This is a genomic window from Cohnella panacarvi Gsoil 349 (genome assembly GCF_000515335.1).
Lineage (GTDB): Bacteria > Bacillota > Bacilli > Paenibacillales > Paenibacillaceae > Cohnella > Cohnella panacarvi.
This window is the reverse complement of the sequence record NZ_KI911563.1, coordinates 2,442,255-2,499,925: the sequence shown is the minus strand read 5'-3', so window position 1 is coordinate 2,499,925 and position 57,671 is coordinate 2,442,255. Positions and strand designations below refer to the sequence as shown.

Below are 57,671 nucleotides of genomic sequence, written 5' to 3'. Positions count from 1 at the left end.
TCTTCAGGAGCGGCGGAACCGCAAGGAAAATGAAGAAAGTCCGAAACAGCTGGTAACACGACACGATGGAGACGTTGGCGTCTATCTCGTGCGCGATGATGCCCATTTGGTCCATGCCGCCGGGCGCTAGGCTCAACAGCGAGGTTGCGGCTGTCATCGCATGCAAACGGGTTAACAGGTAGCTAAGTCCGCATGAGCCAGCGATCAGCGCGATGCCGCTCAAGACGGCGACCGTGATCAGCTTCGGCTTGTTCGGCAAGTTCTCCGGTTTCAGCAGCAAGCCGACGTAGCAGCCGATCATAAGCTGCGCGGCGGCGAGAACCGGCGAAGGGAGCTCTGGCGCCGTTAACCCGCCCAAGTGCAACGCCGCCGTAGCGATCAAAGGCGGGAGCAGGTACGCCGTGGGAAAGTTAATCTTGCTCGCCAGAAGAGAGAGCACGGTACAGACGGCGCCGTAGAGAACGATATGAGGCCATAGACCGCTCCACGACCGATGCGAAGAGACGGCTTCCGCAACGGCCGCGGCGGTCGATCCCGAGCTTGCCGGGTCCAGCCCGGGACTGAAGACGATAATCGGGATGAAGACGATGATCATCATGAGCCGGGACACTTGCAGGAAGGTGACGACGGTAAGGTCGATCCCCTTCGTCTCCTCCGCGAGGGTGACCATCTGAGACAGACCGCCGGGAATACTCCCCGTTAGCGCGGTCGCATAGGGAATGCCAGCGGCTTTGGATACGCCGTATGCAAGGAGTGCGCAGAGGAAGAGGAGCATGAAAGTCATGAGCACCATCGAGGGCAATTGGCGCACGATCTCGGTTAGCGTATCCCGAGTGAACGCGGTGCCGATCGCATACCCGACGGTAATAAGGCCCGCATTCCTCACGAAGCCTGGCCAATAGAACGTGTAGGATCTCACGATTCTAGCGGCCGCGCACACGCCGATCATCGGGCCGAGCAGCCATGGAATCGGCATGCGGATCAGCGTGAACAGCAACGCGGACACAATCGCTATAACGAGCGTAAGGGCGAATGCGGCTGTCCGGTTCGTTGTACGCGGCGCCGACATTAGATCGCCTGCGCGGCGATTTCCGCGATTCGCTCGTTGACGCGTTCCGATGCGTACAAGCCGCCGTGGTAGCAAATCGCTTGCGCGATATCGAAGGCGGCAAGCTTCCGAAGAGACTGCAGCGCCTGGCCGTAGTCCGGCGTAAACCCAGGGTTAGGTCCGTTTAGCCGGCCGTCGCTCACGATCATCGCGTCGCCCGCGATCAGCGTCCGGCTCGCGCGGTGATACAAGCATACATGACCGGCCGTATGGCCGGGCGTATGAATGACGGTCACGCCGCCGCCGAACGGCAACGATTGGCCGTCCGTAAGCTCATGGCTGACATTGCCCGGCGAAGAAGGGGACATCATCGCGCGATATTGCCGGGCGATCGTTTCCGGTGCTTGGCCGAGGATCATGCTCAGCCTCTCCTCCGGCGCCTTGGCGATCGGCCGTACCCCGTCGATCGCCGGTCGGTCGGCAGCGTGCGCGTACACGTCGGGACGCGCTGCGTCTGCTTCGTCCGCATCGCCCAGGAATTGCGGCAAGCCGCCGATATGATCGATGTCCTCGTGCGTCAGGACGATCGCCGCCAATCGGCGGTCGTCCAAGCCGGATTCGCGCACGGCCTCCGCGATCTTGCCTCGGAAACCCGGCAAGCCCGTATCGATCAGCACAAGCGACGACTCGTCATAGAGGACCGTCGGGAAGATCGACGTCCCGGGGGTGCCCCGCGACAATTCCAGCATCTTAATAGACATGCGGCACCTCGACCTGCGGATCGACGTCGGCTTCATAATCGATGCCGTCGGTTTCGAAGCCGAACAGTTGGAAAAACTCGCGGCGGTAACCGACGAGATCGGACAACCGCTCGATATTCTCGGTCGTGATCGCGTTCCATATCGTCGCGACTTCCGCTTGCACGTCATCGCGCATTTCCCAATCGTCGATCCGAATGCGTCCTTGTTCGTCCGTCGGTACTTGACCGCCCGAGGCGTACAGCCTGTCGGCGAACAAGCGGTACATTTGCTCGATGCAGCCTTCGTGTATGCCCTTGTCCTTCATCACTTTATAAAGCGCGGAAATATAGAGCGGCACGACCGGAATCGCCGAGCTCGATTGCGTGACGAGCGCCTTGGCGACGGTAACGTAGGCGCGGCCCCCGGTAGCCGACAGCTGTTCGTGCAGATGCTTCGCCGTAGCTTCCAAGTGATCCTTCGCCTGACCGATGGATCCTTCGCGATAGATCGCTTGCGTGATGTCCGAGCCGATGTAGGAGAATGCGATCGTCGTCGCGTTGTCCGCGAGCACGCCGCCTTCGCGCAGCGCGTCGATCCACAGCTGCCAATCTTCGCCGCCCATCACGTCGACCGTCTCGCGGATTTCCTGCTCGGTGGCCGGCTCGATCGTAATCGGGCTGACTTCTCCGGTGTGGAAGTTTACCGTCTTGTTCGTGTACGGCTTGCCGATCGGCTTAAGCACCGAGTTCGACGTCTCGCCGGTTTCCGGATTCGTGCGGCGCGCGGTAGCGACGCTGTAGATGACGAGGTCGACTTGACCAAGCTCCTTGCGAATGACTTCGATTGCCTTCTGCTTCGTCTCGTCGGTGAACGCGTCGCCCGTTACGCTGAACGACGGCAATCCGGCGAGATCCGCAGCGGCCTCGAAAGCCGCGGAGTTGTACCAGCCGGCGGAAGCCGGGCGCCCTGCCCCGCGCTCGCCTTGGCGGTATATACCGACGGTGCTGGCGCCAGATCCGAATGCGGCGACGATGCGAGCCGCAAGGCCGAAGCCGGCGGAAGCGCCGATCACGAGCGCTTTGCGCGGTCCTTGAATGGAAGGGTTGCCTTTCACGTATGCAATCTGTTCTTGCACTTGCGCGGCGCAGCCTTGCGGGTGTGCCGTCGTGCAAATAAAGCCTCTCGTTCTCGGTTTAATAATCATCTTCGAATTCCTTTCCGATTCCATGAACGCGGATGCGATTCAACGGTGTCATAAGCTGCTTCTTGAGCGCGCTGTTCCTATTTTAGCGAATTTCGGCCCGGACGGAAACTGCGGAATGCATAGGAATAAGCCGAGTCCCCTGTCTCGGGACCTCGGCTGTCTTCGGTTGCGCCTATTCGAATATGAGATGATGGGACTGGGCGCCCGCCGCCGCGAAACCCAGCAACCGTTCGCCTTCCTCTGCGGCCGCTTCTCGCTCGGAGGGACTTAAAGGTTCGAACGTCCGGACGATCAGCGTGGCGGCGTTCCGCTCATGCTCGATGCGCCATATTCCTCGCACGAAGCCGTCTACGAGCAGCATCGCCCGAACGATTCCGTTGTCGCTGATGACAAGCTTGCGATGAGTGGGGGTTACCACGAGGCGGCTATAGTCAGCATACGCCAATATCAAGTTGTCGTACTCGGATAGATAACGTACCGGCGCGGGCATATTCGGATCGGGGAGCGGATTGCCCGGCATATCGAACAGTTCCGTGCCGTTCTCGTCCGCGAAGGCGATCAGCTCGTCCCTCATGCCGGCGAATACGGTCCGAAGGCCGGTCAGGCCCGACCACGTCTGCATATCTTTAATAGAAGCGGGACCGAACGCGCCGAGATAGCGCCGGACAAGCTCCTCAAGCGATGAGCCGGACAGCTCGCTTCCAAGCCAGGCTTCCGCGGTCGTATGGGCCGCTTGCCCGCTCTCGCCCCAGATGCCGCGCGGCGGCACTTGGACGAGCGCCGCCAAGTTGCGCACGGCGTTAGCGAGCGCAGCGGGATCGCGGTCCGGCCATTGGCCGCGCAGCGCGGCTCCGAGGTCGCCGAGCGTGAGCGGCTTCTCCTCGGCGAACGCGCGTCCCGCGGCGGCGACTTCGGCGAGATCCAGCCCTTCGAGGCGTTTGCCGTACGCACCCTTGAGCGCGCGATCCATAACCGGCTGCAGGAGCGGCCGGAACGCCAGCGCGTCCTGCGCGGACACGAGGTGGATCGTCGAACGCATCATCGATAGACGGACGGCCGCGCGCTGCGTAAGCAACCCGGCTAATTCCTCGTGACGGAAGTCAGCCAATCTCGCCCATAATCCGATATAGGGCGGATTGGGCGCTTGGGATTGCATGCCGGCCAGCTTCTCGATCGCGGCGATGGCGGGCATCCGAACGCGCTCATGCAACAGTTGGCGGGAGAGCAGCGCGCGGTTTAAAGCGCGGGCGGATAGCATGGAAGGGGACATGGCTGAAACTCCTTTGGGCCGATATACGTATAATGAGAAAAACCCTCTTGCAGGATTCGGCAAGAAGGTTTTGGCAGTTGAAAATGAATGTTGAATTTGATACAATGGCGGATAGCGACGAAAAATGAAGTACTCATAAAAATATATCTCTTTTCACTGTATCACAAATTCTTCGATGCGTCAATGGGCGAACGCGGCGAGCCGCCTCGAGGATAACGATCTAGGAGGGGTAGCAGGATGACGTACGAGCGCAACGACGAGCACGAACTGAACGACGAAGACCTGAAATGGCTGCCAGGTGTCAAGATCGACGATCCCGTTAGAATGTATCTGAAGGAAATCGGCCGTGTGCAGCTGCTATCCGGAGAAGAAGAGATAGAGCTTGCGATCCGCATCGAGCAAGGCGACGAAGAAGCGAAACGGCGGCTGGCGGAAGCGAACCTTCGACTGGTCGTCAGCATTGCCAGAAGATACGTCGGCCGGGGCATGCTATTCTTGGACTTGATCCAGGAAGGGAACATGGGCCTCATTAAAGCCGTGGAGAAATTCGACTATCGCAAAGGTTTCAAGTTCAGCACGTATGCGACGTGGTGGATTCGCCAAGCGATTACGCGAAGCATCGCCGATCACGGCCGAACGATCCGCATCCCCGTTCATATGGTGGAAACCATCAACAAGTTCATCCGGATTTCCAGGCAGCTGCTGCAGGATCTCGGCCGCGAGCCGACGCCGGACGAAGTCGCTAAAGAAATGGACCTTCCGCTCGACAAGATCCGGGAGATCATGAAGATATCGCAGGAGCCGGTGTCGCTGGAGACGCCGATCGGCGAGGAGAACGATTCCAAGCTAGGCGAGTTCATCGAGGATCGCGACGCGTTGGAGCCGGCCGACGCGGCTGCGTTCGAGCTCATGCGCGAGCAGCTCGAGGACGTTCTCGAGACGCTCACCGAGCGCGAGGAGAGCGTGCTTCGGCTTCGGTTCGGGCTGGACGACGGCCGTTCCCGCACGCTCGAGGAAGTCGGCCAGGCGTTCGGCGTTACGCGCGAGCGGATTCGCCAGATCGAAGCGAAGGCGCTGCGCAAGCTCAGACATCCAAGCAGAAGCAAAAGGCTGAAAGATTTCCTAGAGTAAGGGCGGGCTGGCGATGCATCTCATGTCCGTAGAACGGATTACGAAGAGCTTCAGCGATAAAATATTGTTCGAGAACGTAACGTTCGGCGTGGAGTCGGGCGACAAAATAGGCATTATCGGCGTTAACGGAACAGGGAAGTCAACGCTGCTGAAGGTAATCGCCGGAATCGAGCCGGCGGACTCCGGCACCGTGTCCGTCGGCAGGACGGTCAAACTGCGGATGCTGGCTCAAGATCCGGTATTCGCCGAGAACGAAACCGCGCTGGAACACGTGCTCGGCGGCGACTCGCCGCAGCTGGCAGCGGTGCGCGAGTTGGCCGAGGTTACGGCGGCCTTGGAACTGAACGCCGGCGATATGGCGCTGCAGCAAAGTCTAATCGCCGTCAATCAGCGGATGGACGAGCTTAACGCCTGGCAGATGGAGAGCGAAGCGAAGGCCGCGCTCTCGAAGCTCGGCATTCACGAGTACGACGCGCAGGTGTCGATCATGTCCGGAGGACAGCGCAAGCGGGTCGCCATGGCCGCAGCGTTGCTGCAGCCTTCGGACATTCTTATTCTGGACGAGCCTACGAACCATATCGACAACGATTCAGTAGCATGGCTCGAAAGCATGCTGCAGAAGCGCAAAGGCGCGCTGCTCATGATTACGCACGATCGGTACTTCCTCGATCGAGTCAGCAACCGGGTGATCGAGCTCGATCAAGGGAGCGCCTTCTTCTATGAGGCGAACTACAGCCGGTTCCTCGAGCTGAAGCTGGAGCGGGAAGAACGCGAGGCGGCGTCGGAGGCGAAGCGGCAAAATTTGCTGCGTAACGAACTGGCCTGGATTCGCCGCGGCGCGCAAGCTCGCTCTACGAAGCAGAAGGCGCGCATCGACCGGTACGAGGCGCTGAATGCGCAGTCGCCGAAGCAGGCGGCGGGCAAGCTGGACGTGTCCGTGTCGTCTACGCGCCTAGGCAAGAAAATTCTCGAGGCGGAGCATGTCGCTAAGAGTCTCGGCGGGCGAACGCTCATCCGGGACTTCAACTATATCGCGGTGCCGGAAGACCGCGTCGGCATCGTCGGGCCGAACGGCAGCGGCAAGTCCACGCTGCTCAAGCTGATCGCGGGCAAGCTGCAGCCGGACGCCGGCCGCATCGAGCTCGGGCCGACCGTTAATCTTGGCTGGTTCAGCCAAGAACACGAAGAGATGAACGAGTCGCTTCGGGTGATGGAATATATCCGGGAAGGAGCGGAGCAAGTTAAAACCGCGGACGGATCGGTCATTTCGGCGGGGCAGATGCTCGAGCGGTTTCTTTTTCCTCCGAATGCGCACTGGTCCGTCATCTCCAAGCTATCCGGCGGCGAGAAGCGGCGCTTGCAGCTGCTGCGGGTGCTCATGGGCGCGCCGAACGTGCTGCTGCTTGACGAACCGACGAACGATCTGGACATTTCCACGCTGACGGTGCTGGAAGACTACTTGGACGATTTTCCGGGTATCGTTATTACGGTGTCGCATGATCGGTATTTCTTGGACCGTACGGTCGACCGAATATTGGCGTTCGAAGGCGGCGGGGACATTACCCGGCACGAGGGCAACTACTCCGATTATCGCGAGCGCGAAGCGGAGAATGAAAAGCTAGAAAGTATTGATCGGGCACCTGCGAAGCCTGCCGAAAATGCACTGCGCACGGACGGCCGCGAGCGGACGCTGAAGATGTCTTATAAGGACCAAAAGGATTTCGAGCAAATCGATGAATGGATCCAAGGCGCCGAGGAAGCGCTTAAGCGCGTGGCGCAGCAGATGGAGGAGTCCGGCAGCGACTCCTACAAGCTACAGCGGTTGGCCGAGGAACAGCAGCAGCTGGAGGCGAAGCTCGATCAGTTGCTGGAGCGCTGGACCGAGCTGAACGAACTGGCCGAGCGGATCGCGGCGAGCAAGAAGCAGTAGCGGTTGTTGGAACCTGAGTCCGTATGTTCCGTACTAAATAGGGAAACCTATTCGGATAAGGGAGGAACGGCTCGATATGAACTGTCCGGTGTGCGCGGATACGCGCATGAGAGAAGTCGAGAAGAACGGTATTCTCATCGATATTTGCCCATCCTGCAAGGGCGTATGGCTTGATCGCGGGGAGTTGGACAAGCTGATGCAAGGCGTCCAGGAAGTCCGCCAAGAATATAATCAGTGGTATTATAGCGATGACGACGATGACGACGATAAGCACAAAAGACGGTATCCGCCGCAGCAACCGTACCCGCAGCAACAACCGTACCCGCCGCAACAGCAATATCAACAGCAATATCAACAGCAACCGTATCCGCAACAGTATTCCGACGGTAAACATAAGCATTCGCAATATCAGCAGTACCCCTATAAGAAGAAAAAGAAAAGCGTCATGGACGTCTTCGGCGATTTGTTCGGAGGAGATTGAGGCGCGAATTGTCAACAGAAACTCCGGCCGCGCGCCGGAGTTTCTATTGTTATCCGATCAAAGCTTGAAGCGATTCATTCTTGCTTGCAATTCATCCGCGGTATGGGATAAAAAATCCGCCGACGACGAAATTTCGTGGACCGTTGCCAGCTGTTCTTCCGAAGCCGCGGCCACGCTGACCATTCCGGTCGAAGTTTGTCCCGCGACGTTGACAATCAGATCGATCGAATCGGCGACTTCTTCCGTATGAAGGATCATTCGTTGTATCGCGGACGATACTTCTTGAATCTGTTCCGATACTTCTTCGACGGAACCGGATATTTCCGCGAATAATTCGCCGGCTAACTCCGCTTTTTTTACCCCGTCTCCCATGCTTGACGCCACCTCCGACACAGAACGGGAAGATTGATCGATATCCATGCGAATATCGCGAATGAGTTCGGCGATTTGATTGGCAGAGCTTGCCGATTGTTCGGCTAATTTTCTGACTTCGGACGCAACGACCGCGAATCCATGTCCGTGCGACCCGGCTCTAACAGCTTCAATGCCTGCATTCAAGGCGAGTATATTCGTTTGCCCGGCAATGGCCGTTATAGATTGAACGATGTTGTCGATTTCGCCAGATCGCTTATGTAAGCTCAGCACCGCATTTTCTACGACTTGAATCGTACTCCGAGTCGCGTCCATTTGGCGGATTACGGCGTGGACGGCTTTGTTGCCGTCCATCGTATTGGCGAATGCATATTTAGCCTTTGATGTCACGGCGTCCGTATGATTCGCGATCTGTCGTACGTGATCCGAAATCGTGTTCATCGCTTGCGAGCTTCCCTGGACGCTTCGGAGCTGGTTGTCGGACCCCCGGGATACTTCTTCGATAATCTCCGTGATCTGCTCGCATGACTTGAAGCTCTGTTCCGCGCTGGCCGAGAGCTGACGGGAAGAGGCTGCTACATGGTTTGCCGTCCGGTATACCTCTTGGAATAGCGCGCGAAGATTCGCCGCCATCAGGTTCACGTCGCGAGCAAGATTTCCTATTTCGTCTTTGCTTCGTATGGTTAATGGTTCCACGGATAAATTACCGCCCGCGATTTGATGCACCTGTCCGGTGATCCGAATCATCGGACGCGCCATGCGCCGAATAATAAAGTATAGCGCAAGGAAGACGGCAATCATCGTCGCCAATCCGACGGTGAACGGATAGATGAGGCTGTCTACGGTTCTTTGCCTAATGACCGACGCGTCGAAATCGATTGCATTAACGGCAATAATCTCTTGGGCCGGATCGTGATCCTTGAATATCGGGGCATATCCCGTCATTCGATCGGCATCTCCATAGCGATATATGCCCGAATAGGTGGCATGCCGCATGGAAACGAGCTCTTCGATCGCCTTATGATCGATATAGAACGTATCGCCGGCCTTGAAGCCTTGCTCCTTAAGGCTGTTGTCCGCAGCCAGCAGCTTTCCGTCAACCGTCATGATATACGCGTTCTTGAAAATAGGCTTGTGCTCAATGATCCAACCGATTTCATTCTCGATTCGCGGAAGAAGCGTCCGATTCCCGCTCATCAGTCGTTCGAGGTCCGAGGTCTGAATAAGGCCGGTCGTAATGCTTGCGCATCCGTCAAGCTCGATTCCGGCCGCCGTGAGCATTTGCCGGCTTGTTACCTGGTAACTGACGGTGGCGAATACGATGCCGACCGCTACGAAAAGCGTGACGACTACTGCCGTGATCTTGCCAGAGATACCGAACTTCATTGCGGTGAGGCTCCCCTCGCTCCATGATTTTATTCACCTTCGCGATTAATGCCAAATTTTGCATGAATAAACATTATTGTAGCCCGAACATGGCGACCTACCTATGATGGAAATCACATGTAAAACCTGCGGAAAGGCAGGCATCCAGCAATTATGGATTGACAATGATAATGAGAACCATTATCATTACACAAGACGAGTAAGTTCGGATTCATGCAAAATCGCTAATGAGAAAGAAGGATGAGGACATGTCTCGGTTGCGGACGACGGAGTTATCCCTGGCTTACGGCAGCAGACAAATCGTGAAGCAGCTTAGCGTAGAGGTTCCCGACGGGAAGATTACGGCGCTCGTAGGCGCTAACGGCTCCGGCAAATCGACGATTCTGAAATCGATGGCGCGCATACTGAATCCCGTGCAGGGCGGAGTGTACTTGGACGGCAAGCTGATTCACCGCCAACCGACGAAGGAAGTCGCCAAGCAACTGGCGATTCTGCCGCAGAACCCGACGTCTCCGGAAGGCTTGACGGTTCGCGAGCTCGTCTCGTTCGGCCGGTATCCTCATCAAAGAGGCTTCGGCAACATGAACGCGGAAGACAACCGGATGATCGAATGGGCGCTCCACGCGACCGGCATGACGGAATTCCGCGACCGCTCGGTCGACCAGCTGTCAGGCGGCCAGCGCCAGCGCGCATGGATCGCCATGGCGCTCGCCCAGGGCACGGACGTGCTGCTTCTCGACGAGCCGACGACGTTCCTCGATATGGCGCATCAGATCGAAGTCATGACGCTGCTCGAGAAGCTTAACCGCGAGCAGCAACGAACGATCATCATGGTCGTGCACGACTTGAACCATGCCGCGAGATTCGCGCAGCATTTGATCGCCCTGAAGCAAGGCGTCGTGCTGTACGAAGGCAATCCGCAAGAGGTCATGACGAGCCGAATGTTACGAGACGTGTTCGGAATCGATGCGGACGTCATTCCCGACCCGCGCACGGGCGCTCCTCTCTGCCTGCCGTACGGACTTGCGGAGGACGCGGCTAAACCTGGCGCGCCTGCCGCCTTGCCTACAGCCTCGCCTGCCGCAACCGTACACGAGCGCGAGAAGGTATTGGCATAACGGCCTAAAAAGATAGTCGCACTTTCCAATTTACGCTCTCCCCCCAGCATTGTTAGAATGTAGAAAACGGGGGGAGGGCTTTTTGCGTTTATGGAGCATAATCAGGATCTATCGGCAGTGATCGAGAACGTGAGCAAAGTCATCGTAGGCAAAGAGCACGTCCTGGAGCAGCTTCTGATCGCCTTGCTCGCATCCGGGCATATTCTGTTGGAGGACGTTCCGGGCACGGGTAAAACGATGCTGGCCAAAACCCTGGCCAAGACGCTCGATTGCGAGGTTCGGCGGATTCAATTCACCGCGGACTTGCTGCCATCGGACGTCACGGGAATTAATTACTATAACCAGAAGGCAGGCGGCTTCGAGCTGAGACGAGGGCCGGCCTTCACGAATATTCTGCTGGCCGACGAGTTGAATCGGGCGACTCCGCGTACCCAGTCCAGCTTGCTGGAATGCATGGAGGAACGCCAAGTCACGATCGACGGTCAGACCCACGCGCTCGAAGCTCCGTTCCTCGTCATCGCGACGCAGAATCCGATCGACAACCACGGCACGTTCCCGCTGCCTGAAGCGCAGTTGGACCGGTTCATGCTAAGCGTCTCGATGGGGTATCCGTCCGTAACGGAAGAGGAGGCGATCCTCAGACGGTTCACGGCCGGTGATCCGTTGAGCCGATTGCAGCCCGCCATCGGCAAGGACGACATCGCCAAGCTTCAGAAGCAAGCGGCATCCGCCTACGTGAGCGACGAGCTCGTGCAATACCTGCTCGCGATCGTGGCCGCAACGAGAAGGCATGCGGATATCGCTTTCGGCGTCAGCCCTCGCGGCAGCTTGCAGCTCATGAGAGCGGCGCAAGCGAGAGCGGTGCTGCGCGGCAGGGATTATGTCGTTCCGGACGACGTGAAGGCGCTCGTAGAACCCGTATTCGCGCATCGGATCATCCTTAAGGACACGTTCCGCGGGGAAGCGTCGCGGACGCGGCAATTACTCGAACGCCTGGTCGCGGACATCGAAGTGCCGACGGAGTCGGCGATCGGGGCGAAGTAAGCCGATGACGGCCATTCTGTGGATCGTCTTCGTGCTTCTCGTTATTTATCAATTACAGAGAATCGTCTTTCGCAAGTTCGGCTTGCGAGCCGTTGCATACGACCGCGCGTTCAGCACGGACAAGCTATTCGCGGGAGAGACGTTGTGGCTGAGCGAGACGATCGCGAACCGCAAGCGGCTGCCCATACCTTGGCTGAGGGTGGAGACGCTTATGCCCGCGCAGCTCGTCTTTAAGAACGAGGAAGCCGATACGTCCATCAATCGCGGAGATCGGCTGCAGAACCATGCCAGCCTGTTCAGCATTCCGGCCTATACGGAAATCGTTCGCAAGCATGAGGTGTTGTGCCCGGAACGCGGCTGCTATGCGGTGTCCAGCTATACGATGTCCATGGGCGATATGATCGGCATCCAGGCGAAGTCGGAAACGCGGACGCAAACGAGCGAAATCGTCGTATACCCGAAGGTGACGGCTTTCGCCGATCTGCCGCTCTCCGCCAGGAAATACGTGTACAGCGTTCGCAGCATGCTGTCTCCGATTCGCGAGGATCACTATCACGTATCGGGCGTAAGGCCGTATCGCGACGGGGATTCGTTCCGTCTGATCAACTGGAACGCGACGGCGAAAACCGGCGAGCTGCTCGTCCATAAGAGAGAGAGTATGTGCGACAACGACCTGCACCTGCTCATTAACGCGGAGCTGCTGGACCACGCGAACAACCGGCGCGTGACGAAGGAGCAGTTCGAGCAGGCGCTAAGCTATGCAGCTTCGGCGGCGCATTATATAATCGCGGGCGGAGGCAAGGCCGGACTTCTTTTCAACGGCGCGGTGAACGGATACGCCGATACGGTGTATCGGTTGCCGACCAAAGCCGGAGCAGCGCACCTTGACGCGATCTTGGAAGCGATGGCGCGGTTCGAGCCCGTGACAAGGCTGGGGATGTCCTACTTGCTGAAGCGGTTGATCGACGAGCGGACACGGGGGTTGAACTATCTGTTCGTTACCGGCTTCATCGATGAAGAGCAAGAGGAACTCGTCAGGCAACTGCGGCTTAACGGCAATTCGGTGGAATTGTTGCTTCTGTACAAGGAGGCGGCATGATGAACGGTAAACTTGCAGGCTGGATAACCGGATTCGCCGGAAGATTGCTATTCGAATGGGCGATTTGGGTGCCGGCATGGTTGCTATTGACGATCGGACACGGGCAGGAGAGCCGGCTGTTGTCGCTGGCGGCGGTGCCTGCATGCTGGGCAATCGGCTTGGCGCTGATGCGGTTGCGCCCGCCGTGGCAGTTGCTCGCGACGATTCTGTTCATGATCGCCGTCGCGGCGGGAGCCGCCGCGATCGATATACATGAGGCATCGATCGGGATTTGGCTTGCGGTCGTCGCCTGGCGCGGCAAATACGCGAATATAACGGCGGGGCAATTCGGAATCGGATTCGCGGTCGCTTGCGCGGGCGTGTTCGTCGCTACGGGTTATGACGCGGCGGAGAAGTATCGATTCGGGTTCATTGTTGTTGCGATCGTCTGGCTCGCGGTCTGGTTGATCGCTTGGAATCGGTCTCTCGTAAGCCAAGCCGGTTTGGACAGCAAGATAGCCACGCGCGCCGTGCGCAAGGAAAGCCGAAAGTACGCGTTCCTGTTCGTGGCGCTCGCTTTAATCGCTTTCGGGCTGACGATCAGCCATGCGCTGGATTGGATGAGGCTTCCCCAAGTCGATATCGGCAGCTCGCGGACTGACGACATCGTGCCGCCGACGCCGAGGGAGCCGGCCCAAGGGCTCCCGTTCAAGGTCGATGAGGATTACCGCCCGAATCCGATCTGGGACATCCTGTTCTGGATCATCACCGTCTTTTCTCTATTCTTGTTGTGGAAGTTCTTCGTCTGGATGTGGCGCGACAGGAAGTGGTCGTGGCAAGCGATCAAGGACGCGCTGCGCAGCCTGTTCATGCGCGACCGGCGCGAGGAGAAGCTTCCTTACGTGGAAGAGCGGAGGAGCTTGGCTAAGGAGAAGAGGAAATCGCGCTGGAGCGGGTTGTTCCAACGTCAATCTCGCGGCCCGGACTGGGTGCAGCTGAACAACGGGCAGAAGGTTCGGCGATTGTATGCGGATGCCGTAGCCGCGGGGCTTACATCAGGCTATCCGCATGCGGCGAATCTGACGCCGGCCGAGTCTCTGGAAAGCTTGGAGCGCTGGCGCGCCGAGCAGGCCGAGCCCAAGTCGGGTAACCGAGCGGCTTATTGGAGATGGTTCGCGGGTGTCCGGCTGGCTTTGCTCCGTATGTACGAGCAAGCAAGGTACAGCCCGCATGGCATAGAAGAGCACCAGGTGGCCGACTTGATCGAGAGGCATCCTGAACGAGATAAGCTGCGGTAATGTTCGGTCCGAACGCCCGCAAGCCCCGTCGCATGAAGGAACGAGGGGCTTGCGGGTTTAATGTTTAATGACGGACTTGCGCGTCTGGCCGGATTCGATAAGCTCGTCGACGGTGACGAAGGCGAACCCTTCGTTCGATAAATCGTCGATGATTTGGGGAAGAAGCGCAAGCGTGTTGTCCAAGGCGTTCTTCCGGCCGCCGAAAGAATGCATCAGAAGAATGGAACCCGGCTGCGCGTGGGCGGATACGTTCTTGCGCATGTCGGCGACGGACGTTCCGGCCCAGTCCCGGGTATCGATCGTCCAATAGACGTGCGCCATATCGCGCTCGCGCAGCGCGTCGAGAAGGTTCGGAGAGATATTGCCGTACGGTGCCCGCATGAGGTGCGGCGTATATCCGGTCGCGTCAGCGATTTCTTGCTGCGTTCGATCGACTTCGTCCGCGATTTGTTCGGGAGTCATCGTCTTTAAATCTTTATGAGACCAAGAATGATTGCCGATGCTATGACCTTCGTCCAGAATGCGCTTGGCGGTGTCCGGATATTTGCTTACTTGCGGGCCGACGAGGAAGAACGTGCCTTTGGCCCCGCGTTCCTTCAGAATATCGAGCACTTGCGGGGTATACTTGCCGTCGGGGCCGTCGTCGAACGTTAATGCAATCAGCTTGCGGGCGTCCTCTTTGCCGGAGTCGGCAGCCGGGGGAGGCGGAATCGGCGGCCGGGGCTTGGGCGAGGCGTCCGGCGGAGGCTGCGCCGCGGGCTCGCGTTCCGGGCCGGGAACGGCAGGGCTTGCTATGCTTGTCGGTACATCAGGTGCGGGTTCGATTCCGGCCGGCGGCTCGATCGCCGCGGCGGCGGCTTCCGGAACCGCGTCGTTGCCTAGCGTCATTCTTCCCGACAGCTGAATGGCCGATAAACCGAAGATCGTTGCGGCGATCAATAGCGCGGCGAATAGCCGCAGCGTCGTTCTGCGCGATCGCGAGAATCGCGCGCGTGTTCGTGTTCCCCTCATTGGAAGTCCTCCACTGTTCAACATTCCAACAGATACGTGAGGCGTTGGGGATCGTCTCGGCGGATGGATCCCCATCCGTACCGCCGAGACCGGTATTCGCTTTCTGTACTTTGGATATGAAATTAGACGAAGGAAAAAGGGAATGGGTTGAAGCTTTTTGTCGACTTTTGAAAGTTTATTCTTGTTTAGGTACAATTTAGTTTTACGCGCACATGTGTTCGTGTATAATAGCAAATGAACTGCGATGGAAGGATGAGGAAACATGTTATCGATAACCGAATACAGCGTCGAGCTCGTGAAAGACCCTTTCGGGATTCTGTCCGGCACAAGGTACGAATTCATGATGGACGTGGAGGTTCCCGAGGAAGACGAGCTCTTTACCGAGAACGGGGTATACGTGAAAGTCGTCTACAAATCGGACGGAGATCGCTCGGGCATCGTGACGTGCGATTTGTACGAGCGCGTCACGCATAAATATTTGGATGTCGAAGTCGATGCCGACGAGAAGGAAGCGCTCGCCGCATTCTGCAAAGACAATCTGCCGGAAGACTGAAGCCGCGGGATTGACCCGAGGCCTTCTTACCCTTAATACCGTTGGAGGTGGATGCAGGCGTGAGTTTTGTCAGGCGATTGAATTGGTTCATGAAGTTGCGGTGGAAGAGCTATTCGCTCGCGATCGGTCTGATGACGATCGTCAGCCTGCTGTCGACGATTCCGCCGAAGTTGATCGGGAATACGATCGACGATATTCAGAGCGGCTCGCTGGCCGGGGCGGACTTGTATGCGACGGTCGGATGGCTCGTAGGCTTGGCGTTGCTCATTTACGTAATGGTGTATTTCTGGATTACGACGCTGTTCGGAAATGCGATGCTTTTAGAGAAAGTGCTGCGGGGTCGACTGCTTGCGCATTTGACGAAGATGGCCCCGTCCTTCTTCCAGCGCAACAGCACCGGGCAACTGATGGCGTTGGCTACGAACGACATATTGGCGATCGGCAACACGTCCGGTTACGGGGTCATGACGTTGGTACATACGCTCACCGGGGCTACGGTCGTCATCGTGATGATGGTATCCTTCATCAGCGTCAAGCTGATGCTGGCTGCGCTTATTCCGATGCCGTTCCTTACCGTCGTTATCAGCAAGCTGGGCAAGAAGGTGAGAGGCCGCTTCCTCGAAGCGCAAGCAGCCTTCGGCCGAATGAACGAACATGCGCTGGAATCGATCTCGGGCATCCGCGTCGTGCGCGCTTACGTGCAGGAAGAGAAGGATTTGGCTGCGTTCGATCGCATTACGTCGGAGGTGCGGGACAAGAACCGCCGCGTTTCGTTGCTTAACGCGCTGTTCCACCCGCTCATCATGAACATTATCGGGTTAAGCTTCTCGATCGGCATCGGTTACGGGGCATATCTCGTATACGACGATCAGATTACGCTGGGCGAGCTGATCTCCTTCAATATTTATCTCGGCATGCTGATTTGGCCGATGATCTCCTTCGGCGAATTCATTAACGTGCTTCAACGGGGAAGCGCTTCCGCGGACCGGCTGGACGAGGCGCTGAGCCAGAAGTCCGATGTGGTCGAAGCGGAGGATCCGGTCGCCGTCGATATTCCGGAACGGATCGAGATGAGGCAGTTAAGTTTTACCTATCCTGGCGCAACCCTGCCAAGCCTGGTCGACGTCTCGTTCGCCTTGAAGAGAGGAGGGACGCTCGGGGTCGTCGGCAAGACGGGCGGCGGCAAGAGCACGCTGCTCAAGCAACTGCTGCGCCAGTATCCCATCGACGAGAATAAGCTGCTCGTCTCGGGAGTGCCGATCGAGCGTATTCCGCTCGAACGGGTCAAGCAATGGGTCGCTTACGTGCCGCAGGGACATCAGCTATTGTCCAAGTCGATCCGCGACAATATCGCGCTCGGCAAACCGGATGCGACTATGGAAGAAGTCGCTCGGGCGGTGGAGATGGCGTCGTTCGCGCAAGACATCGAGCAGATGCCCGAAGGACTGGAGACGATCGTCGGCGAGAACGGCGTCATGCTGTCCGGCGGTCAGAAGCAGCGGCTCGCGATCGCAAGAGCGCTGTTGATCGACTCGGAGATGCTCCTCTTGGACGACTCGTTGTCCGCGGTAGACGCTCGAACGGAGAGCCGGATCATTCATAATATCCGCAAGGAGCGAGCGGGACGGACGACGATCATTACGACGCACCGGCTGTCGGCGGTCAGCCATGCCGACTGGATTCTCGTTATCGATCAAGGCCGGGTCATCGAGGAAGGCACGCACGAACAACTGATCCTGCACGGTCAATGGTACAAGGAGCAATGGGAACGGCAGCAGATGGAAGCAAGCTTGGAGGAGGCGCTATGATGACTAAGCCATCGAACGGCAGAAGATTGCTGGCCTATGCACTCGTCTATAAATACCGAATCATCGCGGCGATCCTCATCCTTAGCTGCGCCGTCGCCGCGGAGCTTGGCGGTCCGTATATCATCAAGACGATCATTGACGGGCACCTCTCCTTAGACGAGCAAGACATGAAGCCGGTATTATGGCTGCTTGCCGTTTATATGGGTTTGCTGATGTTCTCGGGCATCGCCAACTTCACGCAATCGTATATGCTGCAATCGACTTCCCTGCAAATCATTAAAAATATGCGAATGGACCTGATGCGCCATCTGCAGCGCGTCCCGGTCCGATACTTCGATAACACGCCGGTCGGCCAGATCGTATCGCGGGTCGCCAACGACACGGAAGCGATTCGGGATCTGTTCATGAGCTTCATGGCAACGTTCATCGTCAGCTTCCTGCAGCTAGCCGGCATATTCGGCGCCTTATTCATTCTCGATTATAAGCTCGCGTTATTCTGTTTGGTCTTGCCGCCGGTGTTCGTGCTGATTATGTACGTGCATCTGAAATATACCAAAGGGTATATCGCGATCATGCGGGCGCGGCTCAGCGACATGAACGCCATGATTAACGAATCGATCGCGGTCATGCCGATTCTGCAAGCGTTCCGCAGGGAGAAGCGGACGCTCGAGGAATTCGAGACGTTGAACGAAGATCGTTACCGTGCCAACGTGAAGCAGCTTCGAATATTCGCGTTGTCTTCGCGCAATATCGTCGGAACGATCGGCGCATTGGTGACGGCGATGGTCGTGTGGTATTTCGGCGGCAATGCGCTGGAAGGCGCGATTCGTTTCGGCGTATTCTACGTCTTCATCGATTATCTAGGGCGGATATTCAACCCGATTATCGGGATATTCGACCAACTGACGAACGCTCAGCGGGCGTTCGTGGCGGCTGACAAAGTGTTCGCGGTGTTGGACATGGAGGGGATCGACGTAGCGAGCGCAGACGAAGCGGTCCGTCCGGAAGGCGTCGTGAGGTTCGACAACGTGTCGTTCGGCTACAAAGAGGGAGAGAACATTCTAAAAGGGATTACCTTCGAGGCGCGCAAAGGGCAGACGATCGCTTTGGTCGGACATACCGGGTCGGGCAAGAGCTCGATCATGAATTTGTTGCTCGGCTTCTATGAGGCGGGAGAAGGCTCGATTACGATCGACGGACGGAACGTCCAGACCTACTCGAAGCAAGAGCTGCGCAAGCATATGGGCATCGTGCTGCAGGACCCGTTCCTGTTCGCGGGCGATATCAAATTCAATGTCAGTTTGTACAATGAAGATATTTCGCCGGAACGGGTGAAGCAGGCGCTGCGCGACGTCGGAGCTTCGACGTTCGTCGAGCAGTTGCCTAACGGCTACGACGAGCCGGTCGTCGAGCGCGGCAGCACGCTATCCGCCGGGCAACGCCAGCTCATCTCGTTCGCCAGGGCGCTTGCGTTCGATCCGGCGATCCTTATCCTGGACGAGGCGACCGCGAGCATCGACAGCGAGACGGAAGGGCTCATTCAACGCGCGCTTAAGGTCGTGAGCGAAGGGCGCACGACGTTCGTCATCGCGCACCGGTTGTCCACCATTCGCGAAGCCGACCAAATTCTCGTGCTCCACCGGGGAGAGATCGTCGAACGCGGCAACCACGACACGCTCATGGCGCTCGGCGGACGCTACTATAAGATGTACCAGCTGCAGAAGGGCGAGCGCGTCGCGCTATAGATCGCTTGGGAAGGTCTTATACGATATCCGATGCTTAACGTGAAATAACGGAACCAGGTTCCGTTATCTTTGCTTTTTTGAGCGGGTTTAAGCGGTTAGAGCAGGATAACGGAACTGAGTTCCGTTATCCTTTGAATGTGTGGCGTAACGGCTCGGAATAACGGAACAGAGTTCCGCTAAGCATGGGAATAAGGAGGAACTGCGAACCTGCAAAACTGCCCCTATTCCAAATCGCTCCGGGGATGAGGGTTGATCGGCGGATCAAGAAACGGATTGCGGCCGCTTTCCTTGTTCTTCTTGGGCGACTGGGCGGCAAGCTCCGCGATTTGGGCTTCGAAGGAATCCATTTCCGGGAGTTCGTCTTCTTGATTGTAGCGGGTCATCGTGGACCTCCTTCTCGTTGGTGACTATAGGTTGCTTTCCGCCTCGACGAATCATTCCGGATTCCGCACAAAAAGAGCTGCTTTCGCAGCTCTCCTAGCGTTTACTTCTGAGGGGGAACGAGACGGAACGGATTCTGCGGAAGTTTCGGCACGCCGCCCCACGTTGCGTTAATCTGCTTAATCAATCGAATCGCGGTTTGAAGTTCTTGAATATAGGGCTGGTAAATGTACTGGAGAATGTTCGGATGAAAAGTCGCGCGTTCGAGCTTCCATAGGTCGAATTCGTTATCGTTCAAGATCGCCAAGCTGCCGAAGTGGAAGACGACAAGCTCCGCTTTCTCCACGTAGACGGTATCTTTTTTCCTGCTAACCGAATAATCGGTGTTGTTCAGCACGAGATTCCATGGGGCGGCGTTGATCCCGATATGGTTAATGAGCTTAATGTTCGAGTACAGATGAGGAACTTGATCCAAGTATTTCTGGTCGCCCCAGCGGTTCTCCGCGGTGTCGTACCGGTCGTAGCACCAAGCCAGGCATTGGTTCATCCACCACGTCAGTATGGTCCGACTGTTCTTCTCTTGAGCGAATCCGAGCAATCCCGCTTGGTATTGGCCGTGCTGATGCATTAATTCGGACGTGCCTCGCTGCGGACACATGAAGATGGAGTGCTTGCCCCACTCGTCATTGATCGGTTTAAGGCCGCCGAAGAAATACAAATCCGCGTCGCAATAAATCAGTCGGTCGATTTCCTGGTGCTGATCTAACAAGTGTAGGCATAGCGGCGCTTTAAGCGTCCAGCAAAATTCCTGAAGCGTGCGTTCTTGCCGGATTTGGTTCAAAGCGGGAGTCAGCAGGTTCTCGACTTGGAATACGGTTGCGTTCTTCAAGCTTAGCCGTTGCAGCGTCTCGAAGGATGTCCCGTCGACGCAGCAAATCCATAGGCGGAAATTGCTCTGGTGACGTTCCAATGAATGATACAAGGCCATGACCTTGGGGAGATAGCTTTCGCTTACGATCGTGCATAAGCTGTAAAAATCGTTCCACTGGTCCATGAGTTTGGCGAGAGGCGTGCGTTTGTAGGGAGTTTTGGCATCCGAGACGGAGCCTTCGGCCAAACCGAAACGAAGAATCGCCGGATGCAGCTCCTTCAGACTGCTCATGATCGCAGCGAGCTCATCCAAATAAGGCGCGTAGATTTCGTTCTTAATGACCGAAGGAATCGTTAACTTATCCAGCGACCATAGATCGAACTCGTCCTCGTTGTAAATTTTCACGCAAGCAAAATGGAACGCGACCAACCGGTCTAACTTGATATACACTTGGTTGCCCGTTTTCCGAATCGGATAGTTGTTGTTGTAGATGCAATTCCATGGCGCCGCGTTGATCCCGAGTTTCGTCGAGACTTTGAAATTGGAATAGTGCACGGTCAGTTCGTCCAAATACTTCTGGTCGCCGAAGCGGTTCCCGTCCGGCTCCGCGCTGCACCAGTTCAAGCATTGCTCCTTCCACCATTTCACGCTCGACAGCCCGTTCCAGTCGTTCCGAAATCCGATCATGCCCGCCTGGTATTTGCCGTACTTCTGTTCGACCCAAGCGGCGTCGCGCTGCGGACATAGATAGACCGAGTGGTTGCCCCATTCTTCATAGATGGCGGCCGGGTCGGAGAAGAAGTAGATGTCTCCGTCGCAATACAGTACCGATTCGAGCTTGCGATTTTCGAGCAAATATTCGATCAGCGGGGCTTTGAGCGTCCAACAGTACTCGTTGATTTTCCGGACCTTCTTGATCTCTCTCAGGCGATTGTCCTCGATCTCCTCCACTTGAAGCAGTTGAACGTTCTTTAAGGACAAGCTGCTTAGGATTCTGAAAGTCAGTGAATCCATGCAGCAGATCCAAAGCGTAAATCTGTCCGTGTTCCGCATGAGGGAGTGGTAGAGGGCTAAACCTTTGATGAGATAAGCTTGACCTACCAATATACAGATTTGAGGGGTTGGCCCATTCGAAGGGTTGGGAAGGTCAGGCACTTGCCAGGAAGAGAACATCTCTTTCACACCCTCTTGTACGGCTTTTTTTCGCAGGAGCAGTTCGATCGACATGCGATCCTTGAACCGCTGCATGCCCGTTGTTTTTGTTGTCATGGCGCGCACCCTTTATCCGCTAGGTAAAGTTTGATCCCCGTTCTTATATCGACTTGCGGATGCCAGTCCGGCAACAGGGAGCCTTCCGTCCATGGCACCATGATTTCCCTCTCGCGGTAAGGTTTCGCTCCCCATACGACTTTGAGCTTCGCGCCGACTTCCTCTTCGAATAACGCGACCAATCGGCGAAGAGTCAGCGGGTTGCGGCTAGATACGGCATACTTCTCGTGCGGCTCGGCCGTCCCTCGCAAAAGTCGGGATGCAGCCAGCGTATAGGCCTGAACGACGTCGTCGATGTAAACCATGTCGAGCAACTGCTCGCCCGGCGTCGTCGCCAAGGGTTCGCCTGTGACATAAGCGTTGTACAGAAGGTTAACGATTTTGTTCCTGGGGTCTTTCGGACCGTAGCTATCGAACAACGTAAGCGTGATGCACCGGAGCGGGGAGGATTCGAGGTAGTAGCGCGCGATATCTTCGAAAGCTTGTTTGCTCGCCGCATAAAGGCTGTTCGGATTGTAAGGCAGATGATCGTAGTGTTGGGAAAAGGTGCCGGTATTGATGAGGTTGTAAACCTTATGGCGCATCATCGCTTCCATAAGGTCGGCGCCGAATATGACGTTGCTGTGCAGCATGGCATGTATGTCTTGGCTCCGGTAGGTAACGGAAGCGAATGAAGCGAGATGGGCGACGATATCGGGCTTTGCTTCGCCGACGATCCGCAGCATGCTTTCCGTCGTGCCTTGATAGTAGTGTACGCGCACCTTATCGATCATGTCCGTCAGCGGGGCGAGATTGGATGATGGCCTGGCGATCACGTGAACGATCCATCCGTCGCGCAAGAGTCTCCTGGCAAGGCGGGAGCCTGTATATCCGCTTGCTCCGGTAATTAAGACAGAGGGCGCCATGCGCTCATCGCCTCGATCCTTCGGACATGTAGGCTTCGATCTGCTTGGCGGTGACGCTCTGCATGTTCTCGCCTCGAACGAAAGCTTTCGTCCACTCGATGATCGACTCCAGCACTTGTCCGAGCTCCCATCTCGGGGCCCACTTTAGATAGGCGTTCGCCTTCGCGTAATCCAGCTTCAGAATGCGCGTCTCGTGAAAGGAGCGGTCTGCAGGCGCGTTCTTATACCGCGCTCGCCCGCCCCATAGGTCGCAAATTTCCCGTACGATCCTTTCGGTCGACCGGTAATTTGACTCCTTCGGACCGAAGTTCCAAGCGCCGGAATATTCCGTACCGTCCTTGATCATGTGCTCCGCCAGCAGCAGATATCCGCTCAGCGGTTCAAGCACATGCTGCCAAGGGCGGATGGCGTTCGGATTGCGAAGCCGGATCTCCTTGTCGTCGATGAGAGCGCGCATGCTATCCGGTATCAGCCGTTCCGCAGCCCAATCTCCTCCGCCGATCACGTTACCGGCTCGGGCCGTCGCGACGGTGAGCTGATGCTTCCGGAACTCGCCCGGATTAAAGTAAGAGTCTCGATAGGCGGCGGTCACTAGCTCCGAGCAAGCTTTGCTATTAGAGTAAGGGTCGTAGCCTCCTAATTTGTCGTATTCGCGATATCCCCAGATTTGTTCTGCGTTTTCGTAGACTTTATCGGTCGTAACGTTAATGACCGCGCGTCGCTTGATCGGATTCGCGGCGAGCAACTCGCGGACGGCGTCCAATAAATGCACGGTTCCCATCACGTTCGTTAGATAGGTTTCGACGGGATAACGATAGGATTCCCTCACGATAGGCTGCGCGGCCATATGAATGATGACGTCCGGATCGGATTCGATTAGCACTCGGGTTAGCCTGGTCCTGTCGTTCACGTCTCCTAGCTCCGACCGGATCAGTTGGCCGATTCCGCACAAGCCGAATAGATTTGGAGCAGAAGGGGGGTGCAGAGCATACCCTGTAACAGTAGCTCCCATCATGGATAACCAGAGACTTAGCCAAGATCCTTTGAAGCCGCTGTGGCCCGTAATGAATACTTTCCTACCTTTCCACGACGCCGTGTCCATCACGATAATCCCACCATCCACGGGACGTTGCCCGAGGCGCAGAGCGCATGAAGGTAGTTACGGTCGCGCAGCGTGTCCATTGGCTGCCAGAATCCGAAATGCTTAAAGGCCATGAGCTGACCGTCCATAGCCAGTCCTCGCAAAGGAGCTTCCTCTAGAACGGTTGAATCGCCCTCGATTCGCTCGAGCACTTCGGGTTCCATCGCGAAGAATCCGCCGTTAATCCAGCTCTCGCCAGGGGGTTTTTCTTGGAAAAGCTCGATTCGCGAATCGTCGGCCATCGTGAGCACCCCGAAGCGTCCGGGTGGTTGTACGGCCGTCAACGTCGCAAGTTTGCCATGACGTCGGTGGAATTCGAGCAGACGATGGATATTGACGTTGGCCAAACCGTCTCCGTACGTGAGCAGGAACGCCTCGTTGCCGATGACGTCCTTGATCCGCTTCAGCCTGCCGCCGGTCATCGTATGTTCTCCCGTATCTACCAGCGTTACTTTCCAAGGTTCCGACCGATTTCGTCTAATGGTCGTTCGCGGACTGTCCGTGAAGTCGAAGGTCAAGTCGGATTCTCGTACATAATAATTAGCGAAGTAATCTTTAACGACGTGCGCTTTGTAACCTAGGCAGATCACGAAGTCGTTAAAGCCTTGCTCCGAATAAATTTTCATCAAATGCCAGAGAATCGGCTTGCCTCCAATCTCGATCATAGGTTTGGGTCTATGAATCGACTCCTCGCTGATCCTTGTCCCCAAGCCTCCCGCTAGAATGACGACTTTCATCGTTTACCTCCTTCGTTCATTAATCTTGTGTATAGTATTCTATGTCTTATGATTTGATTGGATTATTTTACCTGTTTACACAATTAAGTGGACAAAGAAGAACAGCCCCCTGCAGTCAAGGAGGCTGTTCGTCTATTTAGCCCATATGCATGTCGCTTCCGGCGGGCTTGCCGGTGAGCGCGTTCTCGAACATGTCGATAAGGATCAGGAAGCGCTCGGCTTCGCGGAAGACATGGTCGGCGAGAAGCGGATGTATGATGCTCTTGATACGGCAAGCTTCGATCAATTCCCGGGCCGTCTGCTTGAAGTCGCGCAGCGACTTCACCGACACGCGATTCTGATCCAGCATCTGATCGAGGATCGGAATCGTCTGCGATTGCGGGCGCATCGAATCGATGTCTCTGGCTTGGAAGAGCAGCGTGTCGAACTCCTCGCTGAAATTCCTTGCCTGATCGACGAGTTGGCGTTCGGAAGGATCGAGCAAATGTCCGATGAATTTGGCGTGATCGGCCATAATCCGCAGGAAAAACACGTTCTCGTTAATGATGGCGTCCGGTAACGGATCAAGCGTCCCGGAGTTAAGCTGTTCAAGTCGATTGCGGAAATAGAACGCCTCCCGGCTCGTATGGTCGACGAGCAGCGGGAAGTTGTTCCCGCCGGGCAGCTTGCACTGCAGGATGAGACCAAGCACTTTTCGTTTGAACGCCCAGATGTGGGAGACGGCGGTATGCACTTCGATGTTAAAGCGTTGAATGACCTGGGGGTCCGCGTTTCTGTCAAACCTATTCGCCCTGTTCTCGATCGCTTCGAAAACGGAGTAAAACTGGTTCGCCTCGTTAATTAGCTGCGTGTCTTCGCACCGGAATCCAAGTCTAAGGAACAGCGAATGCTCCTTCATAATCCGAGACCAGAACCTGACCTCGTCTAATGAGCGAATCACGAAAGCATTGGACACAGCATCCCCTCCGAAAAGAATACGTTCTTAACAGATGTGTATCTGTACACGGAGACAGTTATGACATTGGACTGGCAAAATGCTATATTATAGTGGAATTCGACAAGGGGAGGGATTCCGAATGATCGCGCTGTCTCAAGCTCCGGTCGCCAAAGCGGAGATGTTGATCCGCAAGCCGGCAGCGGAGGTATTCGAAGCTTTCATCGATCCGTCGATCACGTCGCTGTTCTGGTTTACCGGGGGCAGCGGAAGGCTCGAAGCCGGCAAGAGCGTCAGTTGGGAGTGGGGGATGTACGGTTTCTCCATTACGGCGAACGTACTCGAAATCGAAACCGACAGACGTATTGTCGTGGAGTGGGGAGAGCCGGACGATTATACGCAGATCGAGTGGAAGTTCGTTCCCCGCGGGGACGACCAGACTTACGTTACGATCGCGAATTCCGGCTTCAAGGGAGAGGGAGATGCCATGGTCGCCCAAGCGATCGACTCCACGGAAGGCTTCACGATGGTGCTATGCGGGTTGAAGGCGCTGCTTGAGCATGGCGTCCGCTTAAATCTCGTGGCCGACAAGTTCCCTGACGCTCACGTTAACGATTCACGAGGTTAATTGTTCTACCCATCGATAGCATTCCATAAGCTCCTCGTTGCTTACTAAATCCGACCGGTGCTCGAACAGGATTTTGACATCGGGATTGCGCTCATGAATGAGGGCCAGGTAATCTGCGATCGGCGCCCATACTGCAGGGCTTTGTCGGACAACCACGTCGCGAGAGCGTCGCTTTTCTCCTTGAATTCGGATTGAGGGTAGGCGCTTTCGAATTCGTACTCGTTGCGGTCGGCGAACCTCCAATTGCGCCAATCCACCCGGTCGTCCAGAATGACGGGCTTCGGATAATGGAACAAGATATAGCTTGGGTTAAGGGGAGCCGAGAATGCCAGCTCTTGCTCGATGATCGCATACGCATTCGACCGGACGGCGTCATCGTCTGACAGGAACAAGGCATCCCTGATTGGATGCTTGCCGGCTCGAAGAGGGAAGTGAATGCCGATGCGGAAGCCCGCCTTGCGCGACTCCTCGGCCAGTCTCGCGACATCGCGCTCGTCCTGAAACAAGCAAGCCTCGATACCGTAGAAGCCCTCTAGATAATCGCGCCGATACTTTCCTTCGTCGAACGTGCCGTGCTGGCCGATCAGAAATTTGTTCATCCGATCTGTACAAGCTCCTTTTAGGTAGAGTAACCATAGCGGTCCATGAGGTTGTTACAGAAACAAAAGTCGCGCACTCGTCGCTGTAGCGGTCTGAGAGACCGTTGCAGCGGGCAACAGAGACGGTCTATCTCCATACATACAACAAAGCCCCGCTTAGGCGGGGCTTTGTTAGGGATGGAATATCGGATAGATTATTCCATCGGTTCGTCCGTAGCGCCCGATTCAGGTCCGATCAGCTCTTCGTCCGCCGGATCGTACTCGGTTGCCAATGCTTGATAAGTTTCCGTGTCCATGACGCGACGAGCGGTAACGTACGTGCTCGCGTAAGATTTCTCGGACATGCTGCTGATCGTGATGCCTTTCCGTGTGGAAGCATGCGCGAATTTGCCGTCGCCGACGAATATGCCTACATGAGAGATCGTCTTGCCGTTCGTCTTGAAGAACACGAGGTCTCCCGGACGCAAGTCGTCCTTAGAGACTTTCTTTCCTTGCGTTGCTTGATCTCTGGAGGTTCTCAAGAGATCGATGCCCAATTGCTTGAATACGTATTGCGTAAAGCCGGAGCAATCGAAGCCTTTGGTTGTCGTGCCGCCGTAGTGGTAATCGATGCCGATCAGCTTATCGACTTGTTCGTCCAGCTTAGAGCTTGCGAATACGCTTCCTACTTGGACAAGCAGGAGCAAAGCAAGGGAAAAAAGGATGACTGAAAACTTGCGCAAAGCTGGTGACCCCTTCCAATGCCTACGAGGTTAGCTGGAGGGTTCGGTTGAAGGTACCCTATGGCTCCTGTGAAGCGAAGCCAATTCACCCATAATAACTGGTTCCCCCGTTCCCCGGTGTGAGGGGACTCGGCAAATTTTTTACACTCAGCCTTAGATATTCGCTGATTGTGACGAATTTCCTGCAAATGCTAAATTAGAATTTACTAATAAAGATCAATTTACTGGGGATTTAACCCCTCCTTTCTGCCTAGTTCTACTCGCCGATAATAACGCCAAACCCCGGCTGCCCTCCAGAAAGGAAGGAAACCGGGGAATGTCCCGTGATGATTTATGTCGACAATAGACAGACAAGGGACTAAGGCAAGCTTACGTTTCGCGCCAGACGTAATATTGGGAAGCGGAAGTCCACAGCGTCAGCAACGAGCGGACGAAGTGGAAGGCTTGATGCAGCGCGACGGCGAGAAATCCCGACCAGAGAAGCGCCACGGCAGACGCCGCGAGCGATACCGCGATCCCGATGCCGAGCATAGCCAGCGTTACGGCAAGGAGAGGAGCCCCTTTGCGTACGGCTTGCCCGATTCCGTTCACGACGCCTTCCTTCGATACGGCTCCGAATTGCATGAACTGGAACAGCAAATGAAGGAGGAATCCCCATACGAGCCATAGGCCGGCGTAAGGGAACAATCCTTGCAGCCAATCCGCTAGGGAGCTTTCGGAGTAGAAGCGATCTCGGGCAAGCGGGATCAGCCAGAGGGCGGGGAGCGCGGCTAATGCGTTCTCCAGCCAATACAGCGCGGTTACCGGTTTCCATGCCAGCCTGATGCCGGACCATACATGCGTGCCTGCTCCGTCTTCCGAACGGTGGAAGGAGTAGTATACGCCGGCGTTCAGCAGCGGGGTGAGAATCATGCGCGCGAGCAGTAGCCCGCCTAGCCACAGCAGCGTTTCGTTCAATAGGTCGGTCTTGAGTATACGGAACTGGGCTTCGACGAGAAACAGCCTGGCGGCGTCCGCGTTCGGATGGTCGCCCGGATAGCGGGCCAAGATGGGCGTCACGATCGTGTCGACGAACCGATACAGGAAGAATCCCCACAGCAGGCGGTACAGAAAGAGGAGAACCAACACATATTTATGCCGTAACGTCATGTCCCATCCCTTTTTTAATCGATCTTTCATCGCTTCGCCTCCTCACCAAGCCATCGATCCGAACAATCCCTCGATAACCTGCGTTATGCCGGACGACCAACGCGTTCTTTCTTTCTTGGAAACTTCCGTTTTGAGATAGTTGTTATATTTGCGATTATCGAGCGCGACATTGAACGAAGGGTCGATTGCCGCGAACGTAAGCGGAGAGGCCGACTTGAGCCCGATCTGAACATGGTTTTGGACGCCGTCCCATGCTTTGCGCGTCGTCTGCCCGTCGTCGAAGCGGAACAGGATGTTAACCGGTTGCGCGCTCCCGCCGTTGCGCCGGATGAGGACCCGCGTCTCGTAACCGTCGTCGACCCGGCGGCTGTAGATGGCGTCGATCGAGAAGTCCGTCATCTCGGCTCGCTGTACGTGCGCTTGGAAGAAGTCGTCCCACTTGGCCTTCGTAACCGTCTCGACGACGCGTTTGAAGTCGACGTAGGCGGGATGCTTGAATTTGTATTTCTGAAAATAAGTCCGCATGATCTTGCTCATCATCTTGTCTCCGACTTGCCGTTCTAACGAGGTGAGCACGAGCTTGCCTCTCAGGTAGACGTTCTCCGCGTAACGATCGGAATCGCGGAACTTCCAGGAGGATTGGTCCAGCGGCTCCGGATCCGTAATATAGCTCGCCTCGACTTGCGTATTCGGCAGCACGCCGTAAATGGCGGACATCAGCTTGTCTTCGGTATAGGAAGTAAAGCCTTCGTCCAGCCAAGCTTCCTCGAACTCGTTGGAGGCGACGAGGCCGTACCAATATTGGTGCGCGATTTCGTGCACGAGCGTACGCTCTAGGTCGTAGCCGGGGGTGCTGCCGGTCGCGGCGGCTCCGGTGACGAGCGTAGGATATTCCATGCCGCCGGCGCCTTTGCCGCCGGCAGGAGGCACGACGATGGAGAGAGTGGCGTACGGATATTCCCCGTACCATTCTCCGAGCTTGGCGAGAGCGGATTTGGCGGCGTGCAAATATCGGTCCTTCAGGCCGGCCTGCAGCGGGTCGAGATACAGTTTGATCCGGACGCCGGGAATGCCGGGAGAAGAGAAGGATTCCTCCACGTAGACGAAATCGGGAGATGCCGACCATGCGAAATCGTGCACGTCGTCCGCGTAGAACTGCACGGTTTTACGTCCGTTCGCAAGGGCGGGCGCTTTCGTCTGGAAGCCGGTCGCGGCGACTTTATAGTCTTGCGGAACGTTCACGCGAACGCTGTAGATGCCGAAGTCCGAATAGAATTCGGAGTTGCCGTGATATTGGTGAAGATTCCACCCTTCCGCCGTTCTGCCGCGCGTGCCGATCGTCTCGTAGACGGCTAGCTTAGGGAACCATTGGCCGGCCATGACGAAGTTCCCCGATTTGCCCATACGGGCGAACACGTCCGGCAGCGTCACCGAGAACGTCATGTGCAGCGTGACCGCCGCGCCTGGCTTTACGGCTTGCGGTAGCCGAAGCGTCATGAGCGTGCGGTCGTTCTTGTTGCCGTCGTCGGGCTGAATATATCGGACTCGGGGCAGCAAAGTCTCGCCTTCTTCGGTCGTGAGAGCTGCGATCTCCATTCCGCCGTTGCTGCCAGGGTTCATCTTGTCCCCTCGGAGCTGACCGCCCGATTCCGTCAGGAACGTGCTTCCGGAGGCGAAGGCGTTCGGGTAAAGATGAAAGTACAGGTCGGAGACGGGCTTGCGTCCGGGGTTTTTCCAGGTTACGGTCTGCTGGCCGGAGAGCGTACCGTCCTTCTCGTTCAGCGAGACGTTGATATGGTACTCGGTAACCCGGTTGCTAAGCACGGCCGGCTTGGGCGTCTGCAGCGTATCCGGGGCGGGTTCCGCCTTCGGCGGCGCCGTGGAGATCGGGGCTGAAGCATACTCCGCCGAGAGCTCGGCGGCCGGCAACGAATATTGCGCCACCCAAGCGTCTGCAAAGCCGAATTTGACTGAGAATACAAGAATAGCGGCAGCCGCGATGAAGAGCAGCATTCGCAGCGAACGGCGTTCAGGCATACGGATAACCCTCCCGTTGACAAGCATCTACGGGATATATATGACGGTTGTCCTTCGTTCATGCCCCTGTCCCATCGGGAAAAGAATAAGCCGCCCCCGGTCGCGAGATAGAATCCGCTAGACCGAAGACGGCTTATTTACATTCAAGAGAACAACGCGGAGGGCTCGCCGTCGACGAGCAGCGTTAACCGATGCAGCGCGCGCGTGCAAGCGACGTACAGAAGCTTGGCGTCCTGCGGATTGTCCGCGTAGTTGCGGGCATTGGCGCCTGCGATAACGACGGCGTCGAACTCGAGTCCCTTGGCTAGGTGCGCCGGGACGACGGTGATGCCGCCAAGGTAGGCGGCTTGGTCTTCGGCGATCAGATTCGCCTCGACCCCGCCGGCAAGCAGTTGTTCATGCAGAGTCTTGCATTGTTCGTCCGTCCGGCCGATGACGGCGATCGTGCGCATCCCGCCCGCTTGGTTGCCCGTGATGAAAGCGGCGATGCGGGATACGAGCTCGGCGGAGTCCCGAACCGAGGCAACTTCGACTGGTTCGCCGCTGCGGAATACCGGCTCGGCCGGCGGCAGCCCCGTATCGGTGCGAGCTAGAATCCGATTGGCGAATTCGATGATCTCGAGCGTGGAGCGGTAGCTGAGCTTCAGCGTGTGATAGGCGTTCTGCTCCGCCGTGAATACGGCGGCGAGCTCTTCCCAGCGCTGCACGCCGCGATAGGCATGAATGCCTTGCGCCAAGTCGCCGAGTATCGTGAACGACGGCTCCGTCATATAAGCGCGGAGCAGCGCGATCTGGAGCGGGGACGCGTCCTGCGCTTCGTCGACGACGACGTGATCGAACTGTCTGTTCTCCGGGCCGTTGAACGCGAAGTGAATCCATACGAGCGGAGCCAGGTCTTCGGCGTGCACGACGCCGCGTTTCAACGATCGAAGCGTATCCTCCGCAAGCGATTTCGGAATGCGCGCTCCGTCGGCGTCGATGAACACGGACTTGTAGAAGGCGAGGGGGTTCGCCTCCGGAAGCTTTTTCATGAACGCGCGCAGCCGCCCTTTGCCGATCGAGCTGCGTTCCTTGCGGATCTTGGGATCGCCGATGCTCGTCAGTTGCATCTCCAGCCACCGGTTGATTCTTCCCGCTAAGCGCTCCCGGCGCATGGACAGCGGATAATGACGATACTCGACCTCGAACCATTCCCGAATCGTCTCGCTCGTGAGTACGCGGCCGTCCCAGGCCTCGAAAGAAAGCCGATCTTGCAGGAAGTTGTCCTCGTATTGCTTTAGCTTCTTTTTCAACGTTTCCAAGAAGGCCAGAGAGCCTTTGAACCTTCCGGAGACTTCATCCGTCAGCGCAGGCCGCATCGAAGAGAGCGCGAACCATACTTTGCCTTCGGACGGTGGGGCGAGCTTGACGTTGCCGTCCAGGATCTCGAGCGCCCAGTCCGCGAACGTCGTCTGCGTCACGTTGCCGACCCCGAGCTCGGGCAGAACGCCCGAAATATAATCGAGGAACATGCTGTTCGGCGCGAATATGATCATCCGCTCCGCGCGAATCTGCTGCTGGTATTGGTAGAGCAGGAAGGCTAGGCGATGGAGCGCGACCGTCGTTTTCCCCGAACCGGCGGCCCCTTGGATGATGAGCGCCTTGTAGCGGGGAGCGCGAATAATGAGATCCTGTTCGGCTTGAATCGTCGAGACGATATCGCGAAGCCGGTTGTCTTTCTTCTCGCCGAGACGGTAGAGCAGAAACTCGTCGCTCAGCCCGATATTGTCGCCGCCCCGCTCGTAGCTGTCGACGACGCGCTCGAGCGTCCGGTCGCGAATCGACAGATTGCGTTTGCGGTAAATTTCGCCCTCGATCGTGCCGTCCGGCGCATCGTAGCTGACCGGGGCTTCGCCTCCCGTGAACGAGTAGAACAGGCTGGCGACGGGCGCGCGCCAGTCGATGATGTACGGCTCGCTCGTCTGGCGTTTATCCATGCCCCGTTTGCCGATATAGAGCGGTACGGGAGCAAGCTTGCCGCTCTCTTGAAAGTCGAGCCTGCCGAAGTAGGGCTCCTTGCCAAGCAGGTCGAGCCGTTGCCGCGTCTCTTCGCGGCGTGCTTCGAGCACTTGCTCGACGTAATCGTTGCCATAATAGACGGGGGCGATCTCGGCGCGCTGCTCGGAAATTTCCCGCAGCGTTTCCGTCAGCTTCAGCCGTTCTTCCTCGAACGGCTTCGGCGGCGTTGTAGGGGGTTGCATCGTAATCGTTCGTTCCTCCTTGCGTCTCGCGTTTGTTGCCGGCTACTCCATTGTGTACCATTTTCGCATAAAACAATAGACTTATGTTTTTCATTTTGTTATGATGTTGAGTACAGGCTTGCCAAAAATAAATAGAACAAACGTTCCCGTCCGGGCAACGAACAAAGATGTCTCCTCAGGAGACATTTTTTTATTGTCCAAGACCGTCTGCCGACCGTGCGCATGCGGCATCGGCGCGCTAGACTAATGATGGTCGGTTTGTTATCATTTTTATAACTTGGATATGGATTCGGAGGTCACGAAATAGATGGACAACAACGGGCAACAGCCGGAGAAAAAGAAACTTTCGCTAAACGTCGTGAGCAACAAGGAGCACAGAGGGTTCGGCGCGGGCACGATCGATTTGAGCCAAGTGGCATGCGTCATTATCGATAACGGCGAGGCGTACATCGACGTCGGCGCGATGCACGCGAAGAGCAAGATCGAGAAGGGCATCAAGTTTTCTCCGAACAAAGAAGACGTGCCCAACGGACGTCCGGCATGGGTCGTATGGGTCGCGGTCGACCGCAACGAAGAGGGCGGTTACTATGCGGGTGCGACATCCTGCGAGATGCTGATCGATACCGAAGCGCGCCGCGGATGGAAGCTGCTGCCCGATCACGTGAACCGGCTCGACGCGGCGCTGAAGCGCAAATACATGCTGGACAATATCGGACCGGTAGAGAAGGAAGCGTTGCGCAAGCTGCTGATGGAGCATAACCCGGAGTGGTGGGATCGTTCGCCGCAGGCGTTAAAGGATTTGTTGGCCTAACCGTCTCGCTAATGGAGGGATCGCCGATGGATTGGAACTATTATGATACGTTCATCACGGTAGCGCCGGATTGTCCGGCGGAACGGGGCATCGTGCCTCCCGATAAGAAGATGGGGAAGACGAAGCCGGGGATTGAGTACGAGCTGCTCAGCGAGTATCCGTATATGTACACGCAAGAGCAAATGCTGTTCGAGGTGCATGCCCGGCACAAGGGAATCCCGGCGGAAGAGCTCGAGGAGAAGAAGGCCGAGTTCTACGCGAAGCCGACGGCTTGTTTCAGAGCTTCCATGCTCGCGAAGAAGTACGGCTGGGGCATTCATTTCGACGAGGCCGGCCGGATGGCGATCGTGCCGATGGAATCGCCGGATTATAGGCGTTTCGTGGAAGGGCAGGCCGCAGGCGTTAAGCTGTTGGCGGCTATGCGCAACAGCAGGAAATAGAAGTAAAAGGGGCTGTCCCAAGGTGGAATCGACCCGAGAACCAGGCCGACGCAGTGTCATTACTCGGCACTAACTGCATGAAATGCAGGCATTCCGCGATAACGAATTGTACTCCATGCAGGTGAGAAGGAAATCGGGTGTGCGTTATCCTTAAATAAGGCTGCAATAGAACGAAACAAAACCAGGATGGAGCAGATATAAACCTTGCTCCGTCCTGGTTTTTGATTTTTGAGGCCGTTCCTATTGGGACAGCCTCTTCATTACCACCATTGCTTCAATTTACGCCACCAGGAACGGCCCTCGCGGCTGTCTTCCTGCTTGCGATCCGAGTCGTCATGATGGAGCGCGCACGTCTCGGTCGGTTCCGTTCCGGCCACGAAAGCCTCCGTCGTCCATTCGGCGGGACATTCCGGCGCGGCGAGCAGGTTCGTCGCAGGGTCGAACGTGACGTTGACGACGCCTTCCGGAATCTCGAACGGGGTAGGCGGCGTGCCCGCCAAAGCCGCCTCCGTAAAGCGCGCGAAGATCGGCGCGGCGCGATGCGCTTCGCTGGACGTTATCGGTCTGCCTCGGTCATAGCCGACCCATACCGCCGTCGCCAGCTCGGGCGTATAACCGACGAACCAAGCGTCGGAATCCGTCGTGCCCGTCTTGCCCGCGACCGGGCGCTTGATGATCGCCGATATTCTGTGGGCCGTGCCTCCGCGTTCGAACACGCTCTCGAGCAAATGCGTCGTGACGTAAGCGACGGCCGGAGATAGTATTTGCGTCGATGTCGGATGCGCCTCGTAGAGAATTCTCCCTTTGGGGTCCAATATGCGCGTGATCGCGATCGGTTCCGATTGGCGTCCTTGCCCTGCGAAGACGGCATAAGCGGATGCCATCTCGAACGGGCTTACGGGCGAAGTGCCGAGCGCCAGGGAAGGGATGGCATTAAGCGGCGAAGTGATCCCTAGCTTGCGCGCCGTCTCGATGACTTGCTTCGGCCCGACCTGCATGATCGTATTGACCGCGTAGATGTTGTCGGAGGAAGCAATCGCTTGACGCAAGCCGATTTCGCCGTTGAAGTAGCGGTTGTTATAGTTGCTTGGCCGGTAAATTTGTCTGTCCCCGTCGTAATAGAACAACGTCGGCTCGCTGCGGAAGCGGGTGGCCGCCGTGATCGCGCGCCGGTCGAGAGCGGTCGCGTACATAATCGGTTTAAAGGAAGAGCCGGGCTGGCGGCTGCTCGCGAATACCCGATTATATTGGTTCCTGCGGTAGTTGCGGCCGCCTACCATCGCTTTGATATACCCGTTGCGGGGATCGATCGCGATCAGCGCCGCCTGCAGCTCGGAATCACCGCCCGGCAAACCTTGCTTGACAGCCTCCTCGGCGTGCTTCTGCACGCGCGCGTCCAACGTCGTCATGATCCGCAGTCCGCCTTCGTTGATCAGGCGTTCGTCGATCCCCAGCTTGTCCACGGCGATCTTCTTCACGTGATCGACGAAATACGGCGCGGCGCCCGTTTGTTCTTCCGGAAGCGGCCTGACGCCGAGCGGCTTGGCGTTCGCCTTCTCCGCTTGCTGGGCCGTGATCTGCCGCGTCGCCACGAGCGCTTCGAGTACCTGCCGCCGCCTTGCTTTCGCGTCTGCGGGATGAAGATGCGGCGAATAATAGCGCGGTCCTTTCGGAATGCCGGCCAATAACGCGCTCTCGGCGATCGTAAGCTGCTTCGCCGGTTTGTTGAAATACAATCTGGCGGCTGCTTCCGCTCCGTAAGCCCCGTGACCGTAATAGATTTGATTCAAGTAGAGCTCGATAATCTCGTCCTTCGTGTACGTCTGTTCGAGGCGCGCGGCGTACCAAGCCTCTTTAAGCTTTCGCGTCCACGTTCTTTCGTGCGACAAGTATAAGTTCCGGGCGAGCTGCTGCGTTAACGTGCTGGCGCCTTGCTCCTTCGACATATGGCGCATGTCTACCCATGCGGCGCGGGCAAGCCCGCGGATATCGACGCCCGCGTGCTCGTAGAACCGGCGATCCTCGACGGCGACGGTCGCCTTCGCGAGCCAAGGAGAAATATCGGCGAGCTTCACGATATGCCGATTGACGCCGCCTTGCACCGAGGCGAGCACGACGCCTTCCGAGTCGAAGATTTGCGTAGACTGCATGATCGAGCCGGCAGGGAGCGCGCCGAAGCGCAGCAAATACATGCCGCAGCCGGAAAGCAGCAGCATCGAGACCAATGTCGCCCAACCCAGTCTGCGCCGCAATTTCGTCCATAGCGTCGCCGGCCGCGGCACAGGCGGATGCTCTGGGGAGTCTTCGGACGGTTTCAAGGCATTATCCCCCTCTCGGCAACTTCAGGAAATCCCCCTATAGTATGGAATAAGGGAGGCCGTGCTATCCGTCCGTCCCGGCAGCCTAGGGCATGGGTTGCTTTTTAGTCTTGATTTTATATAATACATGTTGATTGGTACATTATAGAGGCCGCTTCGCGTGCGGTAGAAAGCAGGGATCTCATGTCCTCCATGGAATTGTGGTATACGGAAAAACAAACCGAAAACTTCGGTATTACGATGAAAATCAAACGCACGATGGTTCACGAAAAGACGGATTTCCAAGAGCTCGCGATGATCGAGACGGAGGAGTACGGCAACATGCTCGTTCTCGACGGCATGGTCATGACGACGGTCAAGGACGAGTTCGTCTACCATGAGATGGTGGCGCATCCGGCGCTGTTCACGCACCCGAATCCGGAGAACGTGCTGGTCGTGGGCGGCGGCGACGGCGGCGTTATCCGCGAAGTGCTGAAGCACCCGAAAGTCAAGAAAGCCGTTCTCGTAGATATCGACGGCAAAGTCATCGAATATTCGAAGCAATACCTTCCTTCGATCGCGGGCAAGCTGGAAGATCCGCGCGTCGAAGTGATCGTGAACGACGGTTACATGCATATCCACGATCACAAAGCTACATACGACGTCATCATGGTCGATTCCACCGAGCCGGTCGGTCCTGCGGTGAACCTGTTCACGAAAGGATTCTACCAAGGCATCCACGACGCGCTTAAAGAAGACGGAATCTTCGTCGCCCAGACGGACAACCCGTGGTTCAAAGCGGACTTGATCCAAAGCGTCAACCGCGACGTTAAAGAAGTGTTTCCGATCGTCCGCGTCTATTGCGCGAACATCCCGACGTATCCGAGCGGCCTTTGGACGTTCACGATGGGCAGCAAGAAGTACGACCCGCTGCAAGTCGACGAGTCCGCGATTCCGGAGCTCGATACCAAATACTATTCCCCTCGCTTGCATAAGGCCGCTTTCGCGTTGCCGAAGTTCGTCGAGGATTTGACGAAATAAGTGAGATCGAACATGCGGCGCTTCGCGCTCGCGGTTTGATCGTAACCAAAGGAGATCTCCCAACTCATGCGCCTCAACCAAGCTTATTCCGGCAATGTGTTCATTTGCAGCTCAGACGATTACGCCGCGTCCCAAGCGGTCATCTACGGCATGCCGATGGACTATACCGTATCCTTCCGCCCAGGCTCCCGGTTCGGCCCCGGCCGTATTCGCGAAGCCTCCGTCGGCCTTGAAGAGTACAGCCCTTACCTAGATCGCAGCGTTTACGACGTGAAATACTTCGATGCGGGAGACCTTATGCTTCCGTTCGGCAATGCGGCTAAGAGCCTCGACGTGATCGCGGAGTTCGTGCGCGGCGTGCTCGCCGACGGCAAAATTCCGGTCGGACTCGGCGGCGAGCATCTCGTCAGCTGGCCGGTCATTCAAGAGGTATACAAGAAATATCCGGACCTCGCGATTCTGCATTTCGACGCGCATACCGATCTCCGCGAAGAGTACGAAGGCGAGCCGCTCTCCCACTCGACGCCGATTCGCAAAGCCGCCGAGCTGATGGGCCCTCGGAACATTTATCAATTCGGCATTCGCTCCGGCTCCAAGGAAGATTGGACGTATGCGCTCGAATCCGGCATCCACTTCCATCCGTTCGACGTAGCCGAGCCGCTTAAGAAGGAGCTTCCTTCGCTGAAAGGCCGTCCGGTGTACGTCACGATCGACATCGACGTGCTCGATCCGTCCGCGGCGCCGGGCACGGGAACGACCGAAGCGGGCGGCATCACCTCGAAGGAGCTGCTCGAAGCGATCCACGCGATCGCGCGGTCCGGCGTCAACGTCGTCGGCTTCGACCTCGTCGAAGTGGCACCGATCTACGATCCGACGGAGATGACGCCGATCGTCGCTTCGAAGATGGTCCGCGAGATGCTGCTCGGTTTCTTGAAGTAAGTTTACGCTTGTAGGCGGCCCTCGCCAATTGCGTTTGCGAGGGCTTTTTTGCTTGGCGGCGCGCCCTCGGACATACTCTCTTGGATTAGTATTGCGCGGACCCGCGGGGAGTTGACGAACTTCGTCAAATACGAGATGATAGGGTGTAGGACTTCGGTCGGAAGTACGTTGTTTTGCTATAGAGAACTTTACTGAAAAGGTGTAGGAGGCTGTTAACGATGGCATTGGAATCTATGAAGGACATGCTTAACAAGGCACTGAAAGGCGGCTATGCGGTAGGTCAGTTCAACATCAATAACTTGGAATGGACGCAGGCGATTCTCGCGGCTGCTCAAGAAGAGCAATCCCCGGTTATTCTTGGTGTATCTGAAGGCGCGGCTCGTCATATGGGCGGCTTCAAAGTCGTTACGGCGATGACGAAAGCGATTATCGAAGAGTCCAAAATCACGGTTCCGGTCGCGATCCACTTGGACCACGGTTCGAGCGTGGACAAGTGTAAGCAAGCGATCGACGCAGGCTTCACGTCCGTTATGATCGATGCTTCGCACGATCCGCTCGAAGAGAACATCCGCATCACGAGCGAAGTCGTTGCTTACGCGCATGAGCGCGGCGTCTCCGTCGAAGCCGAGCTGGGCACGGTCGGCGGCCAAGAGGACGATGTCATCGCGGACGGCGTTATTTATGCGGACCCGCAAGAGTGCAAAGTGCTTGTCGAGCGTACGGGCATCGACTGCCTCGCACCTGCTCTTGGCTCCGTACACGGTCCTTACAAAGGCGAGCCGAACCTGGGCTTCAAAGAGATGGAAGAGATTTGCAAGACGATCGGTCTTCCGCTCGTTCTGCACGGCGGCACGGGTATCCCGACCGAGCAAATCAAGAAGTCCATCTCCCTCGGCACGGCGAAGATCAACGTGAACACCGAGAACCAGATCGAGTTCACGAAAGCGGTTCGCGCAGTACTCGCTAAAGATTCCGAAGTCTACGATCCGCGTAAATTCATCGTTCCTGGTCGCGATGCGATCAAGGCAACGGTTATCGGCAAAATCCGCGAGTTCGGCTCCGCGGGCAAAGCGTAAGCGAATCATTCCATGCACGGATACAAGCTGGTTCCGGATTTCCGGAGCCAGCTTTTTGCTTCGAGGGCTTCTTTTCACCGCGCCGCGTACGGTTTTAACACGCCTTCCTTCTGGGCATGATGGGAATAGGAGGGTGTTGCTCATGGGGATGCTGCCGATCTACGAGAGAATGGCGGAGCTGAGAATCATCCAGAGACGCAAAAAGCTGACGGACGCCGAGCTTAGGGAGCTCGAGCATTGCTTGGACATGAACGCCGATTATTGCTACAGATTATCGCAGTTATATAATCTATCGCTCGTCGCTTCGATTACCGATGACGTGGATTGGCAGCACGAGCTGTGCCGCGAGATCGAGAAGCTGGGCGGGCGAGTGCCAGGCGGTTGAGCGATTAATAGCAAATCGATAGTTATATCCCGGATAATCGCGTGAAATGGGAAAGTAACTGTAAATCGATACTTATTATTACGAATATACGAAAGTTGATGGATGTGGCGCTGAAATAACTGCGCATGGTTGTTAATCGGACATACTGACACCAAAGTAGACGAATGAAATGCCATTGGTTGTTATTTAATTCCAGGGAAGAAATTCCGTTCGATTCCGGTGTTTTCCGGCATCCAAGGAAGTTGCCTGCCGCTTTTTGCTTGCCACGCCAACTTTCATCCTATAAAATAGGAGCAACAAACTATAGGCATTGATCGGGACAGTACGCCCGCGATTGGAACGAACAGCGAGCCGGGACAGTGGAAGCCGGCCGTTCCGCGCGGACGGAAGCGCACCCGTGAGCCGATCGTCCGAAGGCGCCGCTGGGTAGGACGGTCCGGTCACTCCGTTATCGTGTTCAAGGCGCTGTAACCCGCGAGGCCAATCGAGCCTCCCGGGATCAGCTAGAAGAGTGGTACCGCGGAGTCAGCCTCCGTCTCTTACAAGAGACGGGGGCTTTATGTTTGTCACAGGGAGGGGAACTTGAAATGCAGGAGCAGACAGAGAACTCCTCCAAAGCTTCCGTCCGCATCAAGCTGGATAGCACGGCGGATGGAGAGAAGCTGTCGCGCGAGTTGAACGGGGAATGGTACTACAGGAACAACGGCATTTACGTGAGGTATACGGAGAGTGAAGAGGGGCACAGCGTAAGAACGCTCGTCTCCTGGAAGGACGGCGTCTTGAAGGTGGCAAGGCGCGGAGACGCCGAGTCCGATCAGACGTTCGCGCTTGGCAAACGCCTGCCGGGCTATTACGCGAACTCTCAAGTCCGGCTGAACCTCGACACGGAGACGACGCTGCTGAGAGTCGTCTCCGATACGATCCCCGGCAAAGCGGAAGGCGCGCCGCCGCAGCCGAGTTTGCCGTTAGTGCTGGAATGGCACTATTCGCTTTGGGCCGCCGACGAGCAAGCCGGAAATTTTATCGTCCGTCTTCATGCGGAACGACGCGAGGACGACGCGGAGGATGAACGGTAGCCGAACGAAAATTCAATCATTTCAAGGAGGAACGCCATTATGACGACGAACGTGTTAGACCGTTATTATGCCGATTTACGATTGACGCTGGCTGAAGCGGTAACCGCAGCCGGACTCGTATCCGACGCGAGCGAAATTCCCGCGATTACGCTAGAGGTGCCGAAGGATAAGAGCCACGGAGACTTGTCCACGAACTTGGCGATGCAATTGACGAAGGTCGCGAAGCGCAATCCGCGCCAGATCGCGGAGACGTTGATCGAGCATCTTAACAAAGGCAAGGCAAGCATTCAGTCCGCGGAAATCGCGGGTCCGGGATTCATCAACTTCCGTCTAGACAAGAGCTTCCTCTACCCGGTCATCGGAGAAGCCCAGGCTCAGGGGGAACAATACGGACGCACGGCCGTCGGCCAAGGCAAATCCGTGAACGTCGAATTCGTCAGCGCGAATCCGACCGGCAGCCTGCACCTCGGCCATGCTCGCGGAGCGGCCGTAGGGGATGCGCTGTGCAACGTGCTGGCGGCGGCAGGCTACGAGGTTACGCGCGAGTATTATATTAACGACGCGGGCAATCAAGTGAACAACCTGGCGAGATCCATTGAAGCCCGGTACCGCCAAGCGCTTGGCCAAGACGCGGAGATGCCGGAAGACGGCTATCATGGCGAAGACATCGTCGGCTTCGCCAAGGAACTGGCGGCGGAACGGGGCGACAACCTTCTGTCGATGAAGGACGACGAACGGTTCGAATTTTTCCGTAAGTACGGCCTGGAGAAGGAACTGGACAAAATCAAACGCGACCTCGGACGGTTCAAGGTCGGCTTCGACATCTGGTACAGCGAGACGTCCCTCTACGAGACCGGCAAAGTCGTCGAAGCGCTGGACGCTTTGAAGGCCAAAGGCCAAGCATACGAGGAAGAGGGGGCGGTATGGCTCCGTTCGACCGATTACGGCGACGACAAGAACCGCGTGCTTGTCAAGAACGACGGCAGCTACACGTATTTGACGCCGGATGCGGCCTATCATATGGACAAGTATTCGCGCGGTTACGATCAATTGATCAACATCTGGGGCGCCGATCACCACGGTTACATTCCGCGGATGAAAGCCGCGATGGCGGCATTGGGCAACGATCCCGACAAGCTTACGGTTCTGATCGCCCAGATGGTCAGCCTGTTCCAGGACGGCGAGAAGGTCAAGATGTCCAAACGGACGGGCAAAGCCGTTACGATGGAAGACTTGATGGACGAAGTCGGCGTCGATGCCATACGCTACTTCTTCACGATGAGAGGCATGGACTCGCACCTCGATTTCGACATGGATCTTGCCGTATCCACGTCCAACGAAAACCCGGTTTTCTACGTACAATACGCGCATGCGCGCATTTGCAGCATTTTCCGCCAGGCGGAGGAACAAGGCATCAAGCTGCTGCCGTGGGAGGAGGCCGAACTGTCTCTCCTGAATTCGGAGCAGGCATTCGACCTTATCCGCAAAGTCGGGGAACTGCCGGAGACGATCAACGAGTCCGCGCGTCTGTATGCCCCGCACGTCATTATCCGTTACGTCTACGAGCTGGCGTCGCAATTCCACAGCTATTACCGCGCGGAACGCGTCATTACCGAGAATGCCGCGGAGAGTCAAGCGAAGCTGCAGTTGCTGGCCGCGCTCAGAGTCGCGATCGCAAACTGCTTGAAGCTTGTCGGCGTCTCTGCACCGGAGCAAATGTAGCTAGACCTGAACGGCTAATTTCATCATGCGAGTCACGCTAAGCTCCCCGGCCGACCGGGGAGTTTTGCTGTTTTTTAGCGGGATGGCCGATCGCTGAATGATCGATTTGATCTGCCCGGGCGAGAGCCGGGGTTTCAGGCTGAGCAACAGCGCGACGGCTCCGGTTACGTGCGACGTCGCCATCGAGGTGCCGCTCATTTCGCGGTGCTTGCCTCGAAGCCATGCGGACACGATGCGTTCACCGGGGGCATAGACGTCGATCATGCGGCTTCGGTTCGTGAAGCCGGCAATCCTTCCCGCACGCGTCGTCGCGCCTACCGCGATCGTATTGGCGTATCTCGCCGGATAGTCGATGCTACCGGTGCGTCCGTCGTTGCCGGAAGACGCGACGATAAGGACGCCGGACCGGTAGGCGCTATTGACGGCCGCGTACAACGATCGGCTTCTCGTTTTCATGCCGAAGCTCATGTTGACGACGTCGATTCCGCTCCTCACGCACCACTCGATGCCGAGTATAATATCGGAGACATATGCCGTGCCGTTATGATCGAACGCTTTGACGGGATGGATTTGCGCGCGCGGGGCTACGCCGATCATGCCGTGCTGCTGGTTGGCGGCGGCGATCGTACCGGCGATATGGGTGCCGTGTCCGTTGTCATCCTGGGGCAGTTCCATACGATGAAGCAGATTGATGCCCCGTTCCAGCGAATGGCGGAGATCGGGATGCCTGAAATCGACCCCGGTGTCGATTACGCCTACTTTGACGCGATATCCTGTCGCGCGGCTCCATGCGGCCGGCGCGCCGATGTGCCCGACGCCCCAAGGAATGCCCCGCTCGCTGACGATGCTGCCGCTGGGAAGCGCTTGAAGCTGCACGGCTTCATCCTTCTCCAAGGCCAGCTTACCGCGCAGGAGCGGAGGAATTTCGGCCGTCTCCGGCAACGAACAGATCATGGCGGGAATGACGCCGAGCGGATGAATGCCCCGCAGCTTCGGATGATGAGGAAGCGCGGCTTGCAACATCCGCTGGAATCGGTCGTATAGGCTTTCTTCGGTGAACCGGAGAATCGTTCTGCGTTCCGCTTCGTGACCGGATTCAATAGCGTCCAGAAGCCATTCGAAGACTTCGTGTCCATCCAAGGCGATTCCCTCCCGGGCGAATGTGCGGGCGGCAAGCGCATGCCAAGGCTCGCCGACTAGCCGTGTCCTCTACTGTATGTGAGCACTTGCAGAACGGTATGGGAATCAAGCCTTTTTGCCATCGAAATAGGCGGCGTTCCGTGGCAAAATCCGCGTCCGGGCATACGATGAAGGGAGAGTTTCCCGGAGAGACTCTCTAGCACGCCGGTTCCTCCGCCCGCGGAGCGGCCGGGAAGGGATACAGTCGAAAAGCGAAGGTGTCGTCCGAGCAGGACGCTCCTTCGCTTTTTCGTAATGGCTTGCTTGCAATTTTATGAGAAATAAGGTTAACTATAGGTTGACAAATCAACGTGAAGAAACGGTTCACATACAGGGAGGAACACACTTGAGCGCCGAGTACGTACTCAAACTCGACTCCGAGAAAATCCAGGAAATGCCTATGGTCGACCTTGCTTTCGAAGTGCTGAAGGCAGCGAACACTCCGTTCTATTATCGCGATCTGATGATGGAAATCGGCAAGATCCGCGGACTATCCGAAAGCCAGATCATCGACGTTATCGCGCAGTTGTACACGGAGATCAATATTGACGGACGATTCGCGTGCGTTGGCAGCAACGTATGGGGATTGAAGCGTTGGTATCCGGTCGAGCGCACCGACGATCCGATTACGGGCGGCGGCAAGCGTCCGCGCATTATTAACGACGATGACGATCTCGACGACGAGGACATTTACGGCGACGAGGAAGAAACCTTCGCAGCGGAGGACGAGTCGTACGATCTGTTCGACGAAGAGCGCGAAGAGATCTTCGACGAAGGAGAAGAAGCCGCCGAGGTCGACGAGGAGGTCATTCTCGAAGACGAGGAGGACGCTTCGCTCGACGAGGAGCTGGACGACAAGGGCGCCGATGGCGAAGACGAGTTGTTCGACGACGAAGACGAAGAAGAAGACGAAGATGCAGCCTTCGAAGACGAAGAAGAAGAGAACTAGATAGAGCCGCCCGAGCATAAGAATAACGATTCCGACGCGGGCTTGACACGGTTTGTGTCAGACGTTAAACTTATGCTTGGGCTTTAGAAGTTTAGGTATTTCATAGTATGAGGAATTCAAAGTGCCCCCATTTATTGGGTGTCACTTTTTTGTTTTTTTTACCGCTTTTGCGGGAAGGAATGCTTGGATCTAGGTAACGATAATGAGGATGCCGCAGGCATGTGGTAGGAGGTTTCGTAGGGTGACTAAGTACATTTTCGTAACCGGCGGCGTTGTCTCGTCGCTCGGCAAAGGGATTACCGCCGCCTCGCTCGGGCGGTTGTTGAAAAACCGCGGACTAAAGGTGACGATCCAGAAATTCGATCCTTATATTAACGTGGATCCGGGGACGATGAGCCCTTACCAGCACGGCGAAGTATTCGTCACGGACGATGGAGCGGAGACGGATCTCGATCTAGGGCACTATGAACGGTTCATCGATATTAACTTGTCGAAGAACAGCAACGTGACGACGGGTAAAATTTATTCGACGGTCATTAGCAAGGAACGCCGCGGCGAGTACCTCGGCGGAACGGTCCAAGTGATCCCGCACATTACGAACGAAATCAAAGACCGCGTATTCCGCGCGGGCAAAGAAGCGGGTTCCGACGTCGTCATCACGGAAATCGGCGGCACGGTAGGCGATATCGAGAGCTTGCCTTTCCTCGAAGCTATTCGCCAGATTAAGAGCGACATCGGACGCGACAACGTGATGTACATTCACGTTACGCTTATTCCGTTTATTAAAGCGGCCGGCGAAGTGAAGACGAAGCCGACGCAGCATAGCGTGAAAGAGCTTCGGAGCATCGGCATTCAGCCGAACGTGATCGTCTGCAGGACGGAATATCCGCTCGCGGAAGATTTGAAACGCAAGATTGCTCAGTTCTGCGACGTCGAATCGGACGCCGTCGTCGAGTGCCGCGACGCTTCCACGCTGTACGAAGTGCCGCTGAACCTTCGCGCGGAGGGGCTGGACGATTATGTCGTCAAGCATCTGAAGCTGAAAGTCGGACCGCCGGATATGACCGAGTGGACGGAGCTCGTGAGCCGCGTCAAGTCGCTCAAGCGCACGACCGAAATCGCGATCGTCGGCAAATACGTCGCCTTGCACGACGCCTACCTGAGTATCGTCGAATCGTTGTCCCATGCGGGCTTCGACGCCGACGCGGAAGTGAACATCCGCTGGGTGAACGCCGAAGAGGTGACGCCGGACAACGTCAAGGAGCTTCTCGGAGGCGTACATGGCATTCTCGTCCCGGGCGGATTCGGAGATCGCGGCATCGAAGGCAAAGTTACGGCTATTCGTTACTCGCGCGAGACCGGCATTCCGTTCTTCGGAATTTGTCTCGGCATGCAAGTCGCCGTCGTTGAATATGCGCGCGGCATGGCGGGATTTGACGGCGCGAACAGCTCGGAGATCAATCCGGCGACGCCGTATCCGGTTATCGACTTGTTGCCGGAACAGAAGGATATTGAAGATTTAGGCGGTACGATGCGCCTTGGCCTCTATCCTTGCAAGCTAGTCCCGGGAAGCTTGGCGGCGCAATGCTACGGCGAAGAGCTCGTATACGAGCGCCATCGCCATCGGTACGAATTCAATAACGAATATCGTGATCGGATCGAGTCGGCAGGCCTTCGCATCTCGGGCACGTCCCCGGACGGACGTCTGGTCGAGATGGTCGAATTGCCGGACCATCCATGGTTCCTGGCGGTGCAATTCCATCCGGAATTCACGTCCCGTCCGAACCGTCCGCAGCCGCTGTTCCGCGAATTCGTCAAAGCGTCATTGCGCCGAGCGGAAGCTTGATGTACTCTGCATGAGCCGTCACAGGGAACGCTTCGATCATAAATCGAAGCGTTTTTCATTTTTTTACATGGAAAGAGCAGGAATTTGACCCTGTCGCCGCGAATATTGCTAGCGATAGTAAAACGGGGGGATGCGAGCTTGGATAAGAAGAAGTTGCTCATTGTTGACGATCAAGTCGGCATCCGGATCTTGCTGCTGGAAGTATTCGCCACGGAAGGCTACGAGACGTTCCAAGCGGCCAACGGGCGCGCGGCGCTGGAGATTGCGAAGATGCACCGGCCGGATCTCGTGCTCCTGGACATGAAGATTCCGGGAATGGACGGCTTAGAGATTCTTAAGCAGATAAAGGAACATGACAGAACGATCAAGGTCATCATGATGACCGCTTACGGCGAGTTGGATATGATCAAAGAAGCGATGGATTTAGGTGCATTAATGCATTTCACGAAGCCTTTCGATATCGATGAGATGCGTACGGCCGTTAATTTGCAAATGGATGAAGGCGCAACGTCCCGATTCGCTTCCGGGTCGTAAGCCTTTTTTTTTGCCTACTTTTATTGCCAATCATGAGGAAATATTCATTCGGTTTACTTCCTGCGGTCGTTATTGCTATAATATTGCAGTGTCTAACCAAATTTAATTGGTTCTTAGATAGCGGCCTCTTTCGAGAGGCGAAGTAGCATGTACACACCACCTGCGCACGGGAAAACGTCAACAGGCGTTTTCCCGTTCCTTCATGTGTCGGTGATTTTTCTATCATCGGCAACATCACGAGGAGGAACTCATGGAGATATTGATGGTACGGGGGGGCCGCCCGTTGCGGGGCACCGTTGCGATAAGCGGCGCGAAGAACAGCGCGGTCGCGCTTATACCCGCGGCAATCTTGGCGGAATCGGAAGTAAGACTGGACAACCTTCCTCAGCTTAGCGACGTAGCGGTATACGCGGAATTGTTGGAACAGCTCGGGGGCAAGGTATCATGGACGAACGATGCGATGTCGATCGACCCGTCCGGGATGACTTCGGTCCCGATGCCTAACGGGCGCGTTAAACTGCTCAGGGCCTCCTATTATTTAATGGGAGCTTTGCTCGGACGATTCGGGGAAGCGACAATCGGTTTGCCGGGCGGCTGTAATTTCGAGCCCCGTCCGATCGATCAGCATATTAAAGGTTTCGAAGCGTTGGGAGCGGAAGTTTCCAACGATCATGGCGCCATACGGATTAAGGCCAAAGAGCTGAAGGGCGCGAAGATCTATCTCGACGTCGCAAGCGTCGGCGCCACGATCAACATTATGCTCGCGGCTTCTAGAGCCAAGGGGCTTACGGTTATCGAGAACGCGGCCAAGGAGCCGGAGATCATCGACGTCGCTACGTTGCTGAACGCGATGGGAGCGAAGATCAAAGGCGCGGGCACCGAAACGATCCGCATCGAAGGCGTTAAAGAAATGCACGGCTGCAGGCACTCCATTATTCCCGATCGGATTCAAGCCGGCACCTATATGATCGCGGCGGCGGCAACGCGCGGCGACGTCCTTATCGATAACATTATCCCTAAGCATTTGGAAGCGATGACCGCGAAATTGCAGGAGATGGGCGTGCACGTCTACGAGATGGACGAGTCGATCCGCGTCGTCGGCCAGCCGGACTACGAGGCGGTCGATGTCAAGGCGCTCGTCTATCCGGGGTTCGCCACCGATCTGCAATCGCCGATGACGAGCTTGCTCACGCAATCGAGCGGCGTTAGCGTGCTGTCCGATTACGTGTACAGCAACCGGTTCAAGCACGTTCCCGAGCTCGCGCGGATGGGCGCGAACATTCGCGTCGAAGGACGCTCCGCGATCATCGAGGGCGGACCGCTCAACGCCGCGAAAGTACGGGCAGCCGATTTGCGGGCGGGCGCGGCGCTCGTCGTAGCGGCGCTGACGGTGCAAGACGGCACCACGGAAATTGGCGGCGTCGAGTACATCGATAGAGGCTATGAACGTCTGGTCGCGCAGCTTAGCAATCTTGGAGCGGAAGTATGGCGTCAAGGATAACCGATGATTTTTGAATAAAAAGTGGGGATTCTATTGTCCGATTTAATGTTAACAGACCTGGAAGAGCTGAAGCTGAACGAGCTATACAAGCTCGCGAAGCAGCATCAGATCCAAGGCTATGCGCAGATGAAGAAGAAAGAACTGATGATCGCCATCCTGCGCGCGCAAGCGGAACGAAGCGGCTTGATGTTCATGGAGGGCGTGCTCGAGGTCATGCAGGAAGGCTTCGGCTTCCTCAGGCCGATCAACTATTACCAGAGCAACGACGACATCTATATTTCCGCTTCGCAAATTCGCAAGTTCGACCTGAGAACCGGGGATCTCGTCTCCGGCAAGTGTCGGGCGCCCAAGGAGAGCGAGCGCTTTTTCGGGTTGCTGCAAGTGAACGCCGTTAACGGCGTATCCCCCGAGACTGCCGCAGAACGCCTGCATTTTCCCGCGCTTACCCCGCTGTATCCGCAAACGAAGCTTAAGCTCGAATCGTCTCCCACCCACCTGTCCACGCGCATTATGGATATGATCGCTCCCGTCGGACTCGGCCAGCGCGGCCTGATCGTCGCGCAACCGAAAGCGGGCAAGACGCTGCTGCTCAAGGAAATCGCCAACAGCATTTCCGCGAACCGGCCGGACATCGACCTGTTCGTGCTGCTCATCGACGAGCGGCCGGAGGAAGTGACGGACATGCAGCGTTCGGTCAAAGGCGAAGTCATCGCTTCGACTTTCGACGAAGTGCCCGAGCATCATATTAAGGTGGCGGAGCTCGTGCTGGAACGCGCGTTGCGCCTGGTCGAGCATAAACGGGACGTCGTGATTCTGCTGGATAGCATCACGAGATTGGCTCGTGCGTACAACCTGGTCGTGCCGCCTTCGGGACGCACGTTGTCCGGCGGGATCGACCCGGCGTCTTTCCATCGGCCGAAGCGGTTTTTCGGAGCCGCGCGCAACGTCGAGGAGGGCGGAAGCCTGACGATATTAGCCACGGCGCTCATCGAGACCGGCTCGCGCATGGACGATATTATCTACGAAGAGTTTAAGGGAACCGGCAATATGGAGCTGCATCTCGACCGCAAATTAGCGGAACGCCGCATTTTCCCGGCTTTGGACATCCGTCGCTCGGGAACCCGTCGCGAGGAGATGCTGCTCGAGAAAGACGCGCTCGAGAAGCTTTGGGCGATTCGCAAAAGCATGAACGATTCGATGGAGTACGTGGAACAATTCCTCAAGAAGCTGTCGAATACGAAAACCAACCAAGAGTTTCTGGATTCGCTGGACACCGGCGGAGGCTCGGCATCGTCCGGACCTGGCGGCACGGGCGGCTCGCGCCGCGCGCCTCGGGGCAGCTCCTCTTGAGAATGGCGAAGAGGAGGGCTTAGCCTATGTATTTGGTTTACGCGGACGAGCATGGGAACGTGTTCGATCATGGCGAGCTTTACGGCGTTGCCCGAAGCGGCAACGACCTTGTCGAGCTGCTCGAGGAGGAGCTTATCCCCCTCCCGGCCGGCGCAACGCTCGTAGGCTTGCCTCATACGAAGCCGATCGGAATGGACCCGAAGAGCGGCGAGATGAAGCTGCTCTCCGGCAATTATCAGGCCGTCGGCGCACTGCTTCCGCAGGGATTTACGCGCTTCTACGTTCCGGGCTACTACAAGACGGATAAGACGCAGAAGTTCCCGCTCTTCGGCTATACGGCCGTCGTGTGGAAAGACGGCGGTTTCTACGTCGCGGCGGACGCGACCGACGATCCCGAACCGTGGAATCCCGAGCGCTGCGACCGCGGAGAGCTCGAGATTCAGGTCGATCGTCTTCTCAAGACGTATCCGGACAATCAGTTATACAAGCACTTGTCGCATTGCGCGCTGGAATACGAATGTTTGACGGCATCCAATACGTTCCTTCAACGTTTGGAGGGCGCGGTTCCCGTGTCGTTCTCCTGCAATGCCGGATGCTACGGATGCATCTCCGAGCAGCCGGACGACAGCGGCTTCGTGGCGCCTCAGACGAGATTGAAGTTCAGGCCGACGGTAGACGACGTCGTGAACATCATGCTCGAGCATCTGAAGACGCCGGAGTCGATCGTCAGCTTCGGCCAAGGCTGCGAAGGCGAGCCTTCGACGCAGGCGAAGACGATCATCGAGGCGATCAAGCGGGTGCGCGCGGAAACTTCGCTCGGGTACATCAACATCAATACGAACGCCGGATTGTCGGATCACCTGCGAGCGATTACGGACGCGGGGCTGGACTTGATGCGGGTCAGCACGATCAGCGCGCTCGACGAGCATTATAACGCGTATTACATGCCGCGCGGCTACACCCTCAAGAACGTGGAGAAGTCGCTGCGCTACGCGGCTGACAAAGGCGTATACACGTCGATCAACTACTTGATTTTCCCGGGGGTAACGGACCGCGAGGAAGAGATCGAAGCGATGATCGATTTCGTGAAGCGCACCGGATTAAAGCTCATTCAGATGCGCAACCTGAATATCGATCCGGACGCGTATTTAGACTTGATCCCGCCCGCGAAAGGCGAGATTTACGGCATGAAGACGCTGCTCGACATTTACCGTCAAGAGCTTCCGGACGTCGTGATCGGGTCGTATACGCATGTTCCGCCGCAGCCGCGCCGATAATCCATCCTTATTTTAACGTTGACGGGGTTATTGCCTTGGCTGTTGTCGCGTGCTATAATCTTCTCATGTGTCTATTACTCTGGATACGACCGAGATCCAGGGCAGAAAGAAGGTGAACCCTATGAAAGAAGCTATTCATCCGAAGTATCATGTGACCATGGCAACGTGCGCATGCGGAAATACGTTCGAGACGGGTTCGATTCGTTCGAACCTGAAAGTCGAGATCTGCTCTAACTGCCACCCGTTCTTCACCGGCAAGCAGAAGTTCATCGACGCAGGCGGACGCGTTGACAAGTTCAAGAAGAAATACGGCATGTAAGTTTGCCGCTTAGGCGATGCATAGCCGAGAGCCTCCCTTGAAATCCTACCGGATAAAGGGAGGTTTTTTAATGCTCACAAAGCGGTCAAGAACGGCGTTAATCGCGGCGGCGGCTTGCGTCCTGCTTATATCCTCAGGATGCGGGAACAATGGCAACAACGCGAACAACGGCAATAACGCGAACGATGGGAACAATGGCGTCCAGGCGCAAAACTATCCCGAAGACGGTTACATGGGAATCACGAATACGAACCCGAGAATTCCCGGTCATCACATGACGAACACGTACGCCAACGACAGTCGGGCGATTTCCGAAGCGATCAGGAACGTACCCGGCGTTGCCGGCTCGAGAGTGACTTTCAACGGAGCCGATGCTTACGTGACTATCAAAGTAGACCCTTCGCTTAGACCGAACGAAGTACCGACCGTCGAAAGCCAAGCGGCTTCGGTGCTCCGATTCAACTTTCCGCGGTACACCGTTCATGTCAGCTCGATGAGGTAATTGGCGTTCGCGCCCGAGGGAACTGTTTCCGCAGGTTGCGCTTCTCGCGGCCATCCGCTATACTTAGTTTTGCCGTGCTAGACGGGGAGGTAGCGGTGCCCTGTAACTCGCAATCCGCTCCAGCGAGGTCGAATTCCTGTTTAAGGTTTTGTGATGCAGGTTCCGGTAAGGAAGTGCCGTGTTGACGGCAGAGTCCTCCGCGAGGAACGGCCATGAACCCGGTCAGGTCCGGAAGGAAGCAGCCGTAAGTGGTTTAGTTCTTGTGCTGGAGGGCAGCTCTGCTTGAGCGACGCTTTCTTATTAGGCTGGATCATAATTATCGAGGACAGGTGCACGGTCCTGAATATAACTTCCACGATGAATAAGCACCTTAGCGTATGAACGAACGCTGGGTGCTTTTTTGTCGTCGTTGGGAATCGGGGGGAAGGCTGATGGAGGTCGAATCGGAGCGCGTGAAGCAGGCTTGGTATATGGCGCGGTTCATGAATCATTTTCTGGCGATGGAAGGAACCGGCGTTCTCGTGCTCGACTCCGAATTTCGGATCGTGGAGATTAGCGATATGCTATGCGCGATGTTCGAGTGCCGGAGGGACGACGTCGTCTCCAGCGATCTGGGGGACTGGCTTGCGGGGCTGCGAATGGATCCGCCGCCGTTCGACAAGGCGCTATTGCGCGGAGGGGCGTTCCGGGACCGGAGTTGGACTTGGAAGTGGAAGGGCAAACGTTTCTCGATGATGCTCGACGGTGACGCCATGGAGGATGACGGCAGGCGGATCGGCGCGTTCGTTATTTTCCGGGACGTCTCGCACCAAGTGGCCCTCGAGGAGCAGATCAGGCAATCGGACCGGCTCAAGACGATCGGTCAGATCGCCGCCGGCACCGCGCATGAAATCCGCAACCCGCTTACCGCGATGAAAGGTTTCATCCAGTTGCTCGGCAAATCGCTGTCCCAGCGGAACATGGAGCGCGAGCAAGAATACATAAGCATTGTGTTATCCGAGCTCGAGCGCGTGAACGAGCTTGTGGGAGATTTCCTGTTGCTCAGCAAACCGAAGGAGATCAAGCACGAGCTGATTCGGGCGGGTATGGTCGTGCAGGAAATCATGCCTATGATCCGCAACGAGGCTTTGCTGCACAACGTAGCCGTCAAGCACGATCCGAAACACGACCTAAAGCCTATCGTCGCCGATAAAGATTTACTCAAGCAAGTATTCCTTAATTTAGCCAAAAACGCGATCGAAGCAATGCCGGACGGAGGGACGTTGACGATAAGAGAGTACGGTTATCCCGAACAACCGGACAAACTCACGATAGAACTGCAAGACACGGGCACGGGAATACCCGCGGAATCGCTCGAGAAAGTGTTCGAGCCTTTCTATACGACGAAGCAGCAAGGGACGGGGCTCGGGCTGTCGGTTTGCCAGCGCATCGTTCACGATTTGGGCGGGCGGATCGAAGTCGAATCGGGCAAGACCGGAACGACGTTCAGAGTATGGCTGCCCTATTCGTAGCATTGGTGGAGCGTGCCCTCGCAATGATGTATAATGGTTGAAACGGAATTCGACGGGAGCGACAAGCAATGGCACATCTTGCTTTGTACCGGGCCTGGCGTCCCCAGACGTTCAAGGATATGGTCGGGCAACAACATATCGTACAGACGTTGCAGAACGCGATTCGCGAGAATCGTCTCTCTCACGCCTATTTATTCAGCGGTCCGCGCGGAACCGGGAAAACAAGCGCCGCCAAAGTATTGGCCAAAGCCGTCAACTGCGAGCGCGGTCCGGCGCCGGAGCCGTGCAATGAATGCTCGGCATGCCAGCGGATAACGGCTGGAGCGGTCATGGACGTCGTCGAGATCGATGCGGCCTCCAATCGCGGGGTTGAAGAGATTCGCGACATTCGCGACAAAGTGAAATATTCGCCTACTGAAGTACGGCGTAAAGTGTATATTATAGACGAAGTGCACATGCTCACGACGGAAGCCTTCAACGCGCTCTTGAAAACGCTTGAAGAACCTCCTGGGCATGTGATGTTCATCCTGGCGACGACCGAGCCGCATCGGCTTCTTCCAACGATCGTCTCGCGATGCCAGCGGTTCGATTTCCGCCGCGTGTCGCTTGAAGAGCAGACAGGACTCATGAAGGAAATATGCGCCGAAGAGAACATTAACGCGGAAGAGGAAGCGCTTAAATATATCGGACGCCTTTCGGACGGAGGGATGCGCGACGCGCTTAGCTTGCTGGATCAAATTTCCTCGTTCACGGGCGGCGCCGTAACGCTTGCCCAGGCGGTCGAAGCAACGGGCGGTCTCCCTTCGGAGCAGTTCGCCAGATTAGCGGCGGCGATCCGCGATGCGGATGCATCGGCGGTGCTGCAAGAGATCGACGAGATGATGCGGGCGGGCAAGAGCGCGGACAAGTGCTTGGAGCAGCTCATGCATTATTTCCGCGATATGCTCCTCGCGCTGCTGGCGCCGGAAGCGACCGGTTCGTCCGGACGGATCGCCGATCCGGGCGAGCTTCGCAAGATGGCGGACGGATTTTCTCGCGAACGGTTATTTGCTATCATTGATTTGTTGAACCGTTATCAGAGCGAAATGAAATACGCCGCTCACCCGCAGACGATGTTCGAGATCGCATTATTGAAGCTTTGCTCGGAGCCGGAGAACGCCGGCGGTTCGCGCTCGGCACAAGGCGGAGACGCGGCCGGTCGCGGCGAGCTTCAACAGTTGAGGCAGCAGCTTGCGGGATTGGAGAGCAAGCTTAACGCCGCGTTAAGCGCAGGTTCCGCTTTCGGTACGGCCGGTGCGTCCAGCGCCAGCGGTTCCGGTCGGACAGGCGCCGGATCCGGCGGCTCTTCATCGCCGGCCTGGGCGGCGCCCGCGGTATCGCGAACGAGGCTGATCTCGCTCGCCGAGACGGCGGGCAGTTCCGGTCCGGAACTGACGGCGAAATGGCCTCAGATCATGAACGGCGTAAAGGAACGGGGCCGCACGATTCATGCGATGCTGCTCGACGGCGAGCCGGTCGCGTTCTCCGAGGATACGATCGTGGTGGCGTTTAATAACACGTTTCACCGAGAGAACACGGTTAAGCCGAACAGCATGGCGATTATCGAAGAGGTGCTTCTTTCCGTGTTCGGCACGCCTGTCAAGTACCTTGCCGTCATGCAGAAGGACTGGAAGGAAGCGCTCGCGGCGAAGGGCGGAGCCCAGGAGGCGGCTGCTTCCGAGACTGAAGAATTCAAGCTCGTACCGGACGGCGACGGGCAACCGGCGCAGGACTCTTCCGTTGACGAGGCCATCCGTCTGTTCGGGGAACAGCTAGTAACGATCAAAGACGATTAGATTAGGGAGGATCCGCGCAATGAACAACATGAACCAAATGATGAAGCAAGTGAAGAAGATGCAAGAGCAAATGCTTAAGGCTCAAGAAGAACTCGGAACGAAAACGATCGATGGTTCCGCGGGCGGCGGCGTCGTGACGGTAACCGTTAATGGCCATAAGAAGGTGCTCGGCATTGCGATCAAACCCGAAGCCGTTGATCCGGAAGACGTCGAGATGCTGCAGGATCTCATCCTGACCGCGGTTAACGACGCGCTTGCCAAAGCCGAAGAGCTGGCGAACAAGGACATGGGCAAATATACGGGCGGCATGAAAATTCCCGGCCTGTTCTAAAGGAGCACGACCCGTTGTTCTATCCGGAACCGATAGCCAAGCTGATCGACTCCTTTTCCCGCTTGCCGGGGATCGGACCGAAGACGGCGGCGCGACTGGCTTTCTACGTCTTGCGTATGAAAGAAGACGAAGTCATCGACTTCGCCAAAGCGCTTGTTAACGTGAAACGCAACTTAACGTATTGCTCGGTATGCTGCAACATAACGGACACGGACCCTTGCCGGATTTGCTCCGATAAGTCCAGGGACATGTCCGTCATCTGCGTCGTTCAGGAGCCTAAGGACCTTGTCGCCATGGAAAGAACCCGCGAGTACAACGGTCACTACCATGTGCTCAACGGCGCGATCTCCCCGATGGACGGGATTGGACCGGACGACATCCGGATCGCGGAGCTGCTTCGCCGTCTAAGCGACGAACGCGTGCAGGAGATGATTCTGGCGACGAACCCGAACATCGAAGGCGAGGCGACGGCGATGTACCTATCGCGACTCGTGAAGCCTTTCGGCATTAAAGTCACGAGAATCGCGCACGGCTTGCCGGTCGGCGGCGACTTGGAATACGCGGATGAAGTTACGCTGTCCCGAGCGCTCGAAGGCCGCAGAGAACTGAATTGATCCTTGATCCATACCTAGATCGTACCGCCGAGAGCGCAGGCTCTTCGGCGGTTTTTCGTTTTATCCGAAAGGGTTGTTGGGAGATAAGGACAAATCGACATTTATTTAGAACAGTTCGCCTGTACGGCAGAAAATAACAACAAATCGTTAGTATCTTTTGCGCGATTGACCTGGATGGCCGAGTTTCGCCTCGAATAACTGCATACTGTCGTTATTTTTACATTAGACGTGATTACTAAGAGAAATAGATGCGTATAGTCGTTATTCCAACAGGCGCGTACGATTCGAAAAGACAATTTCATTCTAATCCTGGTTCTCCTTGCATATGCATGATATGGGGTTGTCCTCTCGGACGACCTTACTGATGGATGCGGAGGGGAACTTCATGCTGCCACAATTTAATCGGCGCGCTCATGCTCAGGCTGCGCTCGGAGAAGCTTCGGAGCGAAAGCAACTGATCGAGGACGTCCGTCAAGCGGAGCGCGAATGGGCGCTGGCCCAATGGCATTTCGACAATGCACTGGGAGACGATCGGATCGATTACGCGATCTTTACTTTAGAAGCGGCGGAAAAGAAACTGGACATGCTGCTCAAACAGGCGAAATGGTTATGGAAGCAACCGGGGTCGGACGGGAAAGGCGGTCAAGGCGAATGAAGACGTTCTGGATTGCTATGCTTGCGGTATCGGCCACCTCGCTTGGTTTAATGATTGTACGGCAGAAAGCGCCGAAGGGCTGGCTGACAAGATTCGGCATTCATTTGGTCGTGTCCGCGATGGCGCTCTACGCGCTCAACTTCTCGGGCTGGATCACCGGATGGTACGTCCCGCTCAACCCCGTTACGATCGGAACGGTCGCGGTTCTCGGACTACCGGGCATCGGATTAGTATTAAGTTTGCAGACGGTTTTGCTGGCATAAGGCATAAACCTGCGGAAGCGGGTTTTTTGCTTCGTACGGGGTTTGAGGAGATGGCGGCGATTACCGGTGAAAAATGTCGGTTCAGACGTTGACGCGGCCCATGCGTCTATGGTACATTAGTTCTCGCGCCTGTTGGGCTTAAGTAACTCGCTTGGGCGGCATGAGATAAATACCACAAATTAGTGGTTGCATCGAATGTGGGCGCTGTGATATATTATAAAGGTCGCCGCTGACGCGGTGGCCACGAAAATGCAACGAAGCTTGTTCTTTGAAAACTGAACATCGAGCGTAATTTACGGTAATAAAACGTTCACTTCGGTGAACAAACCAGCAATACAGATTGAGCCGAAAGGCTCTTCGATAAAGGTTCAACTTTTATGGAGAGTTT

Annotated in this window: 51 protein-coding genes, 1 other RNA gene, 1 pseudogene and 1 riboswitch (1 of these 54 only partly in view); of the genes and pseudogenes, 34 read left to right on the top strand and 19 right to left on the bottom strand. The window is 56.5% G+C overall.

What is annotated here, in order from left to right:
• From COHPA_RS0112005 to COHPA_RS0111990, 4 genes are all read right to left on the bottom strand, one after another.
• Nucleotides 1-1,069, bottom strand: the 5' portion of a protein-coding gene (locus tag COHPA_RS0112005; protein WP_027086411.1) for an AbrB family transcriptional regulator. The gene continues 23 nt to the left of window position 1, outside the view; 1,069 of the gene's 1,092 nt are visible here — the first part of the coding sequence; the start codon lies at nucleotides 1,067-1,069; its stop codon lies beyond the left edge, outside the window.
• Nucleotides 1,069-1,809: an MBL fold metallo-hydrolase gene (locus COHPA_RS0112000; protein WP_027086410.1), complete on the bottom strand. Its 741-nt coding sequence runs from the start codon at nucleotides 1,807-1,809 to the stop codon at nucleotides 1,069-1,071. Before COHPA_RS0112000 ends, COHPA_RS0112005 begins: the two co-directional genes overlap by 1 nt.
• Nucleotides 1,799-2,992, bottom strand: coding sequence for an enoyl-ACP reductase FabV (gene fabV, locus COHPA_RS0111995; RefSeq protein WP_035120709.1), 1,194 nt, complete (start codon nucleotides 2,990-2,992; stop codon nucleotides 1,799-1,801). Before fabV ends, COHPA_RS0112000 begins: the two co-directional genes overlap by 11 nt.
• Before the next feature lie 172 nt (nucleotides 2,993-3,164).
• Complete coding sequence (locus tag COHPA_RS0111990; RefSeq protein ID WP_027086408.1) at nucleotides 3,165-4,262, bottom strand: winged helix DNA-binding domain-containing protein; 1,098 nt, start codon at nucleotides 4,260-4,262, stop codon at nucleotides 3,165-3,167.
• A 246-nt stretch (nucleotides 4,263-4,508) separates the two neighbouring features.
• Here COHPA_RS0111990 and rpoD point away from each other — a divergent pair.
• From rpoD to COHPA_RS0111975, 3 genes and pseudogenes are all read left to right on the top strand, one after another.
• A pseudogene (rpoD, locus tag COHPA_RS0111985) lies at nucleotides 4,509-5,393 on the top strand (RNA polymerase sigma factor RpoD); the annotation flags it as partial.
• Nucleotides 5,394-5,406: 13 nt separating this feature from the next.
• Nucleotides 5,407-7,323 carry an ABC-F family ATP-binding cassette domain-containing protein gene (locus COHPA_RS0111980; RefSeq protein WP_027086406.1) on the top strand — a complete coding sequence of 639 codons (1,917 nt, stop codon included), beginning with the start codon at nucleotides 5,407-5,409 and terminating at the stop codon, nucleotides 7,321-7,323.
• Nucleotides 7,324-7,399: 76 nt separating this feature from the next.
• Complete coding sequence (locus COHPA_RS0111975) at nucleotides 7,400-7,804, top strand: TFIIB-type zinc ribbon-containing protein (protein WP_027086405.1); 405 nt, start codon at nucleotides 7,400-7,402, stop codon at nucleotides 7,802-7,804.
• Nucleotides 7,805-7,861: 57 nt separating this feature from the next.
• On the opposite strand, the gene COHPA_RS0111970 is transcribed toward COHPA_RS0111975, so the two are convergent.
• The gene (locus tag COHPA_RS0111970; RefSeq protein ID WP_027086404.1) at nucleotides 7,862-9,562 is read right to left on the bottom strand and encodes a methyl-accepting chemotaxis protein; all 1,701 of its coding nucleotides are present in this window, start codon (nucleotides 9,560-9,562) and stop codon (nucleotides 7,862-7,864) included.
• 248 nt (nucleotides 9,563-9,810) lie between these two features.
• Between COHPA_RS0111970 and COHPA_RS0111965 the strand changes: the two genes are divergently transcribed.
• The 4 genes from COHPA_RS0111965 (at nucleotide 9,811) to COHPA_RS0111950 (ending at nucleotide 14,100) form a co-directional block, all read left to right on the top strand.
• Complete coding sequence (locus COHPA_RS0111965) at nucleotides 9,811-10,680, top strand: ABC transporter ATP-binding protein (protein WP_027086403.1); 870 nt, start codon at nucleotides 9,811-9,813, stop codon at nucleotides 10,678-10,680.
• A 90-nt stretch (nucleotides 10,681-10,770) separates the two neighbouring features.
• Nucleotides 10,771-11,724: an AAA family ATPase gene (locus COHPA_RS0111960; RefSeq protein WP_027086402.1), complete on the top strand. Its 954-nt coding sequence runs from the start codon at nucleotides 10,771-10,773 to the stop codon at nucleotides 11,722-11,724.
• A 4-nt stretch (nucleotides 11,725-11,728) separates the two neighbouring features.
• Nucleotides 11,729-12,823, top strand: coding sequence for a DUF58 domain-containing protein (locus tag COHPA_RS0111955; protein ID WP_027086401.1), 1,095 nt, complete (start codon nucleotides 11,729-11,731; stop codon nucleotides 12,821-12,823).
• Nucleotides 12,823-14,100: a hypothetical protein gene (locus COHPA_RS0111950; RefSeq protein WP_027086400.1), complete on the top strand. Its 1,278-nt coding sequence runs from the start codon at nucleotides 12,823-12,825 to the stop codon at nucleotides 14,098-14,100. The genes COHPA_RS0111955 and COHPA_RS0111950 overlap by 1 nt, the downstream gene beginning before the upstream one ends.
• A 57-nt stretch (nucleotides 14,101-14,157) precedes the next feature.
• On the opposite strand, the gene COHPA_RS25135 is transcribed toward COHPA_RS0111950, so the two are convergent.
• On the bottom strand, nucleotides 14,158-15,111 hold the full coding sequence (locus tag COHPA_RS25135; RefSeq protein WP_027086399.1) for a polysaccharide deacetylase family protein: 954 nt from the start codon (nucleotides 15,109-15,111) through the stop codon (nucleotides 14,158-14,160).
• Between the two features lie 262 nt (nucleotides 15,112-15,373).
• On the opposite strand from COHPA_RS25135, the gene COHPA_RS0111940 reads away from it, so the two are divergent.
• From COHPA_RS0111940 to COHPA_RS0111930, 3 genes are read left to right on the top strand one after another with little or no spacing between them, the layout of a single operon-like run.
• Complete coding sequence (locus COHPA_RS0111940; RefSeq protein ID WP_027086398.1) at nucleotides 15,374-15,664, top strand: DUF6509 family protein; 291 nt, start codon at nucleotides 15,374-15,376, stop codon at nucleotides 15,662-15,664.
• Nucleotides 15,665-15,723: 59 nt separating this feature from the next.
• The gene (locus COHPA_RS0111935) at nucleotides 15,724-17,472 is read left to right on the top strand and encodes an ABC transporter ATP-binding protein (RefSeq protein ID WP_084760607.1); all 1,749 of its coding nucleotides are present in this window, start codon (nucleotides 15,724-15,726) and stop codon (nucleotides 17,470-17,472) included.
• Nucleotides 17,472-19,217, top strand: coding sequence for an ABC transporter ATP-binding protein (locus COHPA_RS0111930; RefSeq protein ID WP_027086396.1), 1,746 nt, complete (start codon nucleotides 17,472-17,474; stop codon nucleotides 19,215-19,217). Before COHPA_RS0111935 ends, COHPA_RS0111930 begins: the two co-directional genes overlap by 1 nt.
• A gap of 221 nt (nucleotides 19,218-19,438) precedes the next feature.
• On the opposite strand, the gene COHPA_RS25580 is transcribed toward COHPA_RS0111930, so the two are convergent.
• The 6 genes from COHPA_RS25580 to COHPA_RS0111900 form a co-directional block, all read right to left on the bottom strand.
• Nucleotides 19,439-19,600, bottom strand: a complete 162-nt coding sequence (locus COHPA_RS25580; RefSeq protein ID WP_156926649.1) for a hypothetical protein — start codon at nucleotides 19,598-19,600, stop codon at nucleotides 19,439-19,441.
• Nucleotides 19,601-19,701: 101 nt separating this feature from the next.
• Nucleotides 19,702-21,738 (bottom strand): glycosyl transferase, encoded by a 2,037-nt coding sequence (locus tag COHPA_RS0111920; RefSeq protein WP_156926648.1) that lies wholly within the window; start codon nucleotides 21,736-21,738, stop codon nucleotides 19,702-19,704.
• Nucleotides 21,735-22,643 carry an NAD-dependent epimerase/dehydratase family protein gene (locus COHPA_RS0111915; RefSeq protein ID WP_035119443.1) on the bottom strand — a complete coding sequence of 303 codons (909 nt, stop codon included), beginning with the start codon at nucleotides 22,641-22,643 and terminating at the stop codon, nucleotides 21,735-21,737. The genes COHPA_RS0111920 and COHPA_RS0111915 overlap by 4 nt, the downstream gene beginning before the upstream one ends.
• A gap of 4 nt (nucleotides 22,644-22,647) precedes the next feature.
• Nucleotides 22,648-23,745 (bottom strand): CDP-glucose 4,6-dehydratase, encoded by a 1,098-nt coding sequence (gene rfbG, locus COHPA_RS23405; protein WP_342667817.1) that lies wholly within the window; start codon nucleotides 23,743-23,745, stop codon nucleotides 22,648-22,650.
• The gene (gene rfbF, locus COHPA_RS0111905) at nucleotides 23,745-24,521 is read right to left on the bottom strand and encodes a glucose-1-phosphate cytidylyltransferase (RefSeq protein WP_027086392.1); all 777 of its coding nucleotides are present in this window, start codon (nucleotides 24,519-24,521) and stop codon (nucleotides 23,745-23,747) included. The genes rfbG and rfbF overlap by 1 nt, the downstream gene beginning before the upstream one ends.
• Before the next feature lie 136 nt (nucleotides 24,522-24,657).
• On the bottom strand, nucleotides 24,658-25,476 hold the full coding sequence (locus COHPA_RS0111900; protein ID WP_027086391.1) for a DUF2935 domain-containing protein: 819 nt from the start codon (nucleotides 25,474-25,476) through the stop codon (nucleotides 24,658-24,660).
• 121 nt (nucleotides 25,477-25,597) lie between these two features.
• Here COHPA_RS0111900 and COHPA_RS0111895 point away from each other — a divergent pair, with 121 nt between their 5' ends.
• Complete coding sequence (locus COHPA_RS0111895; protein ID WP_027086390.1) at nucleotides 25,598-26,083, top strand: SRPBCC family protein; 486 nt, start codon at nucleotides 25,598-25,600, stop codon at nucleotides 26,081-26,083.
• 44 nt (nucleotides 26,084-26,127) lie between these two features.
• Here COHPA_RS0111895 and COHPA_RS0111890 read toward each other — a convergent pair whose 3' ends face one another.
• From COHPA_RS0111890 to COHPA_RS0111870, 5 genes are all read right to left on the bottom strand, one after another.
• Entirely contained in the window at nucleotides 26,128-26,682 is a 555-nt protein-coding gene (locus COHPA_RS0111890; protein ID WP_027086389.1) for a hypothetical protein, read from the bottom strand.
• Nucleotides 26,683-26,876: 194 nt separating this feature from the next.
• Nucleotides 26,877-27,404 carry a C40 family peptidase gene (locus COHPA_RS0111885; protein ID WP_027086388.1) on the bottom strand — a complete coding sequence of 176 codons (528 nt, stop codon included), beginning with the start codon at nucleotides 27,402-27,404 and terminating at the stop codon, nucleotides 26,877-26,879.
• 4 nt (nucleotides 27,405-27,408) lie between these two features.
• Nucleotides 27,409-27,549: riboswitch (cyclic di-AMP (ydaO/yuaA leader) on the bottom strand.
• A gap of 224 nt (nucleotides 27,550-27,773) precedes the next feature.
• The gene (locus COHPA_RS0111880) at nucleotides 27,774-28,583 is read right to left on the bottom strand and encodes a hypothetical protein (protein WP_027086387.1); all 810 of its coding nucleotides are present in this window, start codon (nucleotides 28,581-28,583) and stop codon (nucleotides 27,774-27,776) included.
• 12 nt (nucleotides 28,584-28,595) lie between these two features.
• The gene (locus tag COHPA_RS0111875; RefSeq protein WP_027086386.1) at nucleotides 28,596-30,590 is read right to left on the bottom strand and encodes a M1 family metallopeptidase; all 1,995 of its coding nucleotides are present in this window, start codon (nucleotides 30,588-30,590) and stop codon (nucleotides 28,596-28,598) included.
• Nucleotides 30,591-30,733: 143 nt separating this feature from the next.
• A complete protein-coding gene (locus tag COHPA_RS0111870; RefSeq protein WP_027086385.1) occupies nucleotides 30,734-32,830 on the bottom strand; it encodes a HelD family protein in 2,097 nt (698 codons plus the stop codon).
• Nucleotides 32,831-33,137: 307 nt separating this feature from the next.
• Here COHPA_RS0111870 and COHPA_RS0111865 point away from each other — a divergent pair, with 307 nt between their 5' ends.
• Together COHPA_RS0111865 and COHPA_RS0111860 are read left to right on the top strand one after the other, a co-directional pair.
• Nucleotides 33,138-33,641 (top strand): YwhD family protein, encoded by a 504-nt coding sequence (locus tag COHPA_RS0111865; protein WP_027086384.1) that lies wholly within the window; start codon nucleotides 33,138-33,140, stop codon nucleotides 33,639-33,641.
• Between the two features lie 26 nt (nucleotides 33,642-33,667).
• Entirely contained in the window at nucleotides 33,668-34,081 is a 414-nt protein-coding gene (locus tag COHPA_RS0111860) for a DUF6157 family protein (RefSeq protein WP_027086383.1), read from the top strand.
• Between the two features lie 260 nt (nucleotides 34,082-34,341).
• Here COHPA_RS0111860 and COHPA_RS0111855 read toward each other — a convergent pair whose 3' ends face one another.
• Nucleotides 34,342-36,399 carry a transglycosylase domain-containing protein gene (locus COHPA_RS0111855; RefSeq protein WP_027086382.1) on the bottom strand — a complete coding sequence of 686 codons (2,058 nt, stop codon included), beginning with the start codon at nucleotides 36,397-36,399 and terminating at the stop codon, nucleotides 34,342-34,344.
• A gap of 192 nt (nucleotides 36,400-36,591) precedes the next feature.
• Here COHPA_RS0111855 and speE point away from each other — a divergent pair, with 192 nt between their 5' ends.
• From speE to argS, 6 genes are all read left to right on the top strand, one after another.
• Nucleotides 36,592-37,419, top strand: coding sequence for a polyamine aminopropyltransferase (speE, locus tag COHPA_RS0111850; protein WP_035120697.1), 828 nt, complete (start codon nucleotides 36,592-36,594; stop codon nucleotides 37,417-37,419).
• Between the two features lie 66 nt (nucleotides 37,420-37,485).
• The gene (speB, locus tag COHPA_RS0111845; protein ID WP_027086380.1) at nucleotides 37,486-38,358 is read left to right on the top strand and encodes an agmatinase; all 873 of its coding nucleotides are present in this window, start codon (nucleotides 37,486-37,488) and stop codon (nucleotides 38,356-38,358) included.
• A 218-nt stretch (nucleotides 38,359-38,576) separates the two neighbouring features.
• On the top strand, nucleotides 38,577-39,434 hold the full coding sequence (locus tag COHPA_RS0111840) for a class II fructose-bisphosphate aldolase (protein ID WP_027086379.1): 858 nt from the start codon (nucleotides 38,577-38,579) through the stop codon (nucleotides 39,432-39,434).
• A gap of 142 nt (nucleotides 39,435-39,576) precedes the next feature.
• Nucleotides 39,577-39,819 (top strand): DUF7667 family protein, encoded by a 243-nt coding sequence (locus COHPA_RS0111835; protein WP_027086378.1) that lies wholly within the window; start codon nucleotides 39,577-39,579, stop codon nucleotides 39,817-39,819.
• A gap of 587 nt (nucleotides 39,820-40,406) precedes the next feature.
• Entirely contained in the window at nucleotides 40,407-40,895 is a 489-nt protein-coding gene (locus tag COHPA_RS24410; RefSeq protein ID WP_027086377.1) for a YwiB family protein, read from the top strand.
• 39 nt (nucleotides 40,896-40,934) lie between these two features.
• Nucleotides 40,935-42,617, top strand: coding sequence for an arginine--tRNA ligase (gene argS / locus COHPA_RS0111825; protein WP_027086376.1), 1,683 nt, complete (start codon nucleotides 40,935-40,937; stop codon nucleotides 42,615-42,617).
• Here argS and COHPA_RS0111820 read toward each other — a convergent pair whose 3' ends face one another.
• Nucleotides 42,618-43,757, bottom strand: coding sequence for a S8 family peptidase (locus COHPA_RS0111820; RefSeq protein ID WP_027086375.1), 1,140 nt, complete (start codon nucleotides 43,755-43,757; stop codon nucleotides 42,618-42,620).
• Between the two features lie 385 nt (nucleotides 43,758-44,142).
• On the opposite strand from COHPA_RS0111820, the gene rpoE reads away from it, so the two are divergent.
• The 15 genes from rpoE to COHPA_RS0111750 all read left to right on the top strand — a co-directional run bounded on the left by rpoE (nucleotide 44,143) and on the right by COHPA_RS0111750 (nucleotide 57,283).
• On the top strand, nucleotides 44,143-44,745 hold the full coding sequence (gene rpoE / locus COHPA_RS0111815; protein WP_027086374.1) for a DNA-directed RNA polymerase subunit delta: 603 nt from the start codon (nucleotides 44,143-44,145) through the stop codon (nucleotides 44,743-44,745).
• 241 nt (nucleotides 44,746-44,986) lie between these two features.
• Nucleotides 44,987-46,591, top strand: a complete 1,605-nt coding sequence (locus COHPA_RS0111810; RefSeq protein ID WP_027086373.1) for a CTP synthase — start codon at nucleotides 44,987-44,989, stop codon at nucleotides 46,589-46,591.
• 138 nt (nucleotides 46,592-46,729) lie between these two features.
• Nucleotides 46,730-47,125 carry a response regulator gene (locus tag COHPA_RS0111805; RefSeq protein ID WP_027086372.1) on the top strand — a complete coding sequence of 132 codons (396 nt, stop codon included), beginning with the start codon at nucleotides 46,730-46,732 and terminating at the stop codon, nucleotides 47,123-47,125.
• 250 nt (nucleotides 47,126-47,375) lie between these two features.
• On the top strand, nucleotides 47,376-48,626 hold the full coding sequence (locus COHPA_RS0111800) for a UDP-N-acetylglucosamine 1-carboxyvinyltransferase (protein ID WP_027086371.1): 1,251 nt from the start codon (nucleotides 47,376-47,378) through the stop codon (nucleotides 48,624-48,626).
• Between the two features lie 45 nt (nucleotides 48,627-48,671).
• Complete coding sequence (gene rho / locus COHPA_RS0111795) at nucleotides 48,672-49,976, top strand: transcription termination factor Rho (protein WP_035120690.1); 1,305 nt, start codon at nucleotides 48,672-48,674, stop codon at nucleotides 49,974-49,976.
• Between the two features lie 26 nt (nucleotides 49,977-50,002).
• Nucleotides 50,003-51,253, top strand: a complete 1,251-nt coding sequence (locus COHPA_RS0111790) for a radical SAM family protein (protein ID WP_027086369.1) — start codon at nucleotides 50,003-50,005, stop codon at nucleotides 51,251-51,253.
• A 121-nt stretch (nucleotides 51,254-51,374) separates the two neighbouring features.
• Complete coding sequence (rpmE, locus tag COHPA_RS0111785) at nucleotides 51,375-51,572, top strand: 50S ribosomal protein L31 (RefSeq protein WP_027086368.1); 198 nt, start codon at nucleotides 51,375-51,377, stop codon at nucleotides 51,570-51,572.
• 70 nt (nucleotides 51,573-51,642) lie between these two features.
• On the top strand, nucleotides 51,643-52,074 hold the full coding sequence (locus tag COHPA_RS24405) for a YhcN/YlaJ family sporulation lipoprotein (protein WP_027086367.1): 432 nt from the start codon (nucleotides 51,643-51,645) through the stop codon (nucleotides 52,072-52,074).
• Between the two features lie 72 nt (nucleotides 52,075-52,146).
• An RNA gene (ffs, locus tag COHPA_RS24830) (signal recognition particle sRNA large type) lies at nucleotides 52,147-52,411 on the top strand.
• A 94-nt stretch (nucleotides 52,412-52,505) separates the two neighbouring features.
• Entirely contained in the window at nucleotides 52,506-53,585 is a 1,080-nt protein-coding gene (locus tag COHPA_RS0111775; RefSeq protein WP_027086366.1) for a two-component system sensor histidine kinase NtrB, read from the top strand.
• 68 nt (nucleotides 53,586-53,653) lie between these two features.
• Nucleotides 53,654-55,420, top strand: coding sequence for a DNA polymerase III subunit gamma/tau (dnaX, locus tag COHPA_RS0111770; RefSeq protein WP_027086365.1), 1,767 nt, complete (start codon nucleotides 53,654-53,656; stop codon nucleotides 55,418-55,420).
• 19 nt (nucleotides 55,421-55,439) lie between these two features.
• Nucleotides 55,440-55,751, top strand: a complete 312-nt coding sequence (locus COHPA_RS0111765; RefSeq protein WP_027086364.1) for a YbaB/EbfC family nucleoid-associated protein — start codon at nucleotides 55,440-55,442, stop codon at nucleotides 55,749-55,751.
• A gap of 14 nt (nucleotides 55,752-55,765) precedes the next feature.
• A complete protein-coding gene (gene recR, locus COHPA_RS0111760) occupies nucleotides 55,766-56,365 on the top strand; it encodes a recombination mediator RecR (RefSeq protein ID WP_027086363.1) in 600 nt (199 codons plus the stop codon).
• A gap of 385 nt (nucleotides 56,366-56,750) precedes the next feature.
• On the top strand, nucleotides 56,751-57,020 hold the full coding sequence (locus tag COHPA_RS0111755) for a DUF2508 family protein (protein ID WP_027086362.1): 270 nt from the start codon (nucleotides 56,751-56,753) through the stop codon (nucleotides 57,018-57,020).
• The gene (locus COHPA_RS0111750) at nucleotides 57,017-57,283 is read left to right on the top strand and encodes a pro-sigmaK processing inhibitor BofA family protein (protein WP_027086361.1); all 267 of its coding nucleotides are present in this window, start codon (nucleotides 57,017-57,019) and stop codon (nucleotides 57,281-57,283) included. Before COHPA_RS0111755 ends, COHPA_RS0111750 begins: the two co-directional genes overlap by 4 nt.
• Nucleotides 57,284-57,671 lie beyond the last annotated feature (388 nt).

Bases quoted from the DNA above. Each gene is read 5' to 3' on its own strand.
- COHPA_RS0112000 (WP_027086410.1), bottom strand. From the start codon at position 1,809: ATGTCTATTAAGATGCTGGAATTGTCGCGGGGCACCCCCGGGACGTCG.
- fabV (WP_035120709.1), bottom strand. From the start codon at position 2,992: ATGATTATTAAACCGAGAACGAGAGGCTTTATTTGCACGACGGCACAC.
- COHPA_RS0111990 (WP_027086408.1), bottom strand. From the start codon at position 4,262: ATGTCCCCTTCCATGCTATCCGCCCGCGCTTTAAACCGCGCGCTGCTC.
- COHPA_RS0111980 (WP_027086406.1), top strand. From the start codon at position 5,407: ATGCATCTCATGTCCGTAGAACGGATTACGAAGAGCTTCAGCGATAAA.
- COHPA_RS0111975 (WP_027086405.1), top strand. From the start codon at position 7,400: ATGAACTGTCCGGTGTGCGCGGATACGCGCATGAGAGAAGTCGAGAAG.
- COHPA_RS0111970 (WP_027086404.1), bottom strand. From the start codon at position 9,562: ATGAAGTTCGGTATCTCTGGCAAGATCACGGCAGTAGTCGTCACGCTT.
- COHPA_RS0111965 (WP_027086403.1), top strand. From the start codon at position 9,811: ATGTCTCGGTTGCGGACGACGGAGTTATCCCTGGCTTACGGCAGCAGA.
- COHPA_RS0111960 (WP_027086402.1), top strand. From the start codon at position 10,771: ATGGAGCATAATCAGGATCTATCGGCAGTGATCGAGAACGTGAGCAAA.
- COHPA_RS0111955 (WP_027086401.1), top strand. From the start codon at position 11,729: ATGACGGCCATTCTGTGGATCGTCTTCGTGCTTCTCGTTATTTATCAA.
- COHPA_RS0111950 (WP_027086400.1), top strand. From the start codon at position 12,823: ATGAACGGTAAACTTGCAGGCTGGATAACCGGATTCGCCGGAAGATTG.
- COHPA_RS25135 (WP_027086399.1), bottom strand. From the start codon at position 15,111: ATGAGGGGAACACGAACACGCGCGCGATTCTCGCGATCGCGCAGAACG.
- COHPA_RS0111940 (WP_027086398.1), top strand. From the start codon at position 15,374: ATGTTATCGATAACCGAATACAGCGTCGAGCTCGTGAAAGACCCTTTC.
- COHPA_RS0111930 (WP_027086396.1), top strand. From the start codon at position 17,472: ATGACTAAGCCATCGAACGGCAGAAGATTGCTGGCCTATGCACTCGTC.
- COHPA_RS25580 (WP_156926649.1), bottom strand. From the start codon at position 19,600: ATGACCCGCTACAATCAAGAAGACGAACTCCCGGAAATGGATTCCTTC.
- COHPA_RS0111920 (WP_156926648.1), bottom strand. From the start codon at position 21,738: ATGACAACAAAAACAACGGGCATGCAGCGGTTCAAGGATCGCATGTCG.
- COHPA_RS0111915 (WP_035119443.1), bottom strand. From the start codon at position 22,643: ATGGCGCCCTCTGTCTTAATTACCGGAGCAAGCGGATATACAGGCTCC.
- rfbG (WP_342667817.1), bottom strand. From the start codon at position 23,745: ATGGACACGGCGTCGTGGAAAGGTAGGAAAGTATTCATTACGGGCCAC.
- rfbF (WP_027086392.1), bottom strand. From the start codon at position 24,521: ATGAAAGTCGTCATTCTAGCGGGAGGCTTGGGGACAAGGATCAGCGAG.
- COHPA_RS0111895 (WP_027086390.1), top strand. From the start codon at position 25,598: ATGATCGCGCTGTCTCAAGCTCCGGTCGCCAAAGCGGAGATGTTGATC.
- COHPA_RS0111890 (WP_027086389.1), bottom strand. From the start codon at position 26,682: ATGAACAAATTTCTGATCGGCCAGCACGGCACGTTCGACGAAGGAAAG.
- COHPA_RS0111880 (WP_027086387.1), bottom strand. From the start codon at position 28,583: ATGAAAGATCGATTAAAAAAGGGATGGGACATGACGTTACGGCATAAA.
- COHPA_RS0111875 (WP_027086386.1), bottom strand. From the start codon at position 30,590: ATGCCTGAACGCCGTTCGCTGCGAATGCTGCTCTTCATCGCGGCTGCC.
- COHPA_RS0111870 (WP_027086385.1), bottom strand. From the start codon at position 32,830: ATGCAACCCCCTACAACGCCGCCGAAGCCGTTCGAGGAAGAACGGCTG.
- COHPA_RS0111865 (WP_027086384.1), top strand. From the start codon at position 33,138: ATGGACAACAACGGGCAACAGCCGGAGAAAAAGAAACTTTCGCTAAAC.
- COHPA_RS0111860 (WP_027086383.1), top strand. From the start codon at position 33,668: ATGGATTGGAACTATTATGATACGTTCATCACGGTAGCGCCGGATTGT.
- speE (WP_035120697.1), top strand. From the start codon at position 36,592: ATGGAATTGTGGTATACGGAAAAACAAACCGAAAACTTCGGTATTACG.
- speB (WP_027086380.1), top strand. From the start codon at position 37,486: ATGCGCCTCAACCAAGCTTATTCCGGCAATGTGTTCATTTGCAGCTCA.
- COHPA_RS0111840 (WP_027086379.1), top strand. From the start codon at position 38,577: ATGGCATTGGAATCTATGAAGGACATGCTTAACAAGGCACTGAAAGGC.
- COHPA_RS0111835 (WP_027086378.1), top strand. From the start codon at position 39,577: ATGGGGATGCTGCCGATCTACGAGAGAATGGCGGAGCTGAGAATCATC.
- COHPA_RS24410 (WP_027086377.1), top strand. From the start codon at position 40,407: ATGCAGGAGCAGACAGAGAACTCCTCCAAAGCTTCCGTCCGCATCAAG.
- argS (WP_027086376.1), top strand. From the start codon at position 40,935: ATGACGACGAACGTGTTAGACCGTTATTATGCCGATTTACGATTGACG.
- COHPA_RS0111800 (WP_027086371.1), top strand. From the start codon at position 47,376: ATGGAGATATTGATGGTACGGGGGGGCCGCCCGTTGCGGGGCACCGTT.
- rho (WP_035120690.1), top strand. From the start codon at position 48,672: ATGTTAACAGACCTGGAAGAGCTGAAGCTGAACGAGCTATACAAGCTC.
- COHPA_RS0111790 (WP_027086369.1), top strand. From the start codon at position 50,003: ATGTATTTGGTTTACGCGGACGAGCATGGGAACGTGTTCGATCATGGC.
- rpmE (WP_027086368.1), top strand. From the start codon at position 51,375: ATGAAAGAAGCTATTCATCCGAAGTATCATGTGACCATGGCAACGTGC.
- COHPA_RS24405 (WP_027086367.1), top strand. From the start codon at position 51,643: ATGCTCACAAAGCGGTCAAGAACGGCGTTAATCGCGGCGGCGGCTTGC.
- COHPA_RS0111775 (WP_027086366.1), top strand. From the start codon at position 52,506: ATGGAGGTCGAATCGGAGCGCGTGAAGCAGGCTTGGTATATGGCGCGG.
- dnaX (WP_027086365.1), top strand. From the start codon at position 53,654: ATGGCACATCTTGCTTTGTACCGGGCCTGGCGTCCCCAGACGTTCAAG.
- COHPA_RS0111765 (WP_027086364.1), top strand. From the start codon at position 55,440: ATGAACAACATGAACCAAATGATGAAGCAAGTGAAGAAGATGCAAGAG.
- COHPA_RS0111755 (WP_027086362.1), top strand. From the start codon at position 56,751: ATGCTGCCACAATTTAATCGGCGCGCTCATGCTCAGGCTGCGCTCGGA.
- COHPA_RS0111750 (WP_027086361.1), top strand. From the start codon at position 57,017: ATGAAGACGTTCTGGATTGCTATGCTTGCGGTATCGGCCACCTCGCTT.